General features: G+C 70.2%; 52 protein-coding genes (2 of these 52 only partly in view). 37 read left to right on the top strand and 15 right to left on the bottom strand.

The window, feature by feature from the left end:
* The 8 genes from purH to AB0I81_RS28575 all read left to right on the top strand — a co-directional run.
* On the top strand, window positions 1-994 hold the 3' portion of the coding sequence (purH, locus tag AB0I81_RS28610; RefSeq protein WP_360662651.1) for a bifunctional phosphoribosylaminoimidazolecarboxamide formyltransferase/IMP cyclohydrolase. 548 nt of this gene lie to the left of the window's left edge; the window shows 994 of its 1,542 coding nt (coding positions 549-1,542); the start codon falls outside the window, past its left edge; its stop codon occupies window positions 992-994.
* Window positions 995-1,114: 120 nt separating this feature from the next.
* Window positions 1,115-1,306: a hypothetical protein gene (locus tag AB0I81_RS28605; RefSeq protein ID WP_360662648.1), complete on the top strand. Its 192-nt coding sequence runs from the start codon at window positions 1,115-1,117 to the stop codon at window positions 1,304-1,306.
* A 182-nt stretch (window positions 1,307-1,488) separates the two neighbouring features.
* Complete coding sequence (locus AB0I81_RS28600) at window positions 1,489-2,340, top strand: bifunctional methylenetetrahydrofolate dehydrogenase/methenyltetrahydrofolate cyclohydrolase (protein ID WP_360662646.1); 852 nt, start codon at window positions 1,489-1,491, stop codon at window positions 2,338-2,340.
* 231 nt (window positions 2,341-2,571) lie between these two features.
* Window positions 2,572-3,306 carry an SDR family oxidoreductase gene (locus AB0I81_RS28595; protein ID WP_360662643.1) on the top strand — a complete coding sequence of 245 codons (735 nt, stop codon included), beginning with the start codon at window positions 2,572-2,574 and terminating at the stop codon, window positions 3,304-3,306.
* A 28-nt stretch (window positions 3,307-3,334) separates the two neighbouring features.
* Window positions 3,335-4,627 carry an MFS transporter gene (locus AB0I81_RS28590; protein WP_360662640.1) on the top strand — a complete coding sequence of 431 codons (1,293 nt, stop codon included), beginning with the start codon at window positions 3,335-3,337 and terminating at the stop codon, window positions 4,625-4,627.
* Window positions 4,628-4,640: 13 nt separating this feature from the next.
* Window positions 4,641-5,774, top strand: a complete 1,134-nt coding sequence (locus tag AB0I81_RS28585) for a C45 family peptidase (RefSeq protein WP_360662637.1) — start codon at window positions 4,641-4,643, stop codon at window positions 5,772-5,774.
* Complete coding sequence (locus AB0I81_RS28580) at window positions 5,767-6,600, top strand: polysaccharide deacetylase (RefSeq protein ID WP_360662634.1); 834 nt, start codon at window positions 5,767-5,769, stop codon at window positions 6,598-6,600. Before AB0I81_RS28585 ends, AB0I81_RS28580 begins: the two co-directional genes overlap by 8 nt.
* Complete coding sequence (locus tag AB0I81_RS28575) at window positions 6,600-7,325, top strand: SDR family oxidoreductase (protein WP_360662631.1); 726 nt, start codon at window positions 6,600-6,602, stop codon at window positions 7,323-7,325. The genes AB0I81_RS28580 and AB0I81_RS28575 overlap by 1 nt, the downstream gene beginning before the upstream one ends.
* On the opposite strand, the gene AB0I81_RS28570 is transcribed toward AB0I81_RS28575, so the two are convergent.
* Window positions 7,293-9,062 (bottom strand): ABC transporter substrate-binding protein, encoded by a 1,770-nt coding sequence (locus AB0I81_RS28570; RefSeq protein WP_360662629.1) that lies wholly within the window; start codon window positions 9,060-9,062, stop codon window positions 7,293-7,295. The genes AB0I81_RS28575 and AB0I81_RS28570 overlap by 33 nt on opposite strands.
* A 113-nt stretch (window positions 9,063-9,175) precedes the next feature.
* Complete coding sequence (locus AB0I81_RS28565) at window positions 9,176-9,946, bottom strand: IclR family transcriptional regulator C-terminal domain-containing protein (protein ID WP_360662626.1); 771 nt, start codon at window positions 9,944-9,946, stop codon at window positions 9,176-9,178.
* A gap of 102 nt (window positions 9,947-10,048) precedes the next feature.
* On the opposite strand from AB0I81_RS28565, the gene AB0I81_RS28560 reads away from it, so the two are divergent.
* The 6 genes from AB0I81_RS28560 to AB0I81_RS28535 are packed head-to-tail and all read left to right on the top strand — an operon-like array spanning window position 10,049 to window position 16,387.
* Window positions 10,049-10,987, top strand: a complete 939-nt coding sequence (locus tag AB0I81_RS28560; protein WP_360662623.1) for an ABC transporter substrate-binding protein — start codon at window positions 10,049-10,051, stop codon at window positions 10,985-10,987.
* Window positions 10,984-11,772, top strand: coding sequence for an ABC transporter permease (locus AB0I81_RS28555; RefSeq protein WP_360662620.1), 789 nt, complete (start codon window positions 10,984-10,986; stop codon window positions 11,770-11,772). The genes AB0I81_RS28560 and AB0I81_RS28555 overlap by 4 nt, the downstream gene beginning before the upstream one ends.
* The gene (locus AB0I81_RS28550; RefSeq protein WP_360662617.1) at window positions 11,769-12,518 is read left to right on the top strand and encodes an ABC transporter permease; all 750 of its coding nucleotides are present in this window, start codon (window positions 11,769-11,771) and stop codon (window positions 12,516-12,518) included. The genes AB0I81_RS28555 and AB0I81_RS28550 overlap by 4 nt, the downstream gene beginning before the upstream one ends.
* Complete coding sequence (locus AB0I81_RS28545; RefSeq protein WP_360662614.1) at window positions 12,511-13,281, top strand: ABC transporter ATP-binding protein; 771 nt, start codon at window positions 12,511-12,513, stop codon at window positions 13,279-13,281. Before AB0I81_RS28550 ends, AB0I81_RS28545 begins: the two co-directional genes overlap by 8 nt.
* A 43-nt stretch (window positions 13,282-13,324) precedes the next feature.
* Complete coding sequence (locus AB0I81_RS28540; protein WP_360662611.1) at window positions 13,325-14,914, top strand: thiamine pyrophosphate-dependent enzyme; 1,590 nt, start codon at window positions 13,325-13,327, stop codon at window positions 14,912-14,914.
* Between the two features lie 12 nt (window positions 14,915-14,926).
* Window positions 14,927-16,387: a benzaldehyde dehydrogenase gene (locus AB0I81_RS28535; protein WP_360662608.1), complete on the top strand. Its 1,461-nt coding sequence runs from the start codon at window positions 14,927-14,929 to the stop codon at window positions 16,385-16,387.
* A gap of 78 nt (window positions 16,388-16,465) precedes the next feature.
* Here AB0I81_RS28535 and AB0I81_RS28530 read toward each other — a convergent pair whose 3' ends face one another.
* Both AB0I81_RS28530 and AB0I81_RS28525 read right to left on the bottom strand, forming a co-directional pair.
* Window positions 16,466-17,326, bottom strand: a complete 861-nt coding sequence (locus AB0I81_RS28530) for a MurR/RpiR family transcriptional regulator (RefSeq protein WP_360662605.1) — start codon at window positions 17,324-17,326, stop codon at window positions 16,466-16,468.
* Entirely contained in the window at window positions 17,323-18,753 is a 1,431-nt protein-coding gene (locus AB0I81_RS28525) for a glycoside hydrolase family 3 N-terminal domain-containing protein (protein ID WP_360662602.1), read from the bottom strand. Before AB0I81_RS28525 ends, AB0I81_RS28530 begins: the two co-directional genes overlap by 4 nt.
* Before the next feature lie 204 nt (window positions 18,754-18,957).
* Here AB0I81_RS28525 and AB0I81_RS28520 point away from each other — a divergent pair, with 204 nt between their 5' ends.
* On the top strand, window positions 18,958-20,370 hold the full coding sequence (locus AB0I81_RS28520) for a family 10 glycosylhydrolase (protein WP_360662599.1): 1,413 nt from the start codon (window positions 18,958-18,960) through the stop codon (window positions 20,368-20,370).
* 325 nt (window positions 20,371-20,695) lie between these two features.
* On the opposite strand, the gene AB0I81_RS28515 is transcribed toward AB0I81_RS28520, so the two are convergent.
* Window positions 20,696-21,346 (bottom strand): FHA domain-containing protein, encoded by a 651-nt coding sequence (locus AB0I81_RS28515; RefSeq protein WP_360662596.1) that lies wholly within the window; start codon window positions 21,344-21,346, stop codon window positions 20,696-20,698.
* A 181-nt stretch (window positions 21,347-21,527) separates the two neighbouring features.
* Between AB0I81_RS28515 and AB0I81_RS28510 the strand changes: the two genes are divergently transcribed.
* The 4 genes from AB0I81_RS28510 (at window position 21,528) to AB0I81_RS28495 (ending at window position 25,491) form a co-directional block, all read left to right on the top strand.
* Window positions 21,528-22,649, top strand: coding sequence for a citrate/2-methylcitrate synthase (locus AB0I81_RS28510; protein ID WP_360662593.1), 1,122 nt, complete (start codon window positions 21,528-21,530; stop codon window positions 22,647-22,649).
* 23 nt (window positions 22,650-22,672) lie between these two features.
* Window positions 22,673-22,972: a DUF3017 domain-containing protein gene (locus tag AB0I81_RS28505; RefSeq protein ID WP_360662590.1), complete on the top strand. Its 300-nt coding sequence runs from the start codon at window positions 22,673-22,675 to the stop codon at window positions 22,970-22,972.
* Between the two features lie 53 nt (window positions 22,973-23,025).
* On the top strand, window positions 23,026-24,240 hold the full coding sequence (locus AB0I81_RS28500; protein WP_360662588.1) for an NADP-dependent isocitrate dehydrogenase: 1,215 nt from the start codon (window positions 23,026-23,028) through the stop codon (window positions 24,238-24,240).
* 222 nt (window positions 24,241-24,462) lie between these two features.
* Window positions 24,463-25,491: a polysaccharide deacetylase family protein gene (locus AB0I81_RS28495; protein WP_360662585.1), complete on the top strand. Its 1,029-nt coding sequence runs from the start codon at window positions 24,463-24,465 to the stop codon at window positions 25,489-25,491.
* Here the strand turns inward: AB0I81_RS28495 and AB0I81_RS28490 are convergent.
* Entirely contained in the window at window positions 25,488-26,618 is a 1,131-nt protein-coding gene (locus AB0I81_RS28490; protein WP_360662582.1) for a saccharopine dehydrogenase NADP-binding domain-containing protein, read from the bottom strand. The genes AB0I81_RS28495 and AB0I81_RS28490 overlap by 4 nt on opposite strands.
* A 166-nt stretch (window positions 26,619-26,784) precedes the next feature.
* Between AB0I81_RS28490 and AB0I81_RS28485 the strand changes: the two genes are divergently transcribed.
* On the top strand, window positions 26,785-28,962 hold the full coding sequence (locus AB0I81_RS28485; RefSeq protein WP_360662579.1) for a transporter substrate-binding domain-containing protein: 2,178 nt from the start codon (window positions 26,785-26,787) through the stop codon (window positions 28,960-28,962).
* A 58-nt stretch (window positions 28,963-29,020) separates the two neighbouring features.
* The gene (locus tag AB0I81_RS28480; protein ID WP_360662577.1) at window positions 29,021-30,007 is read left to right on the top strand and encodes a malate dehydrogenase; all 987 of its coding nucleotides are present in this window, start codon (window positions 29,021-29,023) and stop codon (window positions 30,005-30,007) included.
* A 99-nt stretch (window positions 30,008-30,106) separates the two neighbouring features.
* Here the strand turns inward: AB0I81_RS28480 and AB0I81_RS28475 are convergent, their stop codons facing one another.
* Both AB0I81_RS28475 and galE read right to left on the bottom strand, forming a co-directional pair.
* On the bottom strand, window positions 30,107-30,259 hold the full coding sequence (locus tag AB0I81_RS28475; protein ID WP_360662574.1) for a hypothetical protein: 153 nt from the start codon (window positions 30,257-30,259) through the stop codon (window positions 30,107-30,109).
* A gap of 38 nt (window positions 30,260-30,297) precedes the next feature.
* Window positions 30,298-31,245, bottom strand: a complete 948-nt coding sequence (gene galE, locus AB0I81_RS28470) for a UDP-glucose 4-epimerase GalE (RefSeq protein WP_360662571.1) — start codon at window positions 31,243-31,245, stop codon at window positions 30,298-30,300.
* Window positions 31,246-31,331: 86 nt separating this feature from the next.
* Between galE and AB0I81_RS28465 the strand changes: the two genes are divergently transcribed.
* The 3 genes from AB0I81_RS28465 to AB0I81_RS28455 all read left to right on the top strand — a co-directional run bounded on the left by AB0I81_RS28465 (window position 31,332) and on the right by AB0I81_RS28455 (window position 35,226).
* Complete coding sequence (locus AB0I81_RS28465; protein ID WP_360662568.1) at window positions 31,332-32,645, top strand: hemolysin family protein; 1,314 nt, start codon at window positions 31,332-31,334, stop codon at window positions 32,643-32,645.
* A gap of 14 nt (window positions 32,646-32,659) precedes the next feature.
* A complete protein-coding gene (gene trpS, locus AB0I81_RS28460) occupies window positions 32,660-33,664 on the top strand; it encodes a tryptophan--tRNA ligase (protein ID WP_360662565.1) in 1,005 nt (334 codons plus the stop codon).
* Between the two features lie 119 nt (window positions 33,665-33,783).
* Window positions 33,784-35,226: a serine hydrolase domain-containing protein gene (locus AB0I81_RS28455; protein WP_360662796.1), complete on the top strand. Its 1,443-nt coding sequence runs from the start codon at window positions 33,784-33,786 to the stop codon at window positions 35,224-35,226.
* Between the two features lie 324 nt (window positions 35,227-35,550).
* On the opposite strand, the gene AB0I81_RS28450 is transcribed toward AB0I81_RS28455, so the two are convergent.
* From AB0I81_RS28450 to AB0I81_RS28440, 3 genes are all read right to left on the bottom strand, one after another.
* Window positions 35,551-35,853, bottom strand: a complete 303-nt coding sequence (locus AB0I81_RS28450) for a hypothetical protein (RefSeq protein ID WP_360662562.1) — start codon at window positions 35,851-35,853, stop codon at window positions 35,551-35,553.
* A gap of 280 nt (window positions 35,854-36,133) precedes the next feature.
* Window positions 36,134-37,324, bottom strand: coding sequence for a helix-turn-helix transcriptional regulator (locus AB0I81_RS28445; protein ID WP_360662559.1), 1,191 nt, complete (start codon window positions 37,322-37,324; stop codon window positions 36,134-36,136).
* A 108-nt stretch (window positions 37,325-37,432) separates the two neighbouring features.
* A complete protein-coding gene (locus tag AB0I81_RS28440) occupies window positions 37,433-37,939 on the bottom strand; it encodes a MarR family transcriptional regulator (protein WP_360662556.1) in 507 nt (168 codons plus the stop codon).
* 61 nt (window positions 37,940-38,000) lie between these two features.
* Here AB0I81_RS28440 and AB0I81_RS28435 point away from each other — a divergent pair, with 61 nt between their 5' ends.
* Together AB0I81_RS28435 and AB0I81_RS28430 are read left to right on the top strand one after the other, a co-directional pair.
* A complete protein-coding gene (locus tag AB0I81_RS28435; RefSeq protein WP_360662553.1) occupies window positions 38,001-39,278 on the top strand; it encodes an amidohydrolase family protein in 1,278 nt (425 codons plus the stop codon).
* A gap of 20 nt (window positions 39,279-39,298) precedes the next feature.
* Window positions 39,299-40,267 (top strand): YihY/virulence factor BrkB family protein, encoded by a 969-nt coding sequence (locus AB0I81_RS28430; protein ID WP_360662550.1) that lies wholly within the window; start codon window positions 39,299-39,301, stop codon window positions 40,265-40,267.
* A 4-nt stretch (window positions 40,268-40,271) separates the two neighbouring features.
* Here the strand turns inward: AB0I81_RS28430 and AB0I81_RS28425 are convergent, their stop codons facing one another.
* A complete protein-coding gene (locus AB0I81_RS28425; protein ID WP_360662547.1) occupies window positions 40,272-41,402 on the bottom strand; it encodes a D-alanyl-D-alanine carboxypeptidase in 1,131 nt (376 codons plus the stop codon).
* Between the two features lie 83 nt (window positions 41,403-41,485).
* Between AB0I81_RS28425 and AB0I81_RS28420 the strand changes: the two genes are divergently transcribed.
* Window positions 41,486-41,797, top strand: coding sequence for a hypothetical protein (locus AB0I81_RS28420; protein ID WP_360662544.1), 312 nt, complete (start codon window positions 41,486-41,488; stop codon window positions 41,795-41,797).
* Here the strand turns inward: AB0I81_RS28420 and AB0I81_RS28415 are convergent.
* Complete coding sequence (locus AB0I81_RS28415; RefSeq protein ID WP_360662541.1) at window positions 41,769-43,121, bottom strand: peptide ligase PGM1-related protein; 1,353 nt, start codon at window positions 43,119-43,121, stop codon at window positions 41,769-41,771. The two genes, AB0I81_RS28420 and AB0I81_RS28415, sit on opposite strands and share 29 nt — an antisense overlap.
* 532 nt (window positions 43,122-43,653) lie before the next feature.
* On the opposite strand from AB0I81_RS28415, the gene AB0I81_RS28410 reads away from it, so the two are divergent.
* Window positions 43,654-44,877, top strand: a complete 1,224-nt coding sequence (locus AB0I81_RS28410; protein ID WP_360662538.1) for a M20 family metallopeptidase — start codon at window positions 43,654-43,656, stop codon at window positions 44,875-44,877.
* A gap of 163 nt (window positions 44,878-45,040) precedes the next feature.
* On the opposite strand, the gene AB0I81_RS28405 is transcribed toward AB0I81_RS28410, so the two are convergent.
* On the bottom strand, window positions 45,041-46,930 hold the full coding sequence (locus AB0I81_RS28405; protein WP_360662535.1) for a Xaa-Pro dipeptidyl-peptidase: 1,890 nt from the start codon (window positions 46,928-46,930) through the stop codon (window positions 45,041-45,043).
* 288 nt (window positions 46,931-47,218) lie between these two features.
* Between AB0I81_RS28405 and AB0I81_RS28400 the strand changes: the two genes are divergently transcribed.
* The 6 genes from AB0I81_RS28400 (at window position 47,219) to AB0I81_RS28375 (ending at window position 54,048) form a co-directional block, all read left to right on the top strand.
* Window positions 47,219-48,283, top strand: a complete 1,065-nt coding sequence (locus AB0I81_RS28400; RefSeq protein WP_360662532.1) for a BMP family ABC transporter substrate-binding protein — start codon at window positions 47,219-47,221, stop codon at window positions 48,281-48,283.
* A 78-nt stretch (window positions 48,284-48,361) separates the two neighbouring features.
* Window positions 48,362-49,969: an ABC transporter ATP-binding protein gene (locus AB0I81_RS28395; protein ID WP_360662529.1), complete on the top strand. Its 1,608-nt coding sequence runs from the start codon at window positions 48,362-48,364 to the stop codon at window positions 49,967-49,969.
* On the top strand, window positions 49,969-51,111 hold the full coding sequence (locus tag AB0I81_RS28390) for an ABC transporter permease (RefSeq protein ID WP_360662526.1): 1,143 nt from the start codon (window positions 49,969-49,971) through the stop codon (window positions 51,109-51,111). The genes AB0I81_RS28395 and AB0I81_RS28390 overlap by 1 nt, the downstream gene beginning before the upstream one ends.
* Window positions 51,108-52,376, top strand: a complete 1,269-nt coding sequence (locus AB0I81_RS28385) for an ABC transporter permease (protein WP_360662523.1) — start codon at window positions 51,108-51,110, stop codon at window positions 52,374-52,376. The genes AB0I81_RS28390 and AB0I81_RS28385 overlap by 4 nt, the downstream gene beginning before the upstream one ends.
* Window positions 52,373-52,768, top strand: coding sequence for a cytidine deaminase (locus AB0I81_RS28380; protein ID WP_360662520.1), 396 nt, complete (start codon window positions 52,373-52,375; stop codon window positions 52,766-52,768). Before AB0I81_RS28385 ends, AB0I81_RS28380 begins: the two co-directional genes overlap by 4 nt.
* Window positions 52,768-54,048, top strand: coding sequence for a thymidine phosphorylase (locus AB0I81_RS28375; RefSeq protein ID WP_360662517.1), 1,281 nt, complete (start codon window positions 52,768-52,770; stop codon window positions 54,046-54,048). The genes AB0I81_RS28380 and AB0I81_RS28375 overlap by 1 nt, the downstream gene beginning before the upstream one ends.
* A gap of 83 nt (window positions 54,049-54,131) precedes the next feature.
* On the opposite strand, the gene AB0I81_RS28370 is transcribed toward AB0I81_RS28375, so the two are convergent.
* Complete coding sequence (locus AB0I81_RS28370) at window positions 54,132-54,518, bottom strand: MarR family transcriptional regulator (protein WP_360662514.1); 387 nt, start codon at window positions 54,516-54,518, stop codon at window positions 54,132-54,134.
* A gap of 368 nt (window positions 54,519-54,886) precedes the next feature.
* On the opposite strand from AB0I81_RS28370, the gene AB0I81_RS28365 reads away from it, so the two are divergent.
* From AB0I81_RS28365 to AB0I81_RS28355, 3 genes are all read left to right on the top strand, one after another.
* Window positions 54,887-55,450, top strand: a complete 564-nt coding sequence (locus AB0I81_RS28365) for a hypothetical protein (RefSeq protein ID WP_360662511.1) — start codon at window positions 54,887-54,889, stop codon at window positions 55,448-55,450.
* A 4-nt stretch (window positions 55,451-55,454) separates the two neighbouring features.
* Entirely contained in the window at window positions 55,455-55,805 is a 351-nt protein-coding gene (locus tag AB0I81_RS28360) for a cupin (protein ID WP_360662508.1), read from the top strand.
* A gap of 197 nt (window positions 55,806-56,002) precedes the next feature.
* Window positions 56,003-56,021 carry the beginning of an adenosine deaminase gene (locus AB0I81_RS28355; protein ID WP_360662505.1) on the top strand. The gene runs 1,055 nt beyond the window's last position, so the window shows 19 of its 1,074 coding nt (coding positions 1-19); the start codon lies at window positions 56,003-56,005; the stop codon falls past the right edge of the window.

The following is a 56,021-nucleotide window of genomic DNA, read 5'->3' as shown; positions in this document are numbered from 1 at the left end:
CTACGACGTGGCCGTGGCGAACTGGTTCGCCGGCTCGGACACGGGCGAGGGTGAGTTCCCCGAGTTCACGGGGGCGACGTACCAGCGCAAGGCCACGCTGCGCTACGGCGAGAACCCGCACCAGAGCGCGGCGATCTACACGGGCGGCACGGACGGGCTGGCGAGCGCCGAGCAGTTGCACGGCAAGGAGATGTCCTACAACAACTACCTGGACGCCGACGCCGCCTGGCGGGCCGCCTGGGACTTCGCCGAGCCCTGCGCGGCCATCATCAAGCACCAGAACCCGTGCGGCATCGCCATCGGCGCCGACGTGGCCGACGCCCACCGCAAGGCGCACGCCTGCGACCCGGTCTCTGCGTACGGCGGCGTGATCGCGGTCAACCGCACGGTCACGGAGGAGCTGGCCAGGCAGATCTTCGACGTGTTCACCGAGGTCGTCATCGCGCCCGCCTACGACGAGGCGGCGCTTGAGGTGCTGCGCGGCAAGAAGAGCCTGCGCCTGCTGCTGTGCTCCCGGGGCCCGTCGGAGCCCACCGAGTTCCGCAAGGTCTCGGGCGGCCTGCTGGTGCAGACCGTGGACCGCGCCGACGCGCCCGGCGACTCGGCGGAGCGGTGGGAGCTCAAGACCGGCGCGGCCGTCTCACCCGAGGTGCTGGCGGACCTGGAGTTCGCCTGGCGCGCCTGCCGCTCGGTGAAGTCCAACGCCATCCTGCTGGCCAGCGGCGGTGCGACCGTGGGCGTGGGCATGGGGCAGGTCAACCGGGTCGACTCGTGCCGCCTGGCGATCACCAGGGCGGGGGAGCGGGTGGCCGGCGCCGTGGCGGCCTCGGACGCCTTCTTCCCCTTCCCCGACGGGCTGGAGGTGCTGGCGGAGGCCGGCGTGCGCGCGATCGTGGAGCCCGGCGGCTCGGTCAAGGACGAGCTGGTGATCGAGGCCGCCCAGAAGGCCGGCATCAGCCTCTACTTCACCGGCACCCGCCACTTCTTCCACTAAATCAGGAAATAAGGGGCGACATGGTCATCTGTGTCGCCCTTTATCCCATTTCGCCGCGAGCACTCCCGGAACCGGGCTACCCTGACTCCATCCCGCTTCCCCTTCCCCCGGAGTTCCCCTATGGCGCTCGACGCGATCCTGCACGCTTTCGTCACCATGAACGGCCTGGCCACCAGCCCCTTCGTGCTCCTGGTCCTCGCCTTCATCGGTGCCTACCTCGGCATTCGCGCCGTAGAGGTCATCCCCTACACCCGCCGCATCATCGAGCGCCGCGAGGCCCAGGCCGCCGCCGAGCGTGACCGGGCGTACTGACCCGCTGAACGGCCGCCTATGACAACGATGTCAGCGGCAGGCTGTGGATAACTCAAGGCAGCTGCCTGCGCTCTGTGGATAACCGGGCGAAGGTGGTGACGATCCGGTCTCGGTGATCCGGAGACCTCCGGGCGGCCGTGGCCCGGTACGGAGAATCGGGGCGGGCATGCAAGGATTGCCGCATGAGCGCAGTGAAACTCGATGGCAAGGCGACCGCCGCGAAGATGAAGGCAGACCTCACGAAGCGGGTGGCCGCGCTCAAGGAACGCGGCATAACGCCGGGCCTGGGCACCGTGCTCGTGGGCGACGACCCCGGCAGCCAGATCTACGTCGCCGGCAAACATCGTGACTGCGCGGAGGTGGGCATCGCCTCCATCCGCGTCGACCTGCCCGCGACCGCCGGCCAGGCCGACGTCGAGGCGGCCATCGACGAGCTCAACGCCTCACCGGCGTGCACCGGCTACATCGTGCAGCTCCCGCTGCCCAGGCAGCTCGACACGATGGCCCTGCTCGAACGCATCGACCCGGCCAAGGACGCCGACGGCCTGCACCCGATCAACCTCGGCCGCCTGGTGCACATGATGGACGCCCCGCTGCCCTGCACCCCGCACGGCATCGTGCTGCTCCTTCAGGAGTACGGCGTGCCGATCAAGGGCGCGGAGGTCGTGGTGGTGGGCCGGGGTATCACGGTGGGCCGCTCGCTGGGCCTGCTGCTGACCCGCCGCAGCGAGAACGCGACCGTGACCCTCTGCCACACCGGCACCCAGGACCTGGCCTCCCACGTGCGCCGCGCCGACATCGTGGTGGCGGCGGCCGGGGTGCCCGAGCTCATCACGCGTGACATGGTCAAGCCCGGCGCGGCCGTGCTCGACGTGGGCGTCTCCCGCGTCAACGGCAAGATCGCCGGAGACGTGGCGCTGGACGTCGAGGAGGTCGCCGGACACCTCACGCCCAACCCGGGCGGCGTCGGCCCGATGACCCGCGCCCTGCTCCTGTCCAACGTCGTGGAAGCCGCCGAACGCCAGGAAAAGTAACCGCCGAACGTCTGCGCACGTAGCCGCCGAACGCCAGGAAAAGTAGCCGCCGGACACCTTCTCAAACCCGAGCCGAAACCCCCGAGCGCCTGCAAAATCAGCCGCCGGGCGTTTTATGTGGGACGCGCCTCCGTCATTTGACGGAGGTCTACTCCCTGCCGCCGTCCCAGGATGGTCCTCGAGGGCTCTGCCAGCGCATATGCGCATCGGGCAGGCCCCGAGGAGGTCTCTATGCAGTTGGACGGACTGGTGGCCGTCGTCACCGGCGGCGCCTCAGGTCTCGGCGCCGCTATCGTGGACGGCCTGGCCGCCGCCGGCGCGCACGTCGTCTACGGTGACCTGCGCGACCGCGAGCACAACCCCGCCAACACGCTCTACCACCCGCTCGACGTCCGGGACCGCGACTCCTGGGACGACCTGGCCGCCAAGGTCCGCGCCACGCACGGCCGCCTGGACATCCTGGTCAACAACGCCGGCGTCAGCACCCGCAAGGACCTGCTGGACACCACGGACGACGACTGGGACCGCATCCTGCGGACCAACCTGTGGGCCCCGTGGACCGGCATCCGCACGTTCATCGCGGACCTGACCGCCAGCCGGAACGCAGCCGTCGTCAACATCGGCTCCATCTACGGCCAGATCCCGCCGCCGCCCCCGCCCGCGGCCCCCTCCTCGGTCGCCTACCAGGTCAGCAAGGCCGGCCTGCACATGCTGACCAGGACCGCCGCGGTGGAACTGGCTCCCAGAGGCATCCGCGTCAACAGCGTCCTGCCGGGCGTGTTCGTCACCCCGCTGCTCCAGACGCTGTCCGACGAGCAACTGCGCCCGCGCGTGGAGCGCGCCCCGATGGGCCGTCCGGGCGACCCGGCCGACGTGGCGGCGGCCGTCTGTTACCTCGCCGCACCCGCGGCGTCGTTCGTGACGGGCGTGCTGCTGCCGGTGGACGGCGGATACACGGCGTCATGAACCAGCCCCCCAAGAGTGAGAGGTCGCGATGAGCGCCACGACAGAGAAGGCCACGGCGGCGGGATCGAAGCTCCGCGCCGTGGTCGCGGGCAGCTTCGGCAACGTCATGGAGAACTACGACAACCTGGTGTACGCCTACACGGCGGCCACGCTGGGCAAACTGTTCTTCCCCGAGTCGGACGGCCTCATCGGCACCCTGTACACCTTCGGCGTGTTCGCCGTCGGCTTCCTGATGCGCCCGCTGGGCGCGATCACGTTCGGCCACGTCGGCGACAAGTTCGGCCGCCGGATCGCGCTGGTCGTCAGCGTGCTCATGATGGGCGCGGCCACGACCCTGATCGGCCTGCTGCCGACGTACGAGAGCATCGGCGTCCTGGCCCCGCTGCTGCTGGTGATCCTGCGCATGGTGCAGGGCTTCTCGGTGGCGGGCGAGTGGGCGGGTTCTGCGGCGTTCCTGGTCGAGTACGCCCCCGCGAGCAGGCGCGGCTTCTTCGGCAGCTTCAACCAGGTCTCGACGGCGGCCGGGTTCCTGCTGGCGTCCGGCGTCGTGGCGCTGAACAACACGATCTTCACCGATCAGCAGGTCATGGAGTGGGCCTGGCGGGTGCCGTTCCTGCTGTCGGCGCTCACCGCCGTGGCGGCGCTCTGGCTGCGGTACGGCCTGGCGGAGACCCCCGCGTTCACCGAGGAGCAGGCCAAGGGCACGACCGCGAAGAGCCCGCTGAGGGAGGGCCTGCGCACCCAGTTCCCCGGCATCGCCCGCGGCTTCGGCTTCACCATGTTGTGGACGGTCGCCTACTTCTTCTTCCTCACCTATCTGCCGACCTGGCTGACCGACGTGGCGGGCGTGGAGGAGGGCGTGGCGCGCGTCTCGAACCTGGTCGGCCTGGTGACGCTGACCGTGTGCATCGCCGCGTTCGGCGCGCTGTCCGACCGGGTCGGCCGCAAGCCGCTGCTGATCACCGCCGCGGTCGGCTTCCTGGTGCTGAGCTGGCCGGTCATGGCGCTCATCCAGAACGGCGGCGTGGCGGGCGTGTACGTGGGGCAGATCGTGATCGGGGTGATCCTGGCGATGTTCTCGGGTCCCGGTCCTGCCGCGCTGTCGGAGCTCTTCCCGACCAAGCTGCGCTATTCGACGATGTCCATCGGATACAACTTCGCGGTCATGGCCTTCGGCGGCACGGCGCCGTTCATCGCCACGGGCCTGGTGCAGCTCACCGGCTCGGGGATGGCGACGGCCCTGCTGCCGATCGTGTCCGCGGCGGTCACGCTCTCCGTGGTGATCGGCATGAGGGAGAGCGCCCATAGGAGTCTGCGGTGAACGGAGGTATGTCATGAATCCGCCGCTGATCGCGGTCGAGGGCACGTACGAGGAGATGGGCGCCGAGCTGGGCCGCCGCACGAGCGAGCTGGTCGCGCGCAGCCTGGAGACCTACCTGCGGCGCTTCCGCGACCAGGCCGGGCTGTCGGACGCGGACGTGCTGCGCTGGGGCGCGACCTACCTCGACGTGGCCCGAGGGTACGACGCGGACATCGCCGCCATGCTGGAGGGGCTCGCGGCCGGCGCGGGCCGGCCCGTCGAGCACATCACCGCGCTGAACGCCCGCACCGAGATGTTGTACGGCACCGGCTACCGCGACGAGGGCTGCACCTCGGTCGCCGTGCTCCCCAAACACACCAGGTCGGGCCACACGCTGCTGGCCCAGAACTGGGACTGGCACCCCGAGCAGGGCCCGGTGACGTTCCTGCTGGCCACCAGGGACACCGAGGGTTTCGCGGTGCTCACGCTGGCCGAGGCCGGCATGCTGGCCAAGTCGGGGCTGAACTCGGCGGGCCTGGGCGTGTGCGCGAACCTGCTGGTCTCCGACCGCGACAAGGGCGGCGCCGGAGTGCCGTACCACTATCTGCTGCGCGGGGTGCTGCAGTCGCGCACGATGAGCAAGGCGCACCGCAGGGTGCTGGACGTGCCGCGGATCTCCTCCGGCAACTTGCTCATCGCCGACGCCGGGGGCGAGGCGATCGACCTGGAGGTGGCGCCGGAGGTGTTCGGCACGCTGCTGCCGCAGGACGGGCTGATCACCCACTCCAACCACTTCCAGTGCCCGCTGCCGCTGGTGGACAGGAAGGCCGCCACCTCGGCGCTGACCCTGCTGCGGCCCACCCGCGCCAGGCACCTGCTGGAGGACGCCGCCGCGGCCGGGACGCTGGAGCCGGCCGACATCGTCAGGACCCTGCGCGACCACTACTCCCACCCCGACGGCATCTGCCGCCACGTGGACCCCGACGTGGGCAAGGACGAGCAAGTCTCGTCCGTCTACTCCGTGGTGATGGACCTGGACGCGCGCGAGTTGTCCATCGCCGCCCATCCGCCCTGCGAGCGCCCGTACGAGCGCTGGCGCCTGGCCGAGCTGTTCACGCCCGGCGCGGAACCGGAGATCTGCTTCCCCATCGAGGAGGATCATGCCTGACCGCTCGACGATCTGCCTGACGTTCGACTTCGACGCGATCTCGCTCTGGCTGGCGCGCGGGATGACCTCGCCGGGGCCGGTCTCGCGGGGCGAGTTCGGGGCGCACGCGGTGCCGCGCATCCTGCGCATGTTGCGCGAGCGGGACATCACCGCGACGTTCTTCGTCCCCGGGCACACCGTGGACACCTATCCCGCCGAGTGCGCCGCCATCGCGGAGGCGGGCCACGAGATCGCGCTGCACGGGTACGTCCACGAGCCGGTCTCCAAGCTGGACCGGGCCGGTGAGACGGCGGCGGCCGTACGGGCCCGCGACTCCATCGTCAGGGTCACCGGCTACGAGCCCCGCGGCAACCGCACGCCGAGCTGGGACTTCACCATCTCGACCGTGGACGTGCTGCTGGAGCTGGGCATCGAGTACGACTCCAGCCTGATGGCCACCGACTACACCCCCTACTACGCCAGGCGCGGCGACGTGGCCGCCCTGGACGGCCCGTACCGGTTCGGCGAGCCCACCTCGCTGGTCGAACTGCCCGTGTCGTGGACGCTGGACGACTACCCGCAGTTCGAGTACCTGCGGCTGGACACCGCCGTCCTGCCGGGGTTGCGCGAGCCCGCCGCCGTGTTCCGCAACTTCCTCGACGACGTGGACTACATGGTGCGCGACGAGCCGGGCGGGGTGTGCGTGCTGACGTTCCATCCGCAGGTCATCGGGCGCGGGCATCGTTTGCTGGGGCTCGAACGGTTCCTCGACGCCTGCCTGGAGCGTCCGCTGGCCTTCCGTACCTGCCTGGACGTCGCCCGCGACTTCCGCGGGCCGGCCGCCTGATGCGCGCGCTGGTCATCGGCGCGGGCGGCGGGATCGGCTCGGCCACGGCGGCGGCGCTGACGGCGGCGGGCCACGAGGTGGTGACGGCGGATTCGCCTTGTTCCACGGGAAACATGGACCTCAGGACGGACCTCGCCGAGCCGGGCGCGGCGCGGGCGATGGTGCTGCGGGCGTGGGAGTCGTACGGGCCGCTGGACGCGCTGCTGCACGTGGCCGGGCTGTTCCCGGCGCGGCGCGCGCTGGAGAGCACGGAAGAGCTGTTCGACACGGTGATGGCGGTCAACACGCGCTCGGCGCTGATGGCCGCGACGGCGCTGGCCGAGTTGTGCGTACGGCACGCCCGCCCGGCCTCCGTCGTGTTCACCAGCACGGGAGGAGCGCTCCGCCCCCGCCCCGGCACCGTCGTCTACGCGGCATCGAAGGCGGCACTGGAGGCCGTGACCAGGGGATTGGCGCTGGAGCTCGGCCCGCTGGGGGTGCGCGTCAACGCGGTCGCGCCGGGCTTCGTGGACGTCGGGTCCACGCTGAACCCCATACCCGGCGAGTACGTCGAAGCCGTCCGGGCGGCCAGTCCTGCCGGTCGGCCGGGCACGCCGGACGACATCGTGCCCAGCCTGCTCTGGTTGTGCTCGCCGGAGTCGGCCTGGGTCAACGGGCACGTCCTGGCGGCGGACGGCGGCGCGGGCCTCGGCTCACCCGGCATGCCCTCCTGGCTGGACTCGTAGCGGCCGGAACCGGTGGTGGGACAGCTCGACGGGCGCGATGACCCGGCTTCTGCCGTCCTGCACCTGGTAAACGAGGTGGGCGTGCGCGAGGGAGGCGTCGGAGGTGTCGTCGGGGTAGGCCAGGGCCCGCTGGCCGCGCCCGCCGAAGTAGTACGGCCCCGCCGCTCCCCGGTGCACGCTCTCGCGCAACGACCGCACCACCGCGCCGAAGTCCCACGGCCGGCCCACGGTGGCCCAGGCCCCGGCCAGCATGTGGATCATGTCGTAGTGGATGGCCGCGCTGCCGCTGCCCGGCTCGTCCCCGTACGCGCGCCGGTAGCGCTCGATGAACCTGGCGCTCAGCGGATCCCCGTACGTGCCGATCACGGTGGACCACAGCAGCCCTTCCGCCAGCCCCTCCATCCGCTCCCCGAAGCGGGGGATGGTGGGCGTCCACACCGTGTAGACCTGCGAGCGCAGGCCGCTGCCGCGCAACTCGCGCAGGAAGGCGCGCAGTTCGTCCTCGATGTAGGTGCACACCAGCACGGCGGCGGGGTCCTCGGCCCGCAGCGCCGCTACGACGGCGGGCCAGGCGACGCCCGTGTCGGGTACCGGCACCATGGCCGCGAGCCGCCAGCCGTGGGCCGCGGCCAGTGCGTCCAGCCCTTGGGCCTGCTCCGCGCCGAACCCGTCCTCGCGCACCACCGCCACCACCCGCCGGTTGCCCGGCCGCCACTGCCCGGACTGCGTCAGCAGATCCAAAGTCCTGATAAATCCGGACAAGTAGGCGGTCTCTGTCGCGCACACCTGGAACGTCTGCCCCAGGACGCCGGGATTGTCGTGGACGAGCTCCGCGATGGAGGGAGCGACCATGGAGTGCAGGAGCGGCGCCCGGTACTCGGCGGCCCTGGTGATCGCCCCGAGGTGGTAACGCGGGCTGACGTTGCCCAGCGTGATGGCGTCCACGTCGTGCGAGCGCAGGTAGTCCACCGCCCGCAGCAGGTCGTCGTCGGTGTCGCCGGAGATCTCGATGGCCAGGTGGTCGACGCGCCGCCCGGCCACGCCGCCCCTGGCGTTCAGCTCGTCCACGGCGATGGCCGCCCCGCGCCGCATGGCCTGGGCGTCGAACCTGCGCGACCCTTCGAGCGGGTAGATCGCCCCCAGCCGGATGGGCCGCCGCCGCGCCTCACCCCGCGAAAAGCCCTTCCACACGGCCCGCCGCCTGCCCGCCTGTCCGTCGGGCTCGGCGAGCGGCTGCCCGCCGGACGCGGCGAGTGGCTCTCCGCCGGGCTCGGCGAACGGCGCCAGCAGCGCCTGCTCGGCCACGGCCAGCGCCGCCGCCGCGGCCCGGGTCGGCGCCTCCAGCTTGGCCAGCACGTTCTCGACGTGCGTGGCCACGGTTCGGGTCCCGCAGCCCACCCGGGCGGCCGTCTCCGGATTCGTCATGCCGACCGCCACGCACGTCAGCACCTCGTGCTCGCGCTGGGTCAGCCCCCAGGGCGCCGCGCACCGCTGCGCCTCCAGCCCGGTCACCGGCCCGCGCTCGGTGTCGTGACTCTCGATGGTCACCCGGTAGAGGTCGCGGTCGGCGCCCCGCCAGTAGTAACGCAGGGTCGTCCCACCGGCGGCCCGCTTGGCGTGGCCGACGAGCGCGCGGTTGCTCGCGAAGAACTCGCCGGCGCCGGTGAGCACGCGCCGACCGGCCTCCACCGTGAGCCTGGCACGAAACGCGGGCTCGGCTTCCAGACGTTTCCCCATTTTGTGACGATACCGGGCACACAGCGGACAGTGCCACTGTGCGGAAACTGTGCGGAAGCGGTCAGGCGCGGGCGGTGTTCAGTGAGGCCAGGTCCGCCTCTGTGCGGAAACGGTCAGGCGCGGGCGGTGTTCAGCGAGGCCAGGTCCGCCTCGATCTTGCCGGCCGTGGCCAGCAGCGGCGGCAGCAGGTCGCGCCTGACGGCCTGCAGGCTCGTACGGGTCGCGTGCGTCGAGACGTTCACCGCCGCCACCGTCCGCCCCGTGCGGTCCCTGATCGGCGCGGCGATCGACCGCAACCCCTCCTCCAACTCCTGGTCCACCATCGCCCACCCGCGCCCGCGCACCTCCGCGAGCTCCGCCCGCAGCGCCGCGGGCAACACGATCGTGCGCGAGGTGAGCCGCCGCAGCGCGGCCCGCTCCAGGTACGTCTCCAGAGCCTCGCCCGGCAGCGCGGCCAGCAGCACCCGCCCCATTGAGGTGCAGTAGGCAGGGAACCGGGTGCCGATGCTGATCGAGACCCGCATGATCCTGGCCGTGGCCACCCGCGCCACGTACACCACGTCCTCGCCGTCGAGCACCGCCACCGAGGCCGACTCGCGCACCTCGGCGGCCAGCCGTTCCAGGTGCGGATCGGCCACCTCCGGCAGGGAGAGGCCGGACAGGTAGGCGTAACCCAGCTCCAGCACCCGGGGCGTGAGCGAGAACAGCCGGCCGTCGCTGCGCACGTAGCCGAGGTCGGCGAGCGTGAGCAGGAACCGCCTGGCCGCCGCCCTGCTGAGCCCGGTCGCGCGGGCCACCTGGCTGAGCGTCAGCTCGGGCTCCGCGGCGCTGAACGCCCGGATCACCGCGAGCCCCCGGGCGAGCGACTGCACATGATCGACCATGGTGATCCCCTTGACAGATGCCGACAAAAGCGTAGCTTCCGCGATACGGGGTTGTTCGGTCAGAGAATACCTGTGCGCATAGCGAACAGAAAGAGGCCAGCCGTGCGTCGCGCTCCCCTGATCCTCGCCGCCTGTCTCGTGACCGCCTGCGGCGGCACGCAGAGCGCGGCGCCCAGCCAGGGCTCGGACATGTCCAAGGTCAACGCCGGAGTGATCGCCATCGTCGACACCGCTCCGATCCATCTCGGCAAGGCCAAGGGCTTCTTCACCGAGCAGAAGATCGATCTCACCATCACCCCCGTCGCGGGCGGCGCGGCGGCCATCTCCGGCGCGGTGAGCGGGCAGTTCCAGTTCGCCTTCGCCAACACCACCTCGCTGCTGACCGCCAAACAGCAGGGGCTGGACGTGAAGGTGGTCGCCAACGGCGTCTCCTCCACCGGCGAGCAGGGCAAGGACTTCAGCGCGGTGCTGGTCAAGCCGGACAGCCCGATCAAGTCGGCCAAGGACCTGGCGGGCAAGAAGATCTCGGTCAACCAGCTCAAGAACATCGGCGACACGACCGTACGGGCCTCCGTACGCAACGGCGGCGGCGACCCGACCGGCATCGAGTTCGTCGAACTGCCCTTCCCCGACGCCCCCGCCGCCCTGCAGGGCGGCCAGGTGGACGCCATCTGGGTGGTCGAGCCGTTCGTCAGCCAGGCCATCAGCCAGGGCGCCCGCCCCGTGGCCTGGAACTTCGCCGACGCCGCCCCCGACCTGACCGTGGCCATGTACTTCACCACCGGCAAGGCCGACGCCGACCTGACCGGGCGGTTCACGGCGGCGATGCGCAAGTCGCTGGAGTACGCCGACACGCATCCCGACGAGGTGCGCGAGGTGCTGAAGACGTACACCAAGATCGCGCCTGAGGTGATCGCCAAGATCTACCTGCCGAAATGGCCGGTCGAGGTGAACAAGGCGTCCGTGCAGACCGTCGCCGACCTGGCGCTGTCCGACGGGATACTCAAGCAGAAGATCGACGTGTCGGCGCTGGTGCCGTGACCCGGGGCGACGGCACTCTCGCCCGACTGGGGTACGGCGCCGCCGGGCTCGGCGGCCTGCTGCTCCTGACCGAGGCCGTGCCCCGGCTCGGCCTGGTGGACGAGCGTTTCCTGCCGCCCGCCTCCGAGATCCTCACCACGCTGGCCGGGCAACTGCGCACCCCGGAGTTGTGGATCGCGCTGGCCGAGACCATGCGCGGCTGGGCGCTCGGCCTGGCGCTGGCGTTCTGCGCGGCGGTCGTGACCGGCGTGATCATCGGCATCGTGCCGGGGCTGCGCACGCTGACGAACTCGACCGTCGAGTTCCTGCGTCCCATCCCGTCGGTCGCGCTGGTGCCGCTGGCCACGCTGCTGTTCGGGCCGTCGCTCGGCTCCACGCTGATGCTGGTGGTCTACGCGTCGTTCTGGCAGGTGCTCATCCAGGTCCTGTACGGCGTGGCGGCCGTGGACTCGGTGGCCTTCGACACCGCCAGGTCCTACGGCTTGTCGGCCTGGTCGCGGGTCAGGCATCTGGTGTGGCCGACCGCGCTGCCGTACGTCATGACCGGGCTGCGGCTGGCGGCGGCGGTGGCGTTCATCCTGGCGGTGACGGCCGAACTGGTCATCGGCAGTCCCGGGCTGGGCGCCGAGATCCAGGTGGCGCAGAGCAGCGGCGCGGTGCCGTCGGTGTACGCGCTGATCGTGCTGGCGGGGCTGGTCGGCATCGCGGTGAACGCGGCCGTGCGGCTGCTCGAACGCCGCGTCCTGGCCTGGCACCCGGCCGTGCGCTCGGAGGTGGCCACATGAGGGCCGTCAGGCTGCTGGCCCTGCCCGCCCTGCTCGTCCTGCTCTGGTGGGTGGTCAGCGGCAGCGTCTTCTACCTGCCCGGACCGGCCGCCGTCGGGCGGGCCTTCGCCGAGACCTGGTTCTCCGCGCGGTTGGTGGACGACGTGCTGCCCAGCGTCGGCCGCCTGCTGGCGGGCTACGCCCTGGCCGGGGTGCTGGGCGTGGGCCTGGGCGTGCCGATCGGGCTGTCGCGGCGGTTGCGCGCCACGCTGGAGCCGGTCCTGGAGTTCTTCAGGGCGATCCCGCCGCCCGTGCTGGTGCCGCTGATCATGTTGCTGGCCGGCATCGACACCCCGATGAAGGTGCTGGTCATCGTCTCGGGCTGCGTCTGGCCGATCCTGCTCAACACCGTCGAGGGCGTACGCGCGCTGGACGAGGTCCTCGCCGACACCTGCCGCATGTACGGCGTGCGCGGCGCGTCCAGGATGCGGCGGTTCGTGCTGCGCGGCGCGAGCCCGCAGATCATGACCGGGCTGCGGCAGGCGTTGTCCATCGGGATCATCCTCATGGTCATCAGCGAGATGTTCGCCAGCTCCAGCGGCCTGGGCTTCACGATCGTGCTGTTCCAGCGGCAGTTCCAGATCGCCGAGATGTGGAGCGGCATCCTCCTGCTCGGCCTGCTGGGCCTGGGCCTGTCGCTGCTCTTCCGCCGCCTGGAACGGCGGGTGTTGTCCTGGTACTACGGCAGTGGAGCCGCCCGTGCTTGAGATCTCCGCGTTGCACAAGGTCTATGTGAGCCCGGGACGCCGGGTCGAGGCGATCGGCTCGATCACGTTCGAGGTCGGCGCGGGCGAGCTGGTCTGCGTCGTCGGCCCGTCCGGGTGCGGCAAGACCACGCTGCTGCGCTGCGTGGCGGGGCTGCTGCCGGCCACCGGGGGCGAGGTGCGGGTGGCCGGCGTGCCGGTGACCGGGCCGCCGCCGCGCATGGCCGTGGTCTTCCAGGAGTACGGCCGCAGCCTGTTCCCGTGGATGACCGTGCGCCAGAACGTCGAGCTGCCGCTGAAGGAGAAGCGGGTCCCGGCCGAGCGGCGGCGCGCGCTGGTGGGCGAGTCCCTGCACGCGGTCGGGCTCAGCGATGCCGCGGACGCGCATCCGTGGCAGTTGTCCGGCGGCATGCAGCAGCGGGTGGCGATCGCCAGGGCGGTCGCGTACGAGCCGCAGGTGTTGCTGATGGACGAGCCGTTCGCCGCCGTGGACGCCCAGACCAGGGCGGACCTGGAGGACCTGATCCTGCGGTTGTGGCGGGACCTGGGCGTGACCACGCTGTTCGTCACCCACGACATCGACGAGGCCGTCTACCTCGGACAGCGCGTCGTCGTGTTGTCCTCCTCGCCCACCACGGTCATGGAGGACCTGAAGATCGACCTGCCGCCCGACCGCGACCAGCTCACGACGCGCTCGCTGCCCCGCTTCGGCGAGCTGCGCGGCCACGTCTACCGCCAGATCCAGCGCGCGAGGGGAGCACGGTGAGCACCGTCAAGCACCGCCAGATCCGGCGCACGAGGGGGACACGGTGAGCACCGTCAAGGACGCCGTTTTCGGCGTGCTGCGCCGTTACGGGCTGACCACGATCTTCGGCAACCCGGGCTCCACCGAGGTGTCGCTGCTCACCGGCCTGCCGGACGACCTGCGCTTCGTGCTGGCCCTGCACGAGGGCTCCGTGGTCGGCATGGCCACCGGGTGGGCGATCGGGCGCGAGGCCCCGGCGCTGGCCGTCCTGCACACCACCGCCGGGCTGGGCAACGCCGTCGGCGCCCTGGCCACCGCCAGGGAGAACCGGGTGCCGCTGGTCGTCCTCGTGGGCCAGCAGGACCGGCGGCACCTGGCACTGGAGCCGTTCCTGGCCGGGCGGCTGGACGGGCTGGCGGGGGACTATCCGGTGCGGGTGGACCAGCCGGTACGTGCGCAGGACGTGCCGGGCGCGGTGGCCAGGGCCTTTCACGAGGCGGGCACGCACCGGGGGCCCGCGCTGGTCGTGGTGCCGATGGACGACTGGGACGCGCCCTGGGAAGAGGAGACGCTCGCCGCGCCCACCCGGCTCGTGCGGCCCTCCACCGTGACCGACGACGACCTGGCGCCGCTGGTCGAGCTGCTGGGGCGGGCGCGCAGGCCGGCGATCGTGGCGGGCGCGGGCGTGGGCGACGGGTGGGACGCGCTCGTGGCGCTGGCCGAGCGGCTGGCGTGCCCGGTGTTCCAGGAGTCGTTCGGCGCGCGTGCCGGATTCCCGCAGGACCATCCGCAGTACGGCGGGGTGCTGCCCGCCGACCGGGCGAGGCTGCGGGATCGGCTGCGGGACGCCGACGTGGTGCTGGTGGTGGGTGCGCCGGTCTTCCGGCAGTACCCGTACGCGCCGGGCCCGCTGGTGCCGCCCGGCACCGTCGTCGCGCTGGTCACCGACGACCCTTCGCAGGCACACCGCAGCCCGGCCGACCTGGCCTACCTCGCCTCCCCGCAAGCCGTCTGCACCCGCCTGACCGCCCTCCTCCCCACCCGGGCAAACGACGGCGTGTGGAGTCGCGTGACGGGCTACGAGCCCTACGCGGGTGGGCCGCTGCGGCCCGTGGATGTGCTGGGTGAGCTGGCCCGCAGGCTTCCGCGCGACGCCGCCCTCATCGAGGAGACCCCCTCCTCCCGCCCCGACCTGCACCGGCTCGTACCCGCCAGAACCTCGCTGGGCTTCATCTCGGCGGCCATGGGCGGGCTCGGGTTCGCCGTCCCCGCCGCCGTGGGCCTGCGGATGGCGCTGCCCGGCCGTCCCGTCGTCGCCGTGGTGGGCGACGGATCGGCGCTGTACGGCCTGCACGCCCTGTGGAGCGCCACCCACTACCGGGTGGGCGCGCTGTTCGTGGTGCTCGCCAACGGCCGGTACGCGGTCATGGACCGGCTGGCCGACCGGCACGGCGGCGGAAAGGCGCCCTGGCCGCCGTTCACGGAGGTGGACATGGGCGCCCTGGCCAGGTCGCTCGGCTGCCCCGCCGTGCGGATCGAGTCCCATGACGCCCTGACGACGACGCTCGACGAGGTCATGCCCCTGCTCGCCACCCGCGAGGGCCCCCTGCTGCTCGACGTGACGGTGAGCGTGGATTCGGAGTTCCAGCCCTGAGGAGGCTTCATCATGACGTTCCTTGACCCCAAGATCTGGACCGGATCGATCTTCGACGGCGGCTGGACGGCCTCGCGAGCCGGCGACGCCCCCGTCGTCGAACCCGCGACGGGCGCCGAACTGGGCCGCGCGGGCGTCGCGGGCCCCGAGGACGTGGCGGCGGCCGCCGTACGGGCCCGGCAGGAGCAGCGGGCCTGGGCCGCGACCCCGTACGAGGAGCGGGCCGCCCTGCTGCGGCGGGCCGGCCGGCTGTTCGAGGAGCACGCCCAGGAGATCCAGGACTGGATCGTGCGTGAGTCGGGCGGCGTGCCGGGCAAGGCGGGCTTCGAGACGCACGTGGCGGCGCAGGAGTGTTACGAGGCGGCGGCGCTGGCCTCGCAGCCGCTCGGCGAGGTGCTGCCCACCGCGCGCAAGAGGCTCAGCTTCGCGCGGCGGCTGCCGGTCGGCGTCGTGGGCGTGATCGCGCCGTTCAACTTCCCCCTCATTCTCGGCATCAGGTCCGTCGCCCCGGCCCTGGCGCTGGGCAACGCCGTGGTGTTCAAGCCGGACCAGCGCACCGCCGTCTGCGGCGGGTACGCCATCGCGCGTGTCTTCGAGGAGGCGGGCCTGCCCGGCGGCCTGCTGCACGTGTTGCCCGGCGGCCCGGAGGCTGGTCAGGCCCTGGTCGCCGATCCCAACATCCCGGTCATCTCCTTCACCGGCTCCACGGCGGCGGGCCGCAGGGTCGGCGAGGCGGCGGCTCGTTCGCTCAAGCGGGTGCACCTGGAGCTGGGCGGCAACTCGGCGCTCGTGGTCTTCGACGACGCCGACCTCGACGCGGCGGCGTCGGCGGGCGCGTGGGCGTCGTTCTTCCACCAGGGGCAGATCTGCATGACCACGGGCCGGCACCTGGTGCACGAGGCCGTGGCGGAGGAGTACGTCGAGCGCCTGGCCGCCAAGGCCACGGGACTGCCGGTCGGCGACCCGGCCACCGGGCAGGTCGCGCTCGGCCCGCTCATCGACGCCGGGCAGCGCGACCGGGTGCACCGGCTGGTCACCGGCAGCGTGTCGGCGGGGGCGCGGCTGGCGGCCGGCGGGACGTACGAGGAGCTGTTCTACCGGCCGACGGTGCTGGCGCAGGTGCCGGTGGGCGCGCCGGCGTACGCGGAGGAGGTGTTCGGGCCCGTCGCGCCCGTGACGACGTTCGGCACGCTGGAGGAGGCGGCGGCGCTGGCCGCCGACTCGGAGTACGGCCTGTCGCTGGGCATCCTGACCAGGGACGTGATGAAGGGCCTCGCCCTGGCGGACCTGGTGCCGACGGGCATCGTGCACATCAACGACCAGACGGTGGACGACGAGGCCGTGGCCCCGTTCGGCGGCATGGGAGCCTCGGGGACCGGCACGCGCTTCGGCGGCACCGGCGCCAACGTGGACGCCTTCACCGAGACCCAGTGGGTCACGATGCAGGGCGACATCGCCGCCTACCCGTTCTAGCCGGCTCCTGTTGCGGCGGCGGCCGGTGGCCTCGTGGGTGGTCACCGGTTGCGGCGGCGGCCCGGGCCGCGCGGGTGGTCACCGGTTGCGGTAACGGTCGGTGGCCTCCCTCGTCGCGCGGATGGCGGCGTCCGCCGAGTCGTAGCGGCGCTGCGCCAGCCCCACGAAGATGCAGTCCACGATCAGCAACTGGCTGATCCGGCTGGCCAGCGCCCCAGGCCGGAACGCCGTCTCGCGGCCCGCCGAGACCAGCGTGTGGTGCGCCAGCCCGGCCAGCGACGAGCGCGGGTTGTTGGTGATCGCCACGATCAGCGCCCCCGCCTCGGCCGCCGTACGGGCGGGCACCAGCACGTCGGGCGTCTCCCCGCTGCAGCTGATCGCCACCACCACGTCGCCTTCGCCCAGCAGCGCAGCGCTGGTCAGCGCCATGTGGGCGTCGCTGAACGGATGGCAGGACAGCCCGATCCGCAGCAGTTTCTGCGACATGTCGGCCGCCACCAGCCCGGAGGCCGCCACCCCGTACACGTCCACCCGCCGCGCATCCGAGATCGCCGCCACGACCGCGCCGAGCCGGTCGGGGTCGAGTTGCGCGCCGGTGTCGGACAGCGCCTCGGTCTGGGCCCGCGCCACCTTGGCGATCACGTCGGTCAGCGGGTCGTCGGGCGCGATGTCGCCGGGCACCAGCCGCTCGGGCTCCTTGGCCACGGCCGCGGCCAGCGCGAAGCGCAGTTGCGAGTAGCCGGAGAAGCCGAGCGCCCGCGACGTGCGGACGATCGTCGCCTCGCTCGTCCCCGACACCGCGCTGAACTCGGTGATCGTGCTGCGCACCACCAGCCCGGGGTCGTCCAGGATCAGGCGGGCGATGGACTGCGCCGCCGGGGTCAGGGAGGGCAGCACGGCGCGTACGGCCGCGACCGGGTTCGCGGGCTCCGCGCTCATGCCACCAGCCATTCCGCCGCCGCCTGCGCCGACACCCTGGAGATGCCGTGCGTGGCGACGTGCGTCGCGCCCTCGGGCGCCGCGGGGATGCCGGTGTCCACCACGATCACGTCGGGCCGCACCGCGATGGCCTTGGCCACGGTGTCGCGTACCCAGGCGTGCCTGGCGGCGTCGTGCACCACGAGCACGACCGGCCGGTCCCCGAACTCCGGCAGCTCGCCCTCCTGCTCCATCCGCACCCTGGCCGTGTTCGGCAGCAGGGCGGTCAGCGCGGCGGCCAGACCGGTCGGCACCGAGGGGTCCACGGCCTGGTTGAGCCGGGTGTTGACCTCGACGACCAGCGGGCCGCGGTCCAGCGCGGCGGTGCCGGTGGTGGTCAGCGCGGCGCGGGCGGCCCGCAGGCCCGCGCTCTCGTCCACGTCGTGGCGGACCTGCTCGCGAAGGACGGATTGGGCGGCGTACCAGGTGGACAGCGCGTGCACCCGCGCCGCCGCCTCGGCCAGCCGCTCCTCGGGCAGCCTGCCCTCGCGCACGGCGGCCACGACCGTCTCGATGATCTCGCGCAGGCCGTCCTCATCGGTCAGCCCGAGGCAGATGGCGTCCACGCCCGCGGCGAGCGCGCGTACCGCGATCTCTCCGGGGGTGAACATGGCGGCCACGGCCCGCATCTCGATCGCGTCGGTGACCAGCATCCCGTCGAAACCGAGCTCGCCCCTCAGGAGTTCGGTCATGACGGTACGGCTGAGCGTCGCGGGCATCGACGGATCGAGAGCGGGCACGAGCAGGTGGCCGGACATGATCGAACGCACCCCTGCGTCGATCGCGGCGCGGAACGGCGGCAGGTCGCGCTCGGCGAGCAGCTCACGCGAGGCGTGCACGGTCGGCAGCGACAGGTGGGAGTCGGTGACGGTGTCCCCGTGGCCGGGGAAGTGTTTGGCGCAGGCGGCCACGCCCGCCCCCTGCACCCCTGAGACGTAGGCGGTGGTGTGGCGGGACACCAGGTCGGGAGCAGGGCCGAAGGAGCGCACGCCGATCACCGGGTTGGCCGGGTTGGCGTTCACGTCGGCGGAGGGCGCGTAGTCGAGCGTGATGTCCGCCTCCGCGAGCATCCTGCCGATCTGGCGGCCCACCTGCTCGGTGAGTTCCACGTCGTCCACCACGCCGAGGGCCCGGTTGCCGGGGAAGGAGCTGCCGGCCATCACCTCCAGCCGGGTCACCACCCCGCCCTCCTCGTCGACGGCGACGACCGTACCGGGGCTCTCGGCGCGGATCTCCGCCACCAGCCGCCCGCCGGGGGCGTTGCGGGCGAACAGCACCACGCCGCCGAGACCCTCGCCCAGCGCCCGGCGCAACCAGTCGGGGGCGGAGGTCCCCTCGAACCCCGGATGCAGCACCGTCATCGCCAGTCTGCACAGGTCACGGCTCATCGGCATTTTCCTTCACAGTTGTTGATCTGAAAGTAATTTTCTGTCATCGTCGGCCTCGACACAACCACTTCCGGGAGGCCACCCCCCATGCCCGACAGAAGGACTCTCCTGAAGGGTCTCGCCCTCGCAGCCGCCGCCTCCGCCGTCCCGCTACCGGCCTTCGCACAAAGCGGCTATGTACAGCCTTTACGGCAGATGCGCGGCATGTGGATCGCGTCCGTCGTCAACATCAACTGGCCGTCCAAGCCGGGGCTGAGCGCCGACGAGCAGAAGGCCGAGTATCTCGCCTGGCTGGACGTGGCCGTGCAGCGCAAGCTCAACTCGGTGTTCGTGCAGATCAGGCCGACCGCCGACGCGTTCTGGCCGTCGCCGTACGAGCCGTGGTCGCAGTATCTGACCGGTACGCAGGGCCAGGATCCCGGCTACGACCCGCTGGGCTTCGCGGTGGCGGAGACGCACAAGCGCGGGCTGGCCTTCCACGCGTGGTTCAACCCGTACCGCGTCTCGATGCAGGACGATCCGGCCAAGCTGCACCCCGAGCACCCCGGCCGCAAGCACCCCGACTGGATCCTGCCGTTCGGCGGCAAGCTCTACTACAACCCGGGCATGCCCGAGGTACGCAAGTTCTGCCAGGACGCGATGATGGACGCGATCACCCGCTACGACATCGACGGCCTGCACTTCGACGACTACTTCTACCCGACCAACACCACGGCCTTCGACGACGCCGAGGAGTTCGCCAAATACGGCGCCGGCTTCCCCGACCTGGCCGCCTGGCGGCGCAACAACGTGGACCTGATGGTGCAGGAGATGCAGCAGCGGGTGCTCGCCGCCAAGCCGGAGATCGCCTGGGGCATCAGCCCGTCCGGCATCTGGCGCAATCGGGCCAGTGACCCGCTCGGCTCCGAGACCAGCGGCGGCCAGTCCTACGACAACCTGCACGCCGACACCCGCGGCTGGGTCAAGAAGGGCTGGCTGGACTACATCGCGCCGCAGCTCTACTGGTACATCGGGCAGCCGCCGGCCGACTACTCCAAGCTCGTGCCGTGGTGGTCGGACGTGGCCAAGGGCACCGGCACGTTGTTGTGGATCGGGCAGGCCGCGTACAAGGCGGGCGATCCCGCGCAGGCGGCCGAGTGGCAGGTTCCCGGCGAGTTGTCCAGGCACCTGACGCTCAACCGCGAACACCCCGAGATCGGCGGCGACATCTGGTACAACGCCAACGACGTCAAGGTGGACAGGATCGGCTCCATCTCGACCGCGGTCAACGACCACTACCAGCGGCCGGCGCTCGCTCCCGTGCTGCCCAGGCTGGCCGGCGGACGCGCGCCCGCGCGGCCGGTCGTGGCGTACGCGCTGCGCCGCCACGGGGGCGTCGAGGTACGGGCGGTGGCGACGGGCAGGGACGAGCCGTTCCAGTTCGCGATCTTCCGCTTCGACCGGCACGCGGGCTCGGGCGCGTTCGCCGACGCGCGCAACCTCGTCGCGGTGGTGCCCGGCGACCGGCAGATCCGCTGGACCGACCCCGACGGCAGACGCGGCCACCACTACTACGCCGTGGCAGTGGACCGGGCCAACCGCACGAGCAAGCCGAGCAACGGCTTCCGAGTGATCTGACCGGCTTCATCGGCCTTCATCGGCTTTTATCGGCTTTTGAGCGATCCGAACGGAAGCCAGATCGCAGGTCAGGTGATCTGGTGAGGGTGCCGCCCACCCAGATCACCTGAGAGCGTGCTGCGCCTGCGCGCGTCGCCGGCCAATTCCTGACCGGCGACGAGCCCGGCGCTCGCCCTCGGACGTGCGCCGCTGCTCGAATCCGCGCCCCTGGCGGGACACGGATGTGCGCCGCTGCTCGATCCCGTGCCCCTCGCGGGGCACGGCGGACGCTCAGGTTCCGACGCTGCCGGAACCCCTCGCCGAAGCCCCGGTCGCGATCCAGTCCCTAAGAAGCCCTGCGCCCAGCCGCCGATGGTTGCTCGGCAGTGGTGGTCCCCGACGACCGCTGTGGCGGAACCACAGGGGTCGGACGGACCAGACCGAGCGCGACGACCTCATTGGCCAGCCGTGTACGCCGGTTGGTGCCCTCGGGAATCCGGAACTTCTGGTAGAGCCGCAGCAGATGCTGCTTGACCGCGGCCTCGGTCACGACCAGGTCGTCGGCGATCTCGCGTGCCGTCGCCGGAGCGACGAACGCCTCATCTGACAGCGCCGGCCTGCAGAGCGAGGTCAGCACATCGACCTCGCGCCTGGTCAGCTCGGGTGCCGCCGCCCTGCGCAACTCGACCTCGGGGGTGAAGTCCTCTCGGGGGACTCCACCGATTCGACCCCGCGCCGCGCCGAAGGAGACGACGTCGCCGTCGTCAAGAACCCTCCGGGCGATCGGCCTGCCGTTCACCCGTGTGCCGTTCCTGGACAAGCCCAGGTCCACGACATACAGGTAGGGTCCTCGTCTGACGAACTCGGCATGGAGTCGAGACACGCTCGGATCGGTGAGCCGGATGTCAACACCCCGGCCCCTTCCGACCGTCGTGATCTCGGGGCGCAACGGGACCACCTCGCCAGTGTCCTCGATGCGTATGAACGGCCCCTCCACGGCAGTTCCTCCCCAGGTAGCCCGCCGTAACTATTACTACAGCTCCGGCTTACCCAACCGAGGGGATGCGGAATCTCCTTTGCCGAAAGGAGAATCCAACGTGAAATTGGTCTGGACCTTTACGGTCGGTTTTGCCTGCTCACGGGTAGACTTCGGACGAAGATAAGCGGAGGAAACACTCATGGCGGACAAGCCCACGAAAGGTCTGGCCGATGTCGTCGCGGCGTCCACAGCGCTGAGCGACATCGACGGAAAGGCCGGTCGCCTCTTCTACCGTGGATACGACATCCATGATCTGGCCGGCCGCGCCACGTTCGAGGAGACCGCACACCTGCTCCAGCGAGGCAAGCTGCCCACCCGCTCCGAACTCGACGCGTACGGCGCCGAGTTGTCGCAGGGCCGCGAGCTGGGCGCCCTGGTGTCCGCGAACATCGCCGAAATCGCCGAGAAACAGAAACCCATGGAGGCGCTGCGCTCGCTCGTCTCGTTGTCGGGCGCCGACGACGCGGACAAGGACTCCATCGGGCCCGACGCCAACCTGCGCAAGGCCGCCCGGCTGCTCGCACAGCAGCCGCTGCTCGTGGCCCGCTACCACGCCGCCCGCACCGGCGCGCAGGCTCCGGAGGCGGACCCGTCGCTGAGCATCGCCGGGAACTTCCTGCTCCAGGTCACCGGCCGCGCTCCCGACCCGCGCGAGGTCGAGATCTTCGACGAGTGCCTGGTGTTGCACGCCGACCACACCATGAACGCCTCCACCTTCGCCGCCCGCGTCTGCGCCGCGACCCTGTCGGACATGCACTCCGCCATCGTCGCCGCGATCGGCACCCTCAAGGGCCCGCTGCACGGCGGGGCGAACGAGCAGGTCATGAAGACGCTGGAGTCGCTGACGCCCGGTGGGGTGGCCCAGGCCGTACGTGACAAGCTCGCCGCCGGCGAGAAGATCATGGGCTTCGGTCACCGCGTCTACAAGACCGAGGACCCGCGCGCTACCCACCTGCGTAGAATGTCGGCCGAACTGGGCGAATCCAGCGGTGACGACACGTACTACCGGATGTCCAAGGAAATGGAGGAAGTCGTCCTGGAGACCAAGGGTCTCTACCCGAACGTCGACTTCTTCGCCGCCTCGGTCTACCACTACCTGGGCATCCCGACCGATCTGTTCACACCGGTCTTCTCCATCAGCCGCATGTCCGGCTGGACCGCTCACGTGATCGAGCAGCACGCCGACAACCGGCTGATCCGTCCCGACAGTGAGTACATCGGTGAGACCGACCAGAAGTGGAAGCCCATAGACGAGCGATGAGCTCGGGGCCGGAGAGAGGTGTGTTGAGCCAAGGGGCTGAACACGAGACCTGGGGGCCGTACCCGCTGATTCTGGCGGGTGCGGCCGTCGGCGTGCTCGTGATCTTCATCTTGAACCCGCGCTGGGGCGGGTTCGTGCTCGGCGGGGTCATCATGATCGCCGCCGCGCTGCGTTTCGCCGGGTACGGCGGGCAGCTCGCGCTGAGGAGCAAGAAGACCGACGTCATCACGCTGGGCGGGTTCGGATTCGTCCTGTCGATGACCTCGCTCGTGCTCTACAACAACGAGCTCAAAGCGCTCATCCTGTCCCTTTTCGCTCCGTGACCGGACGGTCCGATAGCCTCAACGCATCAATTCAGTGAAGGGGAACCATTCGCATGCCCAAGATCAAGGTGGAGGGGCCCGTCGTCGAGCTTGACGGCGACGAGATGACCCGGATCATCTGGCAGTTCATCAAGGACCAGTTGATCCTTCCCTACCTCGACGTCGACCTGAAGTACTACGACCTCGGCATCGAGCACCGGGACGCCACGGACGACCAGGTCACCATCGACTCCGCCAACGCCATCAAGAAGTACGGCGTCGGTGTGAAGTGCGCCACCATCACCCCGGACGAGGCGCGCGTCGAGGAGTTCGGACTCAAGAAGATGTGGAAGTCCCCCAACGGGACCATCCGCAACATCCTCGGCGGCGTCATCTTCCGCGAGCCGATCATCATGTCGAACGTGCCGCGGCTCGTCCCCGGCTGGACCAAGCCGATCGTCGTCGGCCGTCACGCCTTCGGCGACCAGTACCGCGCCACCGACCTGAAGATCCCCGGCGAGGGCACGCTGACCCTGACGTACACGCCGAAGGACGGCTCCGAGCCGATCGAGCTCGACGTGTACGACTTCCCCGGCAGCGGCATCGCGATGGCGATGTACAACCTGGACGAGTCGATCCGCGACTTCGCCCGCGCGTCGATGCGCTACGGCCTCAACCGCGGCTACCCGGTCTACCTGTCCACGAAGAACACGATCCTCAAGGCGTACGACGGCCGCTTCAAGGACATCTTCGCCGAGGTCTTCGAGACCGAGTTCAAGGACGAGTTCGACAAGGCCGGCCTGACCTACGAGCACCGCCTCATCGACGACATGGTCGCCGCGGCGCTCAAGTGGGAGGGCGGCTACGTCTGGGCCGCGAAGAACTACGACGGCGACGTCCAGTCCGACACGGTCGCCCAGGGCTTCGGCTCGCTCGGCCTGATGACCTCGGTCCTGATGACCCCCGACGGCCAGACCGTCGAGGCCGAGGCCGCGCACGGCACCGTGACCCGTCACTACCGCCAGCACCAGCAGGGCAACCCCACCTCCACCAACCCGATCGCCTCGATCTTCGCGTGGACGCGTGGCCTGGCCCACCGCGGCAAGCTCGACAACACCCCCGCGGTGACCGAGTTCGCGCACAAGCTGGAGCAGGTCTGCGTCGAGACCGTCGAGAGCGGCCAGATGACCAAGGACCTCGCGCTCCTGGTCGGCGGCGACGCCAAGTGGCTGACCACCCAGGACTTCCTGGCGGCGCTGGACGAGAACCTCAAGAAGAAGATGGCCTGATCGTTCTCCCCTGTGAAGGGCCGCCCACCCCCGGGCGGCCCTTTTCCAGGTCGCCCACCCCCGGGCGGCCTTTCCAGGTCGCCCCCCGGGCGGCCTTTCCAGGTCGCACACCCCCCCGAGCGGGCCCTTTTCCAGGTCTTGACCCCAAATGCGGCGTGGTGCAGTTGATCACGTGGGTAAGAGCCAGCTCAAGAACAGTCGTGCGCGTTTCGGGGGGTTCGGATGCGACTGCGAATTCTGAGTGGGCTGGCGGCACTCACCGCCGCCGCCATCCTGACGGGCTGCGACTCTCAGCCCGAGACCGTCAAACTGACCGACACCAAGGCCGCCGCGGCCGCCAAGAAGAAGGCGGACAAGGCCGCCAGGCTCAAGAACGCCGCCGCGGTCAAGGCGAACGAGCTCGGACAGATCCCGGTGCTGATGTTCCACCGGATCGTGCCCAAGCCGCAGACCACGGACGACAGGTCGCCGCAGCAGTTCAAGGCCGACCTGGAGCGGCTGGTACGTGAGGGCTACGTGCCGATCACGGCCGCCGAGATGGTGGCCGGCAAGATCGACATCCCGGCCGGCAAGCACCCGGTGGTCCTGACCTTCGACGACTCCTCTCCCTCGCAGCTCACGCTGAACGAGATGGGCGTGCCGCAGAAGGACACCGCGATCGCGATCCTGCAGCAGGTGGGGGCCGAGAATCCGGGCTGGAAGCCGAAGGCCACGTTCTACGTGACGCGCGACATGTTCGGCAAGACCGTGCGCGAGGAGCAGATCCAGGCGCTGCTCTGGCTCAAGGACAACGGCTTCGAGATCGGCAACCACACCCGCGACCACCTCAACCTGCGGGGCCGTTCGCACAAGGAGGTCGAGGAGCAGATCGGCACGATCGCCAAGCAGATCGACTCCCTGTCCCAGATCAAGCCCACCACGATCGCCCTGCCGTACGGCAACCAGCCGAACAAGAAGGACTGGGCGATGCGCGGCAAGCTCTACAACCACCAGGGCGCGTTCCTGGCCGGTTACACGCCCGCGCCCGCGCCGTTCAGCAAGTCGTTCGACGCGGCGGGCATCCCGCGGATCAAGGCAATGGAGAAGAAGGGCGACTGCGCCCAGTTCTGCTCGCACGCCTGGCTCGACTGGCTCAAGAAGAACCCGGACATGCGCTACACCTCGGACGGTGACGTGCGCACGGTGGCTTACCCGAAGTACAAGAACCCGTATCTGCGCAAGTCCTTCAACACCTGGAGCCTGCCCTACTAGCGGCCCCTGGTGGTGAAGGTGATCCCGGCCGCGTGCAGGCGGTCGATGAGGGGCCGCCCCATGGCCGAGGCCGTGGTGAGCTGGCCCGCGCGGTCGGGGACGTCGTCGAAGGCCAGGCAGAGGGCCGACTCCGCGAGCATCTTGGCGGTCTCGTCGTAGCCGGGGTCACCTCCGGACACCTCGGTGACCACGCGCTCGCCGCCGCCCTCGCCCAGGAGCGTGACCTTGAACCAGCTCCTGGCCCGGCGCTCGGGTGAGGGGCCTTCGCCGGGGCGCAGGCGCTCCCGCAGCAGCCGGCGTACCGGCGGGACCTGGGCGAGCGCCGCGAACGCGCCCGCGCCCGCCACGGTGGCCAGCGCCCGGGGGAGTGTCCTGACGGCGTAGTGCTGGCGGTAGGTGAAGTCGGGGCCATAGCGGTCGAGCAGGCGGGCGGAGTAGCCGACGATCCGCGAGTCGAGGCTGGGCATGGGCAGCGCCCAGCCGCCCACGTAACGCAGGCCGCCGGGCAGCGAGCTCACCGTGCGGCCCTTGGGCGGGATCTCGGCGGAGCGGCGCCGGGCGGCCTGCTCCACCGTCTGGCGGGCGCGGCCCATCACCGACAGCGCGCTGGCCAGCGTGCCGCCCGACGGGCGCATGCTCGACCGCAGGAAGCCGCTGACCTTGAGCGGGACGCCCTCGGGGAGCAGGGTGACGGTGTGGAGCACGCCGAGGTCGTACGGGATGGAGTCGAAGCCGCAGGCGTGCACCAGCCTGGCCCCGCTCCTGACGGCGCGGTGGTGGTAACGGACGTAGGTCAGGTCCACGAACTCCGACTCGCCGGTGAGGTCGAGGTAGTGGGTGCCGGCGTCGGCGCAGGCGGCCACGAGCGGCTCGCCGTGGCGCGCGTACGGTCCCACGGTGGTCGCCAGGACCCGCGTCCGGCGGACCAGTTCCCTCAGCGAGGCCGCGTCGGTGGCGTCGGCGACCAGGATCGGCACATCGAGCCCGAGGCGTTCCAGCTTGGCCCGGTCGCGCCCGGCCAGCGCCCAGCGGGCGTCCGGGCCCGCCGCCCGCGCGAGATAGGCCGCCGTCAGCGCACCGGTGAACCCGCTGGCGCCGAAGAGCACGATGTCAAATGGGCGATCCATGATCCTGAGGCTGCCCGGGATGAGACCCTGACGCAAGGTGTGCCACCTCCGCGGAAAGCGGAAAGAGGCGAAGCCGTGACGTACCTAAGCCATAACGAATCCCTGTGAAGTTGCTGGGCGTCGTAAAGTTTGCGTCGATGGGGTTCAGTACACGTGGGGAAGACGAATGCCGCAAATCTCGCCGCTGGTCGCCGGCGATCCCACCGAGCTGGGGTCATTCCGGCTGTCCGGACGGATCGGGGAAGGCGGTCAGGGCATCGTCTACCTGGGAGTCAGCGACAAGGGCGAGCAGGCGGCGATCAAGCTGCTGCACGTCAAGTTCAGCGGTGACACCATCGCGAGGTCGCGGTTCGCCAGGGAGCTGAAGGCGGCGCAGCGGGTGGCGTCGTTCTGCACCGCCCGGGTGATGGAGGCCGATCTCGACGGCGACACGCCGTACATCGCCAGCGAGTACATCGACGGCCTGCCGCTGCGCGAGGTCGTCGAGACCGACGGGCCGCTCACCGGCACGGTGCTCGACCGGCTGGCCATCGGCACCGCCACCGCGCTCACGGCCATCCACCACGCCTCGATCGTGCACAGGGACTTCAAGCCCGACAACGTGCTGATCGCCGCCGACGGGCCGCGCGTGGTGGACTTCGGCATCGCCCGGATCATCGACTCCACCGGCACGATCACCAGCCGCGCGATCGGCACTCCCGCCTACATGGCGCCCGAGCAGATCGCCGGCGACGACATCGGGCCCTTCACGGACGTGTTCTCGTGGGGGGCGACGATCGCCTTCGCGGCGACCGGGCAGGTGGCGTTCGAGGGCAAGTCGATCGCGGTGGTGCTCAACCGCATCCTCAACCACGAGGTCGACGTCGACATGATGCAGGAGCCGCTGCGCAGCGTGGTGCGCTCGGCGCTGTCGAAGTCGCCGGCCGAGCGGCCGTCCGCCGACCAGATCCTGCTGCGGCTGCTGGGCCAGGCTACCGGGGTGGGCGCCTCCACGGCGGTGCTGAACAAGGGCGTCCAGGTGGCCACCGACGACACCACGCCGTTCCTCAGGGTGCCGGTCAGGTCGATCACCGACCAGCCCGGCATCAGGACGGGCACCACGGGCACGGCGGCGCGGGAGCACCTCCAAAAGGAGCATCTCCAAAAGGAGCACCTCCAAAAGGAACATCACCAGCGGGAGCAGCACCAGCGGACCACCGGGCAAGGTCAGCAGGGAGGCGAGACGTCCACCGGCTCGCCTGTCTCGCCTCCGCAGTACGGCACGGGCGCGGGACAGCCCACCGCCGGCACGGGGCCGCACAGCGGCGGTACAGGGCCGCACGGCGCGGTTCAGCAGGGAGGTTCGGGTACGGGCCAGGCCGCCGCCCTGACGCAGCCGCCCGCGCCCACGGCGTCGCACGCGGTGACGGCACCGCCGGGAGGGGGCGAGGCGCCGTACCAGATGCCCGAGCCCGCCGCGCCGGCCCGTCGCGGACGGGCGAAGGTGTGGCTGGCGGTGGCCGTCTCGCTCGTGCTGGTCGCCGCCGCCGCGATCGCGCTGTTAATGAACGACGGCCTGGCCCGCCTGGGCCTCGATGTACGGCCGGACGACACCGGGGAGACGACCCTGCCCGGCGGCTTCTCCACGGTGGTGGACAAGGTCGCGCGGACCGGGAAGATCGTGATCGGCGTCAAGGGTGACCTGCCGGGCGTCGGGCTGGCCAACGACGGCGACTTCTCCGGTTTCGACGTCGACATGGCCAGGCGGATCGCGACGGAGCTGGGTGCCAAGGACACGAAGCTGGTCCAGGTCAGCAGGGACGACCGGGACGACGCCCTGGCGGAGGGCAGGGTGGACCTGGTCGTGGCGACGTACTCGATCGACCAGAGCGAGGTCCAGTTCGCCGGGCCGTACTATCTGGCGCACCAGGACATCCTGGTGCGCCAGGGGAGCGGCATCGACAAGATCAGCCAGCTCAAGGGCAAGAAGATCTGCGCGCTCAACAGCCCGTCGGTCGGCGCGGTCCAGGACCGGGTCTCGGTGGAGCCGGTCATGGCCACCCACTACGCGGCCTGCATGGACCTGCTCAGGAGCGGGAAAGTGGACGCGGTGCCCGGCGACGACCTGATCGTGGCCGGGTTCGCGGCCCGCGAGAACATGCGTTACAAGGTCTTGGGCGCCAAGCTCACCAACGAGCGGTACGGCGTCGGCATCAAGGACGGGGACGTGAGCACGTGCAAGGCGGTGAAGGCGGTGATCGCCGACCTCTACGCCACGGGCTACGTCGAGCAGCTTCTGACCAGCCACTTCGGGCGAGTGGACTTCAAGCCGGAGCTGAAAGTGCCCGCGATGGAAACCTGCTGATGACGAGCGGGTAACATCCCCAACGTCAACGATTCACGCTGCGAGTTAGGGGAAGGCCATGGCGTCGTCAGCCACTGTGCCCGTCAAGGTGACCGTCACCGGAGCCGCCGGCCAGATCGGCTACGCACTGCTGTTCCGCATCGCGTCGGGGCAGCTGCTCGGCGCCGACGTGCCGGTCAAGCTGAGCCTGCTGGAGGTCCCGCAGGCGGTGAAGGCGGCCGAGGGCACCGCGATGGAGCTGGACGACTGCGCGTTCCCGCTGCTGTCCGGGATCGAGATCACCGACGACCCCAACGTCGCCTTCGCGGGCGCCAACGTGGGCCTGCTGGTCGGCGCCATGCCGCGCAAGGCCGGCATGGAGCGCGGTGACCTGCTCGGGGCCAACGGCGGCATCTTCGGCCCGCAGGGCAAGGCGATCAACGACCACGCCGCCGACGACATCAAGATCCTGGTCGTCGGCAACCCGGCCAACACCAACGCGCTCATCGCCCAGCAGCACGCGCCCGATGTGCCGGCCGACCGCTTCACCGCGATGACCAGGCTCGACCACAACCGCGCGCTGTCCCAGCTGGCCGCCAAGCTCCAGGTCCCGGTCACCGAGATCAAGAAGATGACGATCTGGGGCAACCACTCCGCCACCCAGTACCCCGACCTGTTCCACGCCGAGGTGGGCGGCAAGGTCGCGGCCGAGCAGGTCGAGTCCGAGTGGCTGAGCGGCACGTTCATCCCGACGGTGGCCAAGCGCGGCGCGGCCATCATCGACGCCCGCGGCGCCTCCTCGGCCGCCTCGGCCGCCAACGCCGCGATCGACCACGTCCACGACTGGGTCAACGGCACCGACTGGACCTCGGCGGCGGTGGTCTCCGACGGTTCCTACGGCGTGCCCGAGGGCCTCATCTCGTCCTTCCCGGTGAAGGCGGCGGGCGGCAGGTTCGAGATCATCCAGGGCCTGGAGATCGACGACTTCTCCCGCGAGCGCATCGACGCCAGCGTGCGCGAGCTGGCGGAGGAGCGCCAGGCGGTCAAGGACCTGGGCCTCATCTGACCCGATATCTGCCCGATATCTGGCCCGATCCCGCACTGCCACCGTCACGACGCGCGTCTCCCCTCGGGGGGCGCGCGTTCCGGTGTTCCGGCGGGCCTGTCACCGGTCGGGCGTCTGCGGGCACGAGGCCGGCTGCGTGGCGGGCGCGGGCGAAGGGGTCGCGAAGAGCACGCCGGCCGCCGCCAGCAGGCTGCCCACCACGACGAGGGCGCCGAAGAGCAGCTTCGTGACCCTTGGTGAAAAGCTCCTCACATTTGGGTACTACAGCACATATTGACGCTTCGCATGACTCATTTCCCACAAAGTGCTTGCCAGGCGTCGGAGACGATGTCGCGCAGCGACGCCCGCTCGGCCTTCCACTCCAGCTCCCGCTGGATCTTGGCGGACGAGGCGACCAGCACGGACGGATCGCCCGCCCGCCGCTCCTCGACGACGGCGGGGATCTCGTGGCCGGTGACCTCGCGGCAGACCGAGATCACCTCCTGCACGGAGAAGCCGGTGCCGCTGCCCAGGTTGTAGATCCGGTGCTCGCCGGGCGTGGCCGCCTCCAGCGCCAGCAGGTGCGCCCTGGCCAGGTCGGAGACGTGGATGTAGTCGCGCACGCAGGTGCCGTCGGGCGTGGGGTAGTCGGCGCCGAACACGCTCACCGACTCGCGCTCGCCGGTTGCCACCTTCAGCACGTTCGGGATGAGGTGGGTCTCGACCGTGTGCCGCTCGCTGTAGCGGCCGTAGGCGCCGGCCACGTTGAAGTAGCGCAAACTCACCGCGCCCAGCCCGCGCTGCCCCGCGTAGGCGCTCAGCGTGGCGTCCACGGCCAGCTTGGAGGCGCCGTAGGGGTTGGTCGGGCGGGTCGGGTCGCTCTCCTCGATCGGTGAGCGCTCCGGCTCCCCGTACGTGGCCGCCGTCGAGGAGAACACGATCCGGCCCACGCCCTTGTCCCGCATGGCGTCCAGCAGCCCCAGCGTCCCGCCGAGGTTGTTGGCCCAGTAGAGGCCCGGGTCCCGCACCGACTCGCCCACCAGCGACTTGGCCGCGAAGTGCAGCACCGCCTCCACACCGTCCAGGACCTGACCCGCCTCGGTGACGTCCGCGCGCACGAAGCGGGCGCCCTCCGGCACGGCGTCCTCATGCCCGGTTGACAGGTCGTCGAGTACGGTCACCTCGTGCCCCGCCTCGATGAGCTGCGCGGCGACGACGCTGCCGACGTACCCGGCTCCTCCGGTGACCAACAGCCTCATGTTCACTCCTGTGCAAATATGTTTGATTTTGTAAGGCTTGCCGTTCAGCATACGCGGGAAAGCCGACGAGTACGCTGCCAAGCACAATGTTTGACACCGTCGCGGCCAACATCGCCCTGGTCCTGCTGTTCATCCTGATCGGCGGCTTCTTCGCCGCCGCCGAAATGGCGATGGTCTCCCTGCGTGAAAGCCAGGTCCGCAAGCTCTCGCAGCGCGGCCGCCGTGGTGAGCGCGTGGCCAAGCTGGCCAAGGACCCCAACAGATTCCTGTCGGCCGTGCAGATCGGCGTGACCGTGGCCACCATGTTGTCGGCCGCGTTCGGCGCCGACCGGCTGGGCCAGCACCTCTCGCCCGTGCTGGTGGGCTGGCGGGTGCCGGCGGCCGTGGCGCCCGTGCTGGCGCTGGTGCTGGTGACGCTGGCCATCTCGTACGTCTCCCTGGTGCTCGGCGAGCTGGCGCCCAAGCGGCTGGCGTTGCAGCGGGCCGAGGGGCTGTCGTTGTTCGTGGCGCCGTTCCTGGACCGCATCGCCTCCCTGTCGCGCCCGATCATCTGGATGTTGTCGAAGTCAACCGACGGCGTGGTCAGGCTGCTCGGCGGCAACCCGGAGGCCGACAGGGAGGAGGTCACCACCGAGGAGCTGCGCGACATGGTGGTGGGGCACACCGACCTGACCGCGGACGAGCGCAAGCTCATCGCCGAGGTGTTCGCCGCGGGCAAACGGCAGTTGCGGGAGGTGATGCTGCCGCGTACGGAGGTGGAGTTCATGATGGCCGACACCCCGCTGGACGAGGCCGCCAGGCTGGCCGCCACGCTGCCGCACTCGCGCTTCCCGGTCTACCGCGAGTCCTACGACGACGTCATCGGCTTTGTGCACGTGCGCGACCTGCTGGACCCCGAGCTGGCCGGACGCACCGAGCCGGTCAGCGCGGTCGTGCCGATCAGGACGGCCAAGTTCGTGCCCGCCTCCAAACGGCTGCTCTCGACCCTGAACGAGATGCGCGACGAGGGCCAGCACCTGGCCATCGTGGTGGACGAGTACGGCGGCACGGCCGGCATCGTCACCATGGAGGACCTGGTCGAGGAGCTGATCGGCGACATCAGGGACGAGTACGACGTCGAGGAGGACGTCGTGGTCCTGCCCGCGGGCGAGATCGAGATCGACGGCCTGACGAATCTCAACGACTTCGCCACCGAGACCGGCATCCGGCTGCCGGACGGCCCGTACGAGACGCTGGCCGGCTTCGTCATGGCCATGCTCGGCCACGTGCCGCTGGCCGGGGAGCGGGTGGAGTTCTCCGGCTTCGAGCTGGCCGTCACCGAGCTGGACGGCCGCCGTATCGCACGGGTGAGAGTGAAACGCCGACCGGTCGTCGAGTCGCCGCCCGAGCAGGATTCCTGACACAATTGCCTGCTATGGCCAGACCTCGTGTACTCTCCGGCATCCAGCCCACCGCGGACTCCTTCCACCTGGGCAACTACCTGGGTGCGCTGCGCCAGTGGGTCATCATGCAGGAGACCCACGACGCGTTCTACTGTGTGGTGGATCTGCACGCCCTGACCGTGGGCCCCGAGCCCGCGCAGCTGCGCGCCCGCAGCCGGGTGGCCGCCGCGCAGCTCTTCGCCGCCGGCCTCGACCCCGAGCGCTCCACCGTCTTCGTGCAGTCGCACGTGCGCGAGCACACCGAGCTGGCCTGGGTGCTCAACTGCCTGACCGGCATGGGCGAGGCGAGCAGGATGACCCAGTTCAAGGACAAGTCCGCGAAGTACGGTGAGGGCGCGGCCAGCGTCGGCCTGTTCACCTACCCGATCCTGCAGGCCGCCGACATCCTGCTCTACCACGCCGAGCAGGTGCCCGTCGGAGCGGACCAGAAGCAGCACCTGGAGCTGACGCGCGACCTGGCCCAGCGCTTCAACCACCGCTTCGGCGACACCTTCACGCTGCCCCAGCCGTTCACCCCGAAGGAGGTCGAGAAGATCACCGACCTCCAGGACCCGACGGCGAAGATGTCCAAGTCCTCCTCCAGCCCGCAGGGCATCCTCGACGTCCTGGAGCAGCCGGGGCCGTTGCGCAAGAAGGTCATGCGCGCGGTGACGGACACGGGTTCGGAGGTGCTGTTCGACGAGGTGAACAAGCCGGGCATCTCCAACCTGCTGCGCATCCAGTCCGCGCTGACCGGCACGCCCATCCCCGAACTGGTCGCCCGCTACGAGGGTCAGGGCTACGGGACGTTCAAGAAGGACGTCGCGGAGGCGGTGCTGGAGACGTTCGCGCCGATCAGGGAGCGTACGGAGAAGCTGCTGTCCGATGAGGCGGAGCTCGACCGCCTGCTGGCCATCGGCGCGCAGCGCGCGTCGGCGGTGGCCAGGGAGACCATGGCCGCGGTACGCGAGCGGGTGGGCTTCCTGCCCACCTCATAGCCTTCCTGAGGGGCCGGGCACGGTGTGCCCGGCCTTTTTTCATGCCCGAGTTGCGAACGCCGGACTCTAATGCGTACAGTGTTCGCATCAAGAGAACGCAGTACCGGAAGGGCGGCATGATGACGAACGTGAGCTACGACAGGCAGGGCGGCTGGCGCGCGGAAGGCGGCTGGGGAGCGGCCGACTCCGAGGGCGGCAGGCTGGATCTGGCCCACTGGCAGGCCCGGCTGGACGAGCTGCGCGCCACCCACCACGTGCCCGGCGCGTCCGTGGCGATCCTGGCCGGCGGCACCGTCCACGAGCTGGCCAGCGGGGTGCTGCACCGCGGCACGGGGGCGCCGGTCACGACCGACTCGGTGTTCCTCAGCGGCTCGATCGCCAAGGTCTACACCGCCACGCTCGTGCTGAGCCTGGTCGATGAGGGTCTGCTGGACCTGGACACGCGGGTCGTGGACGTGCTGCCCGAGTTCGCCACGCCCGACCCGGCCGCCACCGCGGTCATCACCGTGCGGCAACTGCTGTCCCACACCGGCGGCGTGACCAACGACTTCAACCACGACAGCGGGCGCGGTGACGACTGCCTGGCCAAGTACGTCGAGGCCGCCCGTGACGTCCCGCTGGACTGCCCGCCCGGCACCGCCGTCTCCTACGGCGGCCTCGGCTACGTCGTGCTGGGCCGGCTCGTCGAGGTGCTCACCGGAAAGACCTGGGACCAGGCGCTGAACGAGCGCGTCTTCGCCCCGCTCGGCCTGGGCCACTCGATGACGCTGCCGGAGGAGGCGCTGAGCTTCCGCGTGGCCATGAGCCACCTGGGCGAGCCGGGCGCCGACCCGGATCCCGCGCCGGTCTGGGACATGATGCCGCGCTCCGCGGGGCCGTACGGACGGATCATCACCTCCGCCGGCGACATGGCGCGCTTGGCCCAGATGCACCTGGCCGGAGGTACGGCTCCCGACGGCACCCGGGTCCTGTCCGCCGAGGCGGTCGCGGCCATGCGGCGCAGGGAGACGGACGTGCCCGACAAGTGGACGGTCAGCGCGGACGGCTGGGGCCTGGGCTGGACGCTCTACGACTGGGACGGCGCGCCCGGCTTCGGTCACGACGGCGCCGCCATCGGCCAGTACGGCTACCTGCGCGTCGTCCCCGAGGCAGGCGTGGCCCTGGTCCTGCTCACCAACGGCGGCGGCGCCCGGCGGCTCTACGCCGACCTGTTCGGGGAACTGCTCGCCGAACTGACCGGGATCCGGCTGCCGGCCCCCTTCGCCCCGGCCGCCGTGCCGCCCGCCGTGGACTACACCCCGCTGCTCGGCACCTACCGGCGCGAGGGCGTGGTCATCACCGTGACCGAGGGCCGTATGCGCTACGAGTTCGTGGACGGCATGAAGGACCTCTCCCCGCCCCTGGACATGGAGCTGCTGCCCGTCACGGACACCGTGTTCGCCGCATCGGGCGCGGGCCCGTCCTTCAGCGAGGACCACATGCCCGTGGTCTTCTCCACCCTGGCCGACGGCACGCGCTGCGTCTACGTCGGCATGCGCGCCACCCCCAAGGTGGGGCCCTGAGCACTCCCGGCGCAGGGACCCGGGTACTGCCCGGAGATCGTCCCGGCGGTCGATGATGTGGTCTGCTGGGAGAGCGTGCTCACCGTGCTCCCCGTCCTGGACCCCAGGTCGCGGCGCCTCAGGCTGCGGGCCTCAGGTCGCGGTGTCCTCAGGTAGGGCCCGGCCTCGGGGGAGAGGCCGGGGCGGTGGAGGGTCGGCCGGGTGCCGGCGCGGCGGCCAAGCCGTCCGGTCGGTGGTCAGGTCGTCCGGTCGGTGGTCAGGTCGTCCGGTCGGTGGTCAGGTCGTCCGGTCGGTGGTCAGGTCGTCCGGTCGGTGGTCAGGTCGTCAGGTCGGCGGCTGGGTGTCGGCTCGGCCGTTGTGGAGGAGGGAGGACTGGCGGGACAGGACGGAGGCGAGAGTGACGGCGTCAGGGCTGCCGATCCGCTCTCTCACCCCGTCCGACCAGAGCTTGGCGGTGACCGGCCGCCGCAGGACGGCCGTCCACCTGGTCGTGCCCGGCTCGTCGACGCGGAAGTGGATCTCCCACGCCGGGTAGGTCGAACGCAACGCGTCCAACTGCCGGCTCGTCAGGTGGCCGTCGCCCTCGGCGGGAAAGGGGGTCCGGCCATCGCCCGATATACCGGTCATCTCCTCCGCGCCGCCCGGTGCACACGCAGAAGGGCGCGCAGGGCGGCCAAGCTGGACCGGGTGAGCCGGGTCTCGTCGCGGCTGGCGGTCCACCCGGAATGATCTCGCCGGAAGGACCAACCGGGAAACTCCCGTGTCGCCTCCTGCTGGAGGCGTTCCATGACGAACTCGGCACTCGGCGCTCGGGTCATGCACGCAGAGTCGCATCCCCGTGCCTGACCGTGACGAACTCGGGCGCAAGATCTCCCTGTTCGCGACGACCGAACACTGAGTTCGTACCTCAGATGGTGATGCCGTGGCGTTCGGCGAGGTAGCGCACCTCCGGCGCCCAGGACGGCCGCGCCCGCCGCGCGAGCGACCGCACCATCTCCCTCAGCAGCAGCTTGTGGTCGAGCTCTTCCGGACACTCACGCTCGATTCTCAGCAGGTGGAGCAGGCTGGCGGCGTCGTCGCCGGTGTCCTCGCAGGCGCGGGCGACGTGGCCGAGATGGGTGGTGCGCCGCTCGATGGACGGCGTGCGGCGCAGGTCGATGTCGTCGGCCAGGTGCAGCACCGCCTCGGGACGCCCCGTGTCGTTCTCGATGCTGGCCATGTGGATGGCGACGTTCGTGGGCCCGAAGAAGGCCAGGTCGTAGATGGCGGAGGAGTCCTCGACGTGTTCGGCCAGCCGCGCCGCCGGGCCGCGTACCCGTTCCCTGGCCACGTCGTCCTCGCCCATCCTGGCCTCGCCGATGGCGGCGAGCAGGTGCAGCGCGCCGAGCGCCTTGATGTGGCGCTGGTCGCCGTCGGCGACGTGCGGCTCGAACTGCTCGATGCCGCGCCGCGCGACGTCGTACGCGATCTGGTGCATGTCGTCGGACAACATCGACTGCCCCAGGTTCCAGTACGCCCACGCGACCATCAGCGGATCGCCCGACTCCTCGGCGAAGCGCATGGCCCGGTCGGCCGCCAGATGCGCCAGGTCCACCCGCCGCAGGTGCTTCAGCACCCCCCTGGCCAGCATGTACGCGTCCGTCGCCACGCTGTAGGACCGCTGCGTGCGCTCCAGGGCGAGGCTCTCGGCATCGGTGACCAGGGACGGCAGCGCCGCCATGAGGATCGAGTAGCGGCGCGTGGAGGTGAACCAGGCGTTGCGGGCCGTCGTCACGCGTTCGGCGAGCTGCTCGGCGTCGGGCGGCTCGATGTCGGGCTCCAGCGAGCGGGCGGCGAACAGGGCCCGCTCGATGTCGCTGATCTGCGGTCTGCTCGGTTCGTGGGAGTCGCGCGGGGCCTCTCCTAAAAGGATCGCGGTACGTACGCCGAGCACTTTGGCGATCTCCCGCAGGAGCGGCAGCGAGGGGGTTCGTTTGCCGTGCTCGATCAGTTCGATGTGTCTGGGGGTGCAACCGGACTGTGTGGCCAGCGCTGTGGTGCTCAGACCTCTGCGCTCGCGCTGGAGCCTGATCATTTGCCCGGTGCTGATTTCGGCCATGGGCGTGACGCCTCCTGGATCGGTCCCAACACAGCACAGGCTAGGGCTCCCGATGTCCTGCCGCACTGGTTTCCGGCCTGCTCAGGCGTGCCGCTCCTACGTACCGGCTCAGCGGTGGCGGCGCTTTCCCACGTACGACAGGACCTCGCGCAGCACGTCGGCGGCCTGACGCACGGTTTCCTCAGGGGTACCGGCCGTGACCGACTCGTAGGCGCGGGCGGAGACCTCCATGGCCGTCGCGGCCCGGCGCCGCCCCTCGTCGGTGAGCTGGACCCAGCGGCTGCGCGCGTCGCCGGCGTTGGCCTCGCGCTCCACGTATCCGGCCGCGGTCAGCCGCTGCAACACGTTGCTGATGCCGCCCGAGGTGAGCAGCAGCGACTTCGACAACTCACTCGGCTTCATCCGGTACGGCGGCGCCGCGCGGTTGAGCGACATCAGCACGTCGAACTCGGCGTAGGTCAGCCCCAGCTCCGACAGCTCCGCCTTGAGCGCCTGCTCGAACAGCAGGTGCAGGCGGGCGATCCGCTTGCCGAGCTCCAGGGTGGCGATGAGCGGCGACGGCATGCCCGTCTCTTCCCAGCGGGGCACCAGCGCGTCGATCTCATCGGGTTTCACGACATGAAGGATACCCAGCGGAAGATTGCTTTCTTAAAAGCTTCTTACTAAGCTTTTTGGCATGGCAACTACGACGTTGATCAAAAACGGGATCGTGATCGACACCGAGCCGGAGGCCGTCGTCCTGGGCCCCGCCGACGTGCGCGTCGAGGGCGACGCGATCGCCGAGGTGGGGCCGGACCTGCCCGTTCCCCCGGAAGCGGAGGTGATCGACGCGACCGGCCGGATCGTGCTCCCCGGCTTCGTCGACACCCACCGGCACACCTGGCAGGCGGGCGTCAGGGCCGTCATGCCCGACACCGACCTGCCCGGCTACCTGCGGCGGATCGTCGGCGAACTCGCCGCCCGGCACCGCCCCCAGGACGTGCACGCGGGCAACCTCGCGGGCGCGCTGGAGGCCCTGGACGCGGGCGTGACCACGCTGCTCGACTGGTCGCACATCCAGCTCACCCCCGACCACACGGACGCCGCCCTGCTGGCGCTGCGCGAGTCCGGGATCAGGGCCGTGTTCGGCTACTGCCACGGCGGCGAGCCGTCCGGGATGGCCGGCCAGGCCCGGCGGGTACGCGAGCAGCTGCCGGACTCCTCCGGCCTGGTCACGATGGCGCTGGCCGCCCTGGGGCCGGAGATCGCCGGCGAGGAGCGCGCGCTGGCGGAGTGGCGGCTGGCCGGGGAGCTCGGCCTGCCGGTCACCGCGCACCTCGGGCACAGCCCGGAGGGCGCCACCGCCGGGCTGGAGTTCCTGGAGTCCAACGGGCTGCTGGCCACGCCCACGACCTTCGTACACGCGCTGCACTACACCGACGAGCAGTTCAAGCGCATCGCGGCGGCGGGCGGCGGCATCTCGCTCGCGCCCGTGGACGAGATGAACCTGGCCATGGGCTACCCGCCCACCGGGCGGGCCAGGGCGGCCGGCATCCCGGCCGGGCTCGGCGCCGACACCGTGGTCTGCTCGCCCGGCGACATGTTCTCCCTGATGCGGACCGTCCACCTGCTCGAACGCGGCCGTCCCGACGGCGCGGGGCTCGGCTTCACCACCCGCGACGCGCTGCTCATGGCCACGATCGAGGGCGCCAAGGTGCTCGGCATGGCCGACGTGATCGGGTCCCTGCGGCCGGGCAAGCAGGCCGACCTGCTCCTGCTGCGTACGGACCTGCTCGGCATGGCCGCCGCGCACGACCCGATCGGCGCGGTCGTGCTGAACGCCGACACCGCCTGCGTCGACACGGTCATGGTCGCGGGGCGTGTGGTCAAGCATGGCGGGCAGTTGCTCCACCATGACCTGGCGACGGTCATGGAGAACCTGGCGGAGAGCGCGGGCGCGGTGGTTGCCGTGTGACGGCGGGGTAGGGGCAGGTGATGGGCGGTCTGTCGGAGCGCGTGGAGTCGGTGCGGGCCTGGGGACGCGGCAAGGTGGCCTCATGGCGGGTCCGCAGGTTGTCCTTCGACCACCTCATCAGGGCGGTGCAGCGTTACCAGGTCCAGTCCGGTGACCGGCTGGCGGGCGCGGTGACGTACTTCGCGTTCCTGTCCTTCTTCCCGCTGCTGGTGCTCGGATACTCGGTGCTTGGGTTCGTGCTCGCCACCAGCGCCGCCACCAGGGAGGCCATGCTCCGGGCGATCACCGAACGGCTGCCGGGCATCGCCGACCAACTCGACCTGAAGGCGATCAGCGAGGTCAAGACGGCGGCGGGGATCATCGGACTGCTCGGTCTGCTGTACGCCGGGCTCGGCGCGCTCGACGCGCTGCGCGGGGCGCTGCGGGAAATGTCGATGACGACCACGCCGCCGCTCAACTTCTTCCTCGGCAAGCTGCGCGACCTGGCCTCGTTGCTCCTGCTCGGCGTCACGGCGATCACGTCGGTGTTCGTCGCGGGCTTCGCCACCACGGCCACCGACAGGGTCATGCACTTCCTGCTCGGCAGCGAGTCCGCGCTGGCAGGTCTCGGGCTCAGGGCGGCAGGGGTGGCGGCGAGCGTGGGGGCCGACTGGCTGCTGTTCGTGATCCTGCTCGGCTGGGTGGCGCGGCCGACCCAGCCGTTCCGGGTGATCGCCAAGGGGGCGCTGCTGGGCGCGATCGGCTTCGGGATACTCAAGCAGATCGCGACGCTGCTGCTGGCCGGCTCCATGGGCAACCCGGTCTACGGTGCGTTCGCCGTCATCGTCGGCCTGCTGGTCTGGATGAACTTCTCGGCCAGGCTCGTGCTCCTCGTCGCCGCCTGGACGGCCACCGCGGGGCTCTGCCCACCGCCGGCCCCGTCCCCGATCCCCGCCACGGAAGTGAACAGCCCCGCCGGACAGGGCCCGGTCCCGCGACCGGACCCGTGAAAGGTCAGGAGCGTGAGCGGGTGCGCTTGCGGCGGATTCCGTAGCCGAGCCAGACCAGCCCGAACAGCAGGCCCCCGCCGATCACCAGCGAGCCGACCGTCTTCGTCGAGTCGGTCTGCTTGGCGGCGGCCGTGTCCAGCAGCGGCGGCTGCGCGGCCGGCGTGACGGAGGTGCCGGGCGTGGCAGCCGGCTGTTGCGGCTGCTGTTGCGGAGCGGCCAGCGCCGTGTCCGGCAGCGGGTCCACGAGCTGCCCGACGGGGGCGGCCTTCCCGCGTACGGAGAAGCCCCAGTCCAGCAGTTTGGACACCTCCTCCCAGAAGAAGCCCTCGTGCCGCATGATGCTCACCAGGATCGTGTGCCCGCCACGGGTGGCCGCGCCGACGAAGCTGGCCTGGGCCTTCGTCGTCCAGCCGTTCTTGACCCCAATCATCCCCGGGTAGCGCCAGAGCAGCTTGTTGTGGTTGCTGATCTCGTAGTAGCCCTTGGGCGCGGGGAACTTGGCGGTCTTCGTACTGATATATCGGCGGAAGTCAGCATTCGCCAGCCCGGCGCGGGCGATCAGCGCCAGGTCGTACGCCGAACTGCTCTGCCCCGGCTTGTCCAGCCCGCTGGGCGTCTTGGCCACCGTGTCGTTCGCCTGCAGCCGCTTGGCCTCGGCGTTCATGTCGTTCATGGTCTGGGCCAGGCTGCCGTTCGCCTCGGCCAGCGCCATGGCCGCGTCGTTGCCCGACGACATCATGAGCGCCTTGAACAGATCATCGATCTTGTACGTGGCCTTCACCGACAGGCCGACCGCGCTGCCCTCCTGGTTGCAGGCATTCCTGCTGGGCCGGATCTTGCGGTTCTTGTCGAGCTTGGAGATCAGTGTGAGCGCGGTCAGCGTCTTGAGCGTGCTGGCCGGCAGGTAGCGTCCGTGGGCGTCCTTGGCCGCCAGCACCTGACCCGTGTCGGCGTCCGCGATGACGTACGAAGTAGCCTTGCTCTTGGGCGGCTGCTTGACGCCCGCGGGCGCGACCAGGTCGCGGCTGCCCAGCGCCTCGCCGCCGACCGGCGTGGTCGGTGCGGCGGACGCGGTCCCACCGGTGAGCGAGACCGCGGCGATGAGTGCCGTGACCGGCACGATTTTCGTCCACATGGCGATCTCAGCGTAGCTCCGTGTTGGTACACATGTGGCGACACATCCCCCGAAGATCCGCCTTCGATACCAGAGAGATGGGCATGTCACGAAAGATCGCCGGATTCCTCATCATCCTCGGCGCGTTCATGATTTTCGAGTGGGTCAACCTGGGGTTTAACTTGGCCGACGGCCATCAGACCAGCTTCTACGTGATCCACGGGATCCTGATCGGGGTGAACATCATCCTGGCCATCGTGCTGGCGGTCATCGGCTGGCGTGGCTGGCGCGGATCCGCCGGCGGGTCTTCCGGGATCAGCGGGTCTTCCGGAGGCGGCGGGTCTTCCGGGGTCGGCGGGCCTTCCAACGGCGGCGGGCCTTCCGGGGTCAAGGGCCGCAGAGAAGACGCCGGGTGAGGGAGTGCAACTCGTCGGCCTCCTCGCGGGAGTCGCCGATCGAGGTGAAGCCCAGCTTGCCGTACTCGGGGATGGCCCCGAGCAGGTGGAACACGTTCCCGGTGCGCCGCTCGGGGTCGAAGCCGACCCCGAGCCGCTCGGCGGTGCGCATCACCTCACCCGGGGTACGCCCGCGCAGGCAGCCGGAGGCGCAGTTGTCGGTCGCGGTGTAGAACTTCGCCTGATTTCCGGACATGAGCAGGCCGGTGGCCGGATCGTAGGAGGCCCCGGTCGTCAGCACGGCGGCGCCGAACGGATGCGTGGTGCCGCCGATCCGCAGGTTGATCTCGCACAGCAGCGCCGCGTACCCGGCGTCGGCCTTCAGAGCGAAGAAGTCCATCCCGAACAGCCCGGTCACGCCCCGCTCCGCCAGCACCCGCGCGATGCGGGCGGCCGAATCGCCCACCTCCGCGCGGTACTCGGGCGCGGCCGGGAAGGTGCAGCCCTGGTAGACGTGGCCGTTGGGGCCGCCGAGCACCTGGTCGTGGGTGGCCAGCACCTGCGTGTCACCGCCGGGCGTGATCTGGGCCAGCGCGCTGGGGTAGTACAGCGGGCGGTGTTCGATGAACTCCTCGACCACGGCCCCGCGCTCGCTGATCTTCGTGGTGAAGCTCTCCCAGTCCTCGCCTTCGGCCGAGAAGCTGGTCAGCGACCTGTCCGCCTTGGTGACGATCGCGTTGCCGAGCCCGGAGTACCCGTCGTTCAGCTTGACGATCACGCGCTCGCCGGGCAGTGCCTCCAGCGCCTCCTCGATCTGCAGCGCCGAGCGCACGTCGGCGAAGCCCCGCGCCATCGGAACCCCGGCCTCGTGTCCCACTTCTCTGGCCCCGCTCTTGGAGCCGTAATAGGAAAGGGACGTGGCGGGCCCGTAGAGCGGAACACCGAGTAGCGACGCCAGCTCCTCCTCGCGCTCGCTCAGCACGAACGGCACCAGCAGAGCGTCGCCGTCGATCGCCGAGCGTAACTGCTCCAGGATGTCGGGGCGGTCGAGCAGATTTCTGGTCAGCGGCTGGGACCAGGGGTTGTCGAGGCTGATCAGGGTCAGGCGCTTGGCGGCGTCATCCGGATCGGGCAGGAAGGCGAAGTAGTAGTCGATGATGTCGGGATCGATCGGCGCGGAGGACACGTAGATCACTTTGACCCGGGGTTCCCGCAGCGTGAGCAGCAGGAACAATAAGCGCTCCTCGTACGACCTCGCCGCCGTGATCCGGCGGAGCTCGTCCTGCGGGAGGGAGAGCGAGGGTACGACCACCAGGGTCCCCTCAGTCGGCTCGAAGATGCTCAACCCAGCATACTTCTCCCCGAACGGGATATTAGTGATCATACAGCGAGTGAAACACGCATTCTTCTCAAATGCAGCCATCGCTAGAGTGTGATGACCATGACAGAAGGTGACAGGATTCGGAATCGCTGACCACGTTTGAAGTGACAGCATCGGGTCACGATCTACTGATCCCTTGTGACTATTTCCGGATCAGCCGTATGTCTACGGATCGCGCCTTACCAGCGGTTACGGGCCGGTGGTCGGTCAACATTTGGCGTATCTGCCGTCGCGAAGCCGCGTTGGAGCGATAAAGTCGAAGCATCGCCATCGGGCTCACGGCCGACCGCTGTGCTCCCGGCTGCAGCGGCACTCGCGACTGATGACTGCGAAACCCGTGCTGACGATCTCGCGCACCGAAACAAGTGGGTGTGTCTTTTGATTCGCCGAGCGGCCGCGCAACCGGGCGGCCACACGGGATGGGAAGTTTCTAAGCGCTGAAGCCGCGGTGGCCAGGCACGTGTGGGGCGCGCGGCACGGGACAGGACGGTGACATATGCGGGGACGTGAGCTGCGGGGAGAACTCGACGCGTTCCTGGCGGAGACCGAGCAGGAGCTCGTGGCATTTCGCCGCGATCTGCACATGCACCCTGAGCTGGCCTTCGCCGAATATCGCACGACACAGAAGATCGCCGAGCGGCTCGCCGCCGCCGGTCTGCGGCCGTCGGTGCTCCCCAGGGGCACCGGGGTCATATGCGACGTGGGCAGTGGCGACGGGCCGACCGTCGCGTTGCGCGCCGACATCGACGCGCTGCCGCTGCAGGACGAGAAGGATGTGCCCTACCACTCGACCACGGCCGGGTCCTGTCACGCCTGCGGGCACGACGTGCACACCTCGGTCCTGCTCGGCACCTCGCTCTTCCTGGCCCAGCAGGCCGCCGCGGGGCTGCTGCCGGGCCGCGTACGCCTGATCTTCCAGCCCGCCGAGGAGTTGCCCGGCGGTGCGCTGGAGGTCATGGCGCAGGGCGGCATCAGCGGCGTGGACCGCATCTTCGGCCTGCACTGCGACCCGCGGGTGGACGTGGGGCAGGTCGGGCTCAGGTCCGGCCCGATCACCTCCGCCTGCGACAAGATCGTCGTGCGGGTCTCGGGGCCCGGCGGTCACACCGCCCGCCCCCACCTGACCGCCGACCTGGTCTTCGCGCTGGCCAAGATCCTCACCGAGCTGCCCGCGGCCCTGTCGCGGCGCGTCGATCCGCGCTCCTCGCTCAGCCTGGTCTGGGGCAAGGTCGAGGCCGGCTCGGCCGCCAACGCGATCCCCGACGACGGGGTGGCCGAGGGCACGGTCCGCTGCCTCGACGAGAACGCCTGGCACGCCGCCCCCGATCTGATCAAGTCGCTGCTGGAGTCGGTGGCGGGCGCCTACGGCGTGGAGGCCACGCTGGACTACACGCGCGGCGTGCCGCCGGTGGTCAACGACGAGGTCAGCGTCGAGATGCTGGCCGAGGCGACCGAGCGGGCGCTGGGCGCGGGTGCGGTCGTCCCGACGCAGCAGTCGCTGGGCGGCGAGGACTTCGCGTGGTACCTGGAGTCGATCCCCGGCGCGTTCGCCCGCCTGGGCACGCGCTCGCCGGACGGCCTCACGTACGACATCCACCAGGGCACCTTCGACGTGGACGAGGCTTGTATCTCCATGGGTGTGCGAGTCATGGCCGCCACCGCGTTGACGGCGCTGTGGGAGGTCGGCCCGCTCGACCCGATCACAAGCGCAATAGTCTGAATACTTTACGCTCGCGGCGGGAGGACCCTCCCTCCGCACATGGCCGGGCCCTGTCCAGGGGAACGCTCCTCCGGTTCACGGCCAGAGCGCCGCTACGTGCGTCCTGCCGGCCGTCTGAGTGAGAGTCGTCAGCCCGCCGCGCACCGCACGGCGGGCTGAGTACTTACAGGAGTTTGCCGAACACCACGGGCAGGCGCAGGGCCGACTTGCCCGGCGAGACCGTGATCTTCGTTCCCGGCGGATAGCGCAGGGTGTAGTCGTAGTCGGTCGAGAGGATCACCAGGCCCAGCCGGTGGCCCTTCTTGAACAGGTAGTCCGTGGGCTGGAAGTCCCAGGTGAAGGTGTAGTCCTTACCGGCGCGCACCGGTTGCGACCGGTCGATGCGGTCGCGGTTGCGGACGTCCAGCCAGCCCCGGGTGACGATCTTGTAGGGGGTGCTGGCGGTGCCGAGCGTGCGCAGCGTCGTGCAGCCGGTGTCACCGGGGACGCCCTGTCCGTAACAGTAGTTCTGGCCGGTCGAGACCAGGGTGCCGTTCGGGCGCACGTCGGTGCCGTAGTCCACCAGCAGCGCCGTCAGGTACGGCGACGCCCCGTCCTTGAACGAGGCCCGCACCGACACGGTCGGCGTGCCCGAGATCCGCACGTCGGCGGGCAGCTCGCCGGTCGTGTACGCCAGCCGGTTCGGATCCGCCCCCGTCGCCTCCACGAGCTGCTCGGCCGTCCTGACCTTCTGGTCCACGAACGACTCCGGAGCCGTGCGCGGACGCGGGAACAGCCCGAGCGTCGAGCCGGACCCCGGGTAGAGCGGCACGGTGGCCGATCCCGGCAGCGGCCACGAGCGGTGCCGGGCCCACTGACCGGCCGCGATCTCCACGTCGGCCTGCGGCTCACGCATGATGCCCGAGTCGATGCCGTGCAGCCAGTGGTCGAACCAGCCGTGCAACTGGCGCAGCCACTCGACCGTGCGCAGGTTGAAGGGGCTCATGTGGGTGCCCTGGTGCAGCCAGATCTTGCGCGGCACGTGCCGCTCGGACAGGGCGTACCACCACTGGGCGAACTGCTTGGTCTTGACGTTCCAGTCGTTGAGCCCGTGCACGAGGAAGACGCTGGCCCTGACCTTGCGCACGTCGTTGAGGTAGTTGCGGTCGTCCCACATCCGGCTGTAGTCGCCGGTGATCCGGTCCTGGGTGGCGGTGATGTCGTCGATCACCGCGCCGCACGCCTCCTGGCCGTTCTGCCTGGTCAGTACGTACTTCGCGAGCACGTCCAGGTCCTCGCCCTGGAAGCCGCCCGGGGCCAGGACGCCGCCGTTGGCCCGGTAGTAGTCGTACCAGCTGGAGATGGCGGCGATCGGCACGATCGTCTCCAGCCCACGCACGCCGGTCGCGGCGACGGCGTTCGGCAGCGTGCCGTTGTAGGAGACGCCGATCATGCCGACCTTGCCCGTCGTCCAGGTGGCCTCGACGGGGTTGCCCGCGGTGTCGAAGCCCTTGGCGCGGCCGTTCAGCCAGTCGATGGCGGCCTTGGGGCCGGCCGTCTCGTTGCGGTCGCCCGAGGTCGGGCAGCCGGTGGCGCGGGCGCTGCCCAGGTTCTCCACCAGCGCGACGGCGTAGCCGCGGGGCACGAAGTAGTTGTCGTAGTAGCCGTCGAACGGCTCGGGGGCGTTCCTGGCGGACAGGGCGGCGCGGGCGGGCAGCGGGACGCCGTTCTCGTCCACGTCCACGGGGTGGTTGGCGACGTCGTTGCCGGGGGCGTAGTAGGGGCTGGCCTCCATGATCACGGGGACCTTGAGGCCCTGGTCGGTCTCCTTGGGCCGCAGGATGTCCACGGCGACCCGGTCGGGTGCGCCGTCGTTGTCGCTGTCGGTCCCTGCGACCTCGACGAACACCGTCTGCTTGATGGCGTCCGCCCGGGAGAAGATCGGCTGGGTGGCGCCGCCCTCGACCTTGACGGCCGGGGTGCCGGCCGAGGCGGCGGGGATGCCGGTCATGGTGGCGACGAGTAACGCGGCCAGCGGTACTGTCAGCCGTCGAATGGCCTTGCCTGGGTGCATGCGGGGCTCCGATGTGAAGATTTCCACCGTCGGTCGGAATCTCCGTCACGATCGGCTTCCAGGCAAGAGCCTGCAAGAGCCAAAATCAGGGGGAACTCTTCACGGGGCGTGTCAAGCGTCTGACTCGCAATTCAGGTCACGGACGCGAGTGATGTCGATAACGGAGCGGTTGCGACCCTGTGTCCGGGTTTGGTTGTCCCTGGTCAAGCAACTATCTTCCGTGCAGGTGCCGTACGTTTCTTCGCGCCTGCGATGAGATTCGGCGGCGGGGAAATGGAAGGAGTCGCCTTGCTCGGCAAGCGATTCAACAGGGTGACGCTCGGCTCGGTCGCCGGGGTCATGCTCATGGCAGCGGCCGCCTGCGGTGGCGGCGGTGGGGGCACCACAGCCAGCGAGGAACCGACCGGCGCGGCCAGCGAGACGAAGGGCGCGCTCAAGGTCGGACTCGCCTTCGACATCGGCGGGCGCGGGGACAAGTCCTTCAACGACTCCGCCTACACCGGCCTGGAGAAGGCCAAGACGGAGCTCGGCGCGGACATCAAGGAGCTGAGCCCCTCCGCGGACGGCTCCAACCGCGGCGACCTGCTGCGCCAGCTCGCGGACGCGGGCTACAACCCGATCATCGGCGTCGGTTTCGCCTACGGCGAGGACATCAAGAAGGCTGCCGAGGAGTACCCCGACATCCAGTTCGCGGTCGTCGACTCGGCCTCCAACGCCCCCAACGTCACCGGCCTGCTGTTCGCCGAGGAGCAGGGCTCCTACCTGGCGGGCGTGGCCGCGGCGAACAAGGCGGAGAGCGACCACGTCGGCTTCGTCGGCGGCGTCGAGAACGACCTGATCAAGAAGTTCGAGGCGGGCTTCGTGGCCGGCGTGAAGTCGGTCAAGGCGGACGCCAAGATCGACATCACGTACCTCACCCCCGACGGTGACTTCTCCGGCTTCAAGGCCCCCGACAAGGGCAAGGTCGCGGCCGAGAAGATGTACCAGAGCGGCGCGGACGTCATCTACCACGCCTCCGGCGACTCCGGCCTCGGCGTCTTCCAGGCCGCCGTGGCGGCCAAGAAGAAGGCCATCGGCGTCGACTCCGACCAGCGCCAGACGGTCAAGGAGACCGACCTGCAGTCGGTGATCATGACCTCCATGCTCAAGCGCGTCGACGTCGGCGTGTTCGAGTTCATCAAGGCCTTCCAGGGCGGCGCCAAGGGCGGCACGAACACCACCTACGACCTGAAGGTCGACGGCGTGGGCCTGTCCACCACGGGCGGCGAGATCGACGACCTCAAGGACAAGCTCGACGCGGCCAAGAAGGACATCGTCGACGGCAAAATCACGGTTCCTGCCAAGCCGGAATAAGGGTAGGAGAGACGACTGAGGGCTCGGAGTCCCAGACTTCGGGCCTTCTGTCTATCCCGCCCCCGTAGGAGAGGCGAAATGAGTGCTGACACCCTGGCCACGGTGAAACCCGCCGTAGAGCTGGAGGGCATCACCAAGCGTTTCCCCGGCGTCGTCGCGAACCACGACATCCGCATCACCGTCCAGACCGGAACGGTGCACGCCATCGTGGGGGAGAACGGCGCGGGCAAATCGACCCTGATGAAGATCCTGTACGGCATGCAGCAGCCGGACGAGGGCACCATCAGGGTCAACGGCACGGAGGTCAGCTTCCGCACGCCGAGCGACGCCATCAGAGTCGGGATCGGCATGGTGCACCAGCACTTCATGCTCGCCGACAACTTCACGGTCCTGGAGAACATCGTCCTCGGGGCCGAACCGACGAAGCTCGGCTCACTCGACGTGACCGCCGCCCGCAGGCGCATCACCGAGCTGGCCGAGACCCACGGCCTGCGGGTCGATCCTGACAGGCTCGTCGAAGACCTCGGCGTCGGTGACCGCCAGCGCGTGGAGATCCTCAAGGTGCTCTACCGGGGCGCCCGCATCCTCATCCTCGACGAGCCGACGGCCGTGCTGGTGCCCCAGGAGGTCGAGGAGCTCTTCCAGAACCTGCGCGAGCTCAAGGCCGAGGGCCTGACGGTCATCTTCATCTCGCACAAGCTCGACGAGGTCCTGGACATCGCCAACGCGATCACCGTGATCAGACGCGGCACCACGGTCGCCAGCGTGGACCCGGGCGAGGTCACCGCGCGGCAACTCGCCGAGCTGATGGTGGGCAGCGAACTGCCGACACCCGAAACCCGCGAATCGACGGTGACCGACGTCGTGGCGCTGAAGGTCTCCGACCTCACCGTGGAGGCCGACGGCCACACCCCGGCGCCCAAGGGCACCCAGACCGCCTCCTTCGTGGCCAAGCTTCGCGAGGAGGGCAGACGCCTTCTTCTCGACGACGTGTCGTTCGAGATCCACAAGGGTGAGATCCTCGGCATCGCCGGAGTCGAGGGCAACGGCCAGTCCGAGCTGATCGAGGCCATCATGGGCATCCGGCCCGCGCACGGCCGCGTCGAGCTGGCCGGCCGGGACATCACCACCTGGTCCACGCTGAAGCGCAGGGAGGCCGGCATCGGCTACATCCCCGAGGACCGCCACCGCCAGGGCCTGCTCCTGGAGGCGTCGCTGTGGGAGAACCGGGTGCTCGGCCACCAGACCAGGAAGCCCGCGCGCAAGGGCATCTGGATCAACCGGCGCGCGTCCAAGGCCGACACCGGGCGCATCGTCAAGGACTACGACGTACGCACTCCCAGCGTGGAGACGCTGGCGCTGGCCCTGTCAGGCGGCAACCAGCAGAAGCTGATCGTGGGCCGCGAGATGAGCGGCGAGCCCGCCTTCCTCATCGCCGCCCACCCCACCCGGGGCGTGGACGTCGGCGCCCAGGCCGCGATCTGGGACCACCTGCGCGCCGCCCGCGCGGCCGGGCTGGCGGTGCTGCTCATCTCGGCCGACCTCGACGAGCTGATCGGCCTGTCCGACTCGCTCCAGGTCATCTATCGGGGGCGGCTCGTGGCCGCGCTCGACCCTTCCGACATCACGCCCGAACGGCTGGGCGGCTATATGACCGGCGCCATCGCCGGTACTGAGGAGTCGTGATGCCCGCCGGGCTCAACCGGGCGCTGCTCACCGTCGTCGGAGCCGTCATCGCCATCATCCTGGCGATCGCGGTCTGCAGTGTGGCGATCGTCATCGCGGGCGGCAGCCCGCTGGACGCACTGGGCGCCTTCTTCGACTTCGGCGCGACCGAGCGGGCGCAGTCGAACGCCGTCGCCGCCTGGCTCAACCGGGCGGTGCCGCTGTTCATCGCCGGCCTGGCGGTGGCCGTCGGCTTCCGCATGAACCTCTTCAACATCGGCGTCGAGGGCCAGTACCGCGTCGCGGCCATCTGCGCCGCGTACGTGGGCTCCATGTTCACCGCGCCGGGCTGGATCCAGATCCCGGTGATCATCGTGGTCGGCGCGCTGGCCGGCGGCCTGTACGCGCTCATCCCCGCCGTCATGAAGGTGACCAGGGGCGTGAACGAGGTCATCGCCACGATCATGTTGAACTACATCGCGATCAGCGTGACGTCCTATCTCGTCCAGGGCCCCCTGGCGGGCGAGCGGGCGGCGGGCGACCTGGTCACGACCACGCCGAAGCTGCCCGAGTCGGCCATGTTCCCCGACCTGAACTTCATCTTCGACGGGTTCGGAATGCTCGCGCCCACCCGCGGCGGCGGCCTGTGGGGCTTCCTCATCGTGGCCATCCTGCTCGGCGTGGTCGTCTGGGTGGTGCTGGAACGCACCCGTTTCGGCTTCGACATCAAGGCCAGCGGCCTCAACAGCCCCGCCGCGCTCGCCTCCGGCGTCAACCCCAAGAGCATGGTGATCGCGGCCATGGTGATGTCCGGCGCGATCGCCGGGCTCATCGGCCTGCCCGAGATCCTCGGCGACAGGGGCGCCTTCAACTCCAACTTCACCTCGGGCCTGGGCTTCCTCGGCATCGCGGTGGCCCTGCTCGGCAGGAACAAGCCCGGCGGCATCGCGATCGCCGCGCTGCTGTTCGCGTTCCTGGACCGGGGACAGGGCGCGCTGCAGATCGCCGAGATCCCCCCGTCCGTCATCACCATCATCCAGGGCATGATCGTCCTGCTGATCGTCGTGGCGAACGAGGTGACCAACCGGTTCGCGCTCAGACTCGAAGAACGGCGAGCCGCCCAGCAACTCGGCAGGAACACCCCCGTTGAGGTGAAGGCATGACAAGAGTCGGCAAGTATCACCTCGCGCTGATCGGCGCCGCCGCGTTCATCCTGCTGCTGTCGCTGGTGCGGATCGTCACCGGCTACGACGACCTCACCTCCTCGGGCCAGTTCGCGGCCGCACTCGGGCTGGCGGTGCCGATCGGCCTGGCCGGACTCGGCGGCCTGTGGGCCGAGCGGGCCGGCGTGGTCAACATCGGCCTCGAAGGCATGATGGTGATGGGCACCTGGTTCGCCGGCTGGGCCGGATACCAGTGGGGCCCCGTGGCCGCGCTGGCCGCCGGGCTGCTCGGCGGCGCGCTCGGCGGGCTGCTGCACGCCGTCGCGACCATCACGTTCGGCGTGGACCACATCATCAGCGGCGTCGCCATCAACCTGCTCGGTCCCGGCATCACCCGCTTCCTGTCGGAGGTCCTGTACCGGGAGGGCACCGCGGCGGCCGACGCCGGCGCGGGCATCACCACCTCACCCGCCATCACCGGGAACGTGTGGACTCCGAGCCTGCCGATCCTCTCCGACGGCCCCGACCTGCTCGGCAAGCTGGAGAACACCCACTGGTTCCTGATCGCCGACCTGGCGGGCATCCTGCGCGGGCTCACGCACGACGTCAACGTGCTGGTGATCCTGGCCGTCCTGCTGTTGCCGCTGACCTTCTTCGTGCTCTGGCACACGGCCTTCGGCCTGCGGCTGCGGTCGGCGGGCGAGAACCCGTGGGCGGCCGAGTCGCTGGGCGTGAACGTCTACCTGATCAAGTACGTCGCCGTCGTCATCTCCGGCGCGTTCGCCGGGCTCGGCGGCGTGTTCCTGGCCTTCATCTCCGACAAGTACGTCGAGGGCCAGACGCAAGGACGCGGCTTCATCGGCCTGGCCACCATGATCTTCGGCAACTGGCGGCCGGGCGGCCTCGCGGCCGGTGCCTCCCTGTTCGGCTACACCGACGCCCTGCGGCTGCGCGAGCAGGCCGCGGTCACCTCGTTCTTCCTGTTCGGGGCAGTGCTGCTGCTGATCTACCTGGGCATGCGGGTCCGCCGCCTGATGTCGGCCGAGCTGGCGGCGAGAGATGTCAAGCAGTACACCACGATGGCCACTGCCGCCCTGGGCGCGGTCGTCCTGTTCTGGCTCTGGCTGACCGTGGAGCAGTTGCCGACCCAGTTCATCTTCATCACACCACACGTGCTCACGCTGCTCGTGCTCCTGGTCGCCTCGCAGCGCCTGCGGATGCCCAAGGCCGACGGCGTCATCTACCGCCGAGGGGAACAACATTGAGCATCGACTGGGACGGCCTGCGGAACGAGGCGACCGAGGCCATGCGGCACGCCTACGCGCCGTACTCGAAATTCCCCGTCGGAGCGGCGGCGCTGGTGGACGACGGCCGCGTCGTCACCGGCTGCAACGTCGAGAACGCCTCCTACGGCCTGGGCCTGTGCGCCGAGTGCGGGCTGGTCTCGGCGCTGCAGCGCTCGGGCGGCGGCAGGCTGGTGGCCTTCACCTGCGTGGACGGCCACGGCGAGCTGCTGATGCCGTGCGGGCGCTGCCGGCAGCTCCTGTACGAGTTCGGCGGCGTCGATCTGCTGGTCGAGACCGAGGACGGGCCCAAGCGGATGGCCGACATCCTGCCGTACGCCTTCGGGCCCCAGGACCTCAGCCGGAGCACGTGATGGACGCCATCGAGGTCATCAGGGCCAAGCGCGACCGGGCCGAGCTGAGCACGGCGCAGATCGACTGGGTGATCGACGCGTACACGCGCGGTGACGTGGCCGACGAGCAGATGTCCGCGCTGGCCATGGCGATCCTGCTGAACGGCATGGACCGGCGCGAGATCGCCGACTGGACCCAGGCCATGATCCGCTCCGGCGAGCGCATGGACTGGTCCGTCCTCGACCGGCCCACCGCCGACAAGCACTCCACCGGTGGGGTCGGCGACAAGATCACGCTGCCGCTGGCGCCGCTGGTGGCGGCGTGCGGCGCGTACGTGCCGCAGTTGTCCGGCCGTGGCCTCGGCCACACCGGCGGCACCCTGGACAAGCTGGAGTCGATCCCCGGCTGGCGGGCCTCGCTCTCCAACGCGGAGATGCTGGACGTGTTGCGCGCGGCGGGCGCCGTCGTGTGCGCCGCCGGGTCCGGGCTGGCCCCCGCCGACAAGAAGTTGTACGCCCTGCGTGACGTCACCGGCACCGTCGAGTCGATCCCGCTGATCGCCTCCTCGATCATGTCCAAGAAGATCGCGGAGGGCACCGGCTCGCTCGTCCTGGACGTGAAGGTGGGCTCCGGGGCGTTCATGAAGGACGTGCCGTCGGCGCGCGAGCTGGCCGAGACCATGGTCGCGCTCGGCACGGACGCGGGCGTGCGCACCGTCGCGCTGATGACGGCCATGGACCGGCCGCTGGGCCGGGCCGTGGGCAACGCGCTGGAGGTGGCCGAGTCCGTCGAGGTGCTGGCCGGGGGCGGGCCCGCGGACGTGGTGGAGCTGACCGTGCGGCTGGCGCGGGAGATGCTGGCGGCGGCCGGGATCTCCGGGGGGAAGGATCCGGAGAAGGCGCTGAAGGACGGGTCGGCCATGGACGCCTGGCGGCGCATGATCTCCGCCCAGGGCGGGGACCCCGACGCGCTGCTGCCCGGGGCGGCCGAGACGCTGACGGTGGAGGTGCCGTCGGCCGGGGTGCTGACTCGGCTGGACGCCTACGCCGTGGGGCTGGCCGCGTGGCGACTCGGGGCCGGGCGCGCACGTAAGGAGGATCCGGTCTCGGCCGGGGCCGGAATCGTGCTGCACGCCAAGCCGGGGGACCTGGTCAGGGGCGGGCAGCCGCTGATGACGCTGCACGCGGACGAGACGTGGCGCTTCGAGCGGGCCCTGGAGGCGTTGGACGGGGGGTACGCGGTGGGGCCGGCGGCCGAGGAGCACCTGCCGCTCGTCATCGACCGCATCACCGCCGGGTAACCGGCCTGCCAAGGGCCGGCGGAGTCAGCGGGCTCTGCGGGCTCTGTGGGGCTCAGCGGGGCTTTTGGGGGGTTCTGCGGGGCTCAGCGGATCAGGGCCGGGGCGTCGGCGAACACCTCGGCCAGGACCGCCCGCTGAGTGGGCAGGGCCTCGGTGTGACGGGCCCGGCCCTCGTCAGTGATGGACACGTACACGCCGCGCCGGTCGGCGTCGCACACCCCGCGCGAGACCAGCGCCGACCTCTCCAGCCGGGCCACCACCCGGGACAACGCGCTCTGGCTCAGGTGGACCTCTTCGCACAACTCCTGGATGCGCAACTTCCTGTCGTGATGGACGATCCGGTCCAGGACCTCGAACTCGCTGGGTCCCAGGCCGTGCCGGTCGCCCAGCTCGCGCTCCAGCGCGCACATGGCCTTGGCGTGTTTGGCCAGAACATAATGCCAGGTCTCGACCACGAACTGCTCGTCCATGTCGCGGAGGTTACCACTTGGCGAAATCTCATGCAATGACATCTAATTCCTCTGCATTTAATGTGTGCAAATGTATTTTGGGCGCCATCTCCGGCTTGTTGCCGCTGGCTCGCGCGCTGCGGGCGCGCCGGAGGGCGGGTTCGCGGTGGGGGCAAGCGAGGGCTCGATATAGCCAGATATATCGCTAATCGACTGGTTTTCGCGCGTATATGACTTGTTGTCGGTTGATCGGATGAATGGCCGCCGACGGGACCGGGGAATGGCCGTATTGATCGGCCGTCACGCCGCTTGCAGGCCCGTACGCTGGGCATCTACCGGGCATGCGCTCGTCATCCCCGCCCCGCGGCCGGCCGCGGTCGCGCGCCCGCGTGGCAGTCCCGCTCGCCTGCCTCGCCGCGGTGCTGACCGCGTGCGGCACCACCCAGCAGGCCACCACCCTGCCGCAGAGCCCGTCCGCCACTGAGTCCGCTCCGGAGCCCTCCTCGGAGTCGGGCCCCGGCACTCCGACCAGCACCGCCGAGGTGGAGGTCGACCGGTCGGGGATGGAGCCCGCGATGGTGACCTCCGTCCGGTACGCGGCCCACGAGACGTACGACCGGCTCGTCGTGGAGCTAAAAGGCGGGATTCCCGGATATAGCGCGAAATGGGTGGATGAGTTCGTACAGGATGGGTCCGGTCGCCCCATCGACGTGAACGGCGGCGCGTACCTGCAGCTCACGCTCGTCCCCGCCAACGCCCACGACGACGAGGGCGTGCCCTCGTGGACCGGCGGCCCCATCTACCCGGCGAACCTGGACAACCTCACCAACGTCGTCAGGACCGGCGACTTCGAGGGCCGCGTCGGCATCGGGCTGGTGCTGGCCAAGCGGGCCGCCTTCCGGCTCACCGAGCTGGACTCGCCGAACCGGCTGGTCGTGGACGTGGCACACTGACGTCGTGGTGAAGAAGATCGAGGCCCCGGCCCGCATCCCCGTACCCGGCGGCAAGCTCATCGACGAGCACGTGGGCCGCGTCAACAGCGGCGACGAGGCCGTCTCCATCGCGCACATGACCGCGCCGCCCGGCTGGGAGGAGCCGGCGCAGACGCCGTCCTTCACCGAGTACACCGTGGTCCTGCGCGGCGCGCTGCTGGTGGAGCACGCCGAGGGCACGATGGAGGTCGCGGCCGGGCAGTCGGTGGTGACCTCACCGGGGGAGAAGGTGCGCTACCGCGTCGGGCCCGAGGGCGCCGAGTACATCGCCGTATGCCTGCCCGCCTTCTCACCCGAGACGGCGCGCCGCGCCTGAGCCCGCGCCGCGCCTGAGCCCGCGACGCGCCTGAGCCCGCGACGCGCCTGAGCCCGCGACGCGGCGGCGGCCGCGACTTAGCCCGCGGTGTGGCGGCCGCGACCGAATCGCAGTCGGGCGGTCACGATCGGGCCCCGGCCGGGCGGAGGTGATTAAGCCATAGCGGGAAGTATGGGCGGTGCTCATATCATGGCCAGATGAGCCCCACGCATGACC

Origin of the sequence: Nonomuraea sp. NPDC050404, assembly GCF_040655495.1 — a bacterium.
Lineage (GTDB): Bacteria > Actinomycetota > Actinomycetes > Streptosporangiales > Streptosporangiaceae > Nonomuraea.
The sequence above is the reverse complement of the archived record's forward strand: the minus strand, read 5'-3'. Positions and strand labels throughout refer to the sequence as shown.

Excerpts from the sequence above, each read along its gene's own strand:
- AB0I81_RS28605 (WP_360662648.1), top strand. The coding sequence starts at position 1,115 with ATGGCGCTCGACGCGATCCTGCACGCTTTCGTCACCATGAACGGCCTG.
- AB0I81_RS28600 (WP_360662646.1), top strand. The coding sequence starts at position 1,489 with ATGAGCGCAGTGAAACTCGATGGCAAGGCGACCGCCGCGAAGATGAAG.
- AB0I81_RS28595 (WP_360662643.1), top strand. The coding sequence starts at position 2,572 with ATGCAGTTGGACGGACTGGTGGCCGTCGTCACCGGCGGCGCCTCAGGT.
- AB0I81_RS28590 (WP_360662640.1), top strand. The coding sequence starts at position 3,335 with ATGAGCGCCACGACAGAGAAGGCCACGGCGGCGGGATCGAAGCTCCGC.
- AB0I81_RS28585 (WP_360662637.1), top strand. The coding sequence starts at position 4,641 with ATGAATCCGCCGCTGATCGCGGTCGAGGGCACGTACGAGGAGATGGGC.
- AB0I81_RS28580 (WP_360662634.1), top strand. The coding sequence starts at position 5,767 with ATGCCTGACCGCTCGACGATCTGCCTGACGTTCGACTTCGACGCGATC.
- AB0I81_RS28575 (WP_360662631.1), top strand. The coding sequence starts at position 6,600 with ATGCGCGCGCTGGTCATCGGCGCGGGCGGCGGGATCGGCTCGGCCACG.
- AB0I81_RS28570 (WP_360662629.1), bottom strand. The coding sequence starts at position 9,062 with ATGGGGAAACGTCTGGAAGCCGAGCCCGCGTTTCGTGCCAGGCTCACG.
- AB0I81_RS28565 (WP_360662626.1), bottom strand. The coding sequence starts at position 9,946 with ATGGTCGATCATGTGCAGTCGCTCGCCCGGGGGCTCGCGGTGATCCGG.
- AB0I81_RS28550 (WP_360662617.1), top strand. The coding sequence starts at position 11,769 with ATGAGGGCCGTCAGGCTGCTGGCCCTGCCCGCCCTGCTCGTCCTGCTC.
- AB0I81_RS28535 (WP_360662608.1), top strand. The coding sequence starts at position 14,927 with ATGACGTTCCTTGACCCCAAGATCTGGACCGGATCGATCTTCGACGGC.
- AB0I81_RS28530 (WP_360662605.1), bottom strand. The coding sequence starts at position 17,326 with ATGAGCGCGGAGCCCGCGAACCCGGTCGCGGCCGTACGCGCCGTGCTG.
- AB0I81_RS28525 (WP_360662602.1), bottom strand. The coding sequence starts at position 18,753 with ATGAGCCGTGACCTGTGCAGACTGGCGATGACGGTGCTGCATCCGGGG.
- AB0I81_RS28520 (WP_360662599.1), top strand. The coding sequence starts at position 18,958 with ATGTGGATCGCGTCCGTCGTCAACATCAACTGGCCGTCCAAGCCGGGG.
- AB0I81_RS28510 (WP_360662593.1), top strand. The coding sequence starts at position 21,528 with ATGGCGGACAAGCCCACGAAAGGTCTGGCCGATGTCGTCGCGGCGTCC.
- AB0I81_RS28500 (WP_360662588.1), top strand. The coding sequence starts at position 23,026 with ATGCCCAAGATCAAGGTGGAGGGGCCCGTCGTCGAGCTTGACGGCGAC.
- AB0I81_RS28495 (WP_360662585.1), top strand. The coding sequence starts at position 24,463 with ATGCGACTGCGAATTCTGAGTGGGCTGGCGGCACTCACCGCCGCCGCC.
- AB0I81_RS28490 (WP_360662582.1), bottom strand. The coding sequence starts at position 26,618 with ATGGATCGCCCATTTGACATCGTGCTCTTCGGCGCCAGCGGGTTCACC.
- AB0I81_RS28485 (WP_360662579.1), top strand. The coding sequence starts at position 26,785 with ATGCCGCAAATCTCGCCGCTGGTCGCCGGCGATCCCACCGAGCTGGGG.
- AB0I81_RS28480 (WP_360662577.1), top strand. The coding sequence starts at position 29,021 with ATGGCGTCGTCAGCCACTGTGCCCGTCAAGGTGACCGTCACCGGAGCC.
- galE (WP_360662571.1), bottom strand. The coding sequence starts at position 31,245 with ATGAGGCTGTTGGTCACCGGAGGAGCCGGGTACGTCGGCAGCGTCGTC.
- AB0I81_RS28465 (WP_360662568.1), top strand. The coding sequence starts at position 31,332 with ATGTTTGACACCGTCGCGGCCAACATCGCCCTGGTCCTGCTGTTCATC.
- trpS (WP_360662565.1), top strand. The coding sequence starts at position 32,660 with ATGGCCAGACCTCGTGTACTCTCCGGCATCCAGCCCACCGCGGACTCC.
- AB0I81_RS28455 (WP_360662796.1), top strand. The coding sequence starts at position 33,784 with ATGACGAACGTGAGCTACGACAGGCAGGGCGGCTGGCGCGCGGAAGGC.
- AB0I81_RS28450 (WP_360662562.1), bottom strand. The coding sequence starts at position 35,853 with ATGACCGGTATATCGGGCGATGGCCGGACCCCCTTTCCCGCCGAGGGC.
- AB0I81_RS28445 (WP_360662559.1), bottom strand. The coding sequence starts at position 37,324 with ATGGCCGAAATCAGCACCGGGCAAATGATCAGGCTCCAGCGCGAGCGC.
- AB0I81_RS28435 (WP_360662553.1), top strand. The coding sequence starts at position 38,001 with ATGGCAACTACGACGTTGATCAAAAACGGGATCGTGATCGACACCGAG.
- AB0I81_RS28430 (WP_360662550.1), top strand. The coding sequence starts at position 39,299 with ATGGGCGGTCTGTCGGAGCGCGTGGAGTCGGTGCGGGCCTGGGGACGC.
- AB0I81_RS28425 (WP_360662547.1), bottom strand. The coding sequence starts at position 41,402 with ATGTGGACGAAAATCGTGCCGGTCACGGCACTCATCGCCGCGGTCTCG.
- AB0I81_RS28420 (WP_360662544.1), top strand. The coding sequence starts at position 41,486 with ATGTCACGAAAGATCGCCGGATTCCTCATCATCCTCGGCGCGTTCATG.
- AB0I81_RS28410 (WP_360662538.1), top strand. The coding sequence starts at position 43,654 with ATGCGGGGACGTGAGCTGCGGGGAGAACTCGACGCGTTCCTGGCGGAG.
- AB0I81_RS28405 (WP_360662535.1), bottom strand. The coding sequence starts at position 46,930 with ATGCACCCAGGCAAGGCCATTCGACGGCTGACAGTACCGCTGGCCGCG.
- AB0I81_RS28395 (WP_360662529.1), top strand. The coding sequence starts at position 48,362 with ATGAGTGCTGACACCCTGGCCACGGTGAAACCCGCCGTAGAGCTGGAG.
- AB0I81_RS28390 (WP_360662526.1), top strand. The coding sequence starts at position 49,969 with ATGCCCGCCGGGCTCAACCGGGCGCTGCTCACCGTCGTCGGAGCCGTC.
- AB0I81_RS28385 (WP_360662523.1), top strand. The coding sequence starts at position 51,108 with ATGACAAGAGTCGGCAAGTATCACCTCGCGCTGATCGGCGCCGCCGCG.
- AB0I81_RS28375 (WP_360662517.1), top strand. The coding sequence starts at position 52,768 with ATGGACGCCATCGAGGTCATCAGGGCCAAGCGCGACCGGGCCGAGCTG.
- AB0I81_RS28370 (WP_360662514.1), bottom strand. The coding sequence starts at position 54,518 with ATGGACGAGCAGTTCGTGGTCGAGACCTGGCATTATGTTCTGGCCAAA.